The following is a 57,671-nucleotide window of genomic DNA, read 5'->3' as shown; positions in this document are numbered from 1 at the left end:
GTGAGTATTTTTACAAGAGGTGCTAGATCTAGTGAAACGCCTGAACTCCGTACTGCTAGAGTTCAAGCAGATATTAGAAGAGCTAATGAAGTATGGTCTACTGGTTTTGCACCAGGGGTAAGCTGTGGAATTAACTTTGTTTTACTGAGAGAGTTCTATCGCCCGGAAATCACAATTGATGCCGGGACAGTAACAGCAGGTGTAGGCGATCAGCGAATTATAGATCTTATTAATGAAACAAGAGCCCAGGTAAATAATGCAACAGCTATCTATCTTGTTTATTTAAGTGGTCAAACCTTTAGTGGTGGCGCTGTTGGGAATGCCGGTCCACGTTTTGAAAATTTTTTCAATATCAATAACTTTACAATCTTTGGCCGTGCAGCTTTAAGTGATGGTGCTTTTGAAACATATTTACTTGCCCATGAGGTAGGACACGTTTTATTTGGACGCTTCTTGAGTGAAGATATAAATAGCTTTACGGTAAATGATCCTTCAAATCCTGGCGATCCGCATAACAATAATCCGCAAAATATTATGTTCCCATTTGTCCCTGCCATGAATCCATTCTTAAATAGCCAACAGTGTGCAACTGCGAGCCAAAGTAGGGTTTTATTGGAAAACGCTGCAAGCACAGCTGGTTTAACAGCAATGGGGTTTGCAGGTGCCGCAGCTGGGGGAGGATTTGCAGCTAGTGGAAGCTCATTCGGTCCTATGGTTAATGATGAATCATTTGATCAAATGGAGAGTAGTGATCCGTGCGGCTGCTCTGGCGAACATCATCACAATCATCCTCACCATCACCATCACCATCATGACATGCATAACAATCCGAAGATCGTCAGAAAACTTAACAAACGTGTAGATTGTTTGGTTAAAAACATAGGTCCAGACAAACCAGAAATTTTCCCTAAACCGCCAAAGAAGCATAAAAAGGATTGTTATTAATTCCGAAACTGAAAATATAGAAGAAACAATTTAGATTTTTGCAAGGAAAAGAGGCTGCTCTGCAGCCTCTTTGGTATATTATAGAGAAAAAGGAATATGACCAAAAGGAAATGATTTCCCTAAGGAGTGGCAATTATGGCACGTGTTTTATTTATTAATGGTGGATCAGAAGGACATATCAATCCAACCATTGGTGTGGTACAAGAGCTTATTTCACACGGAGAAGAGGTCGTGTACTTTACGATAGAAGCATTTCGAGAACGTATGGAAAAAACAGGAGCAACGGTTCGAACCATTGACGGTGAAAAATTTATCAAAGCTTTTATATCAGGTGGAAGAAATTATTTACCCGAAAGAATCAACGGTCTATTGCGTACGGCAGATATTATGATCCCTAGTGTTCTGAAGCAAATTGAAGGAGAACATTTTGACTATATCATCCATGATTCCATGTTTGGCTGCGGACGGTTATTGGCACAAATACTTAAACTTCCGGCAATTAATTCCTGTACTTCTTTTGCCCAGACGAAAGCATCCTTCGATAAAATGTTGGAACATCTTTCACAAAATATCCCAACAGAAGTTGTAAAAACAATCATTGATGAATTTCAAAACCTGACAACAAATATTAAAGAAAAATATGATATTGAAATCCATTCCCCTTATGAGGTTTTTTGTAACCCGGCACCGCTTACGATCGTTTATACCACAAGGGAGTTTCAACCTTTAGGAGAAACATTTGACCAATCTTACAAATTTGTAGGTCCATCCATTTCTTTACGATCAACCCAAGAAAACTTTGACCTTTCTGCAATTCAGGGAAAAGACCTAATTTACATATCACTGGGTACTGTATTTAACCAAGCAATGGATTTCTATAAGCTTTGTTTGAAGGCCTTTGAAAACACTGACCATATTGTTGTCATGTCTATTGGGGAAAAAGCACAACTATCTGATTTGGGGGAGATTCCTAAAAACTTCTTTGTTAAAAATTATGTTCCGCAAACCGAGTTGTTGAAATACACCAAATTATTTATCACCCATGGTGGTATGAACAGCACGAATGAAGCTCTCTATAACGGAGTACCGTTAATTGTCATCCCTCAAAGCGCTGATCAGCCTATAATCGCCGGTCAAGTTGTTAAAATTGGAGCCGGTATTACCTTACAAATGCAAAACTTGACTTCCGCTCAACTACGTGAAGGCGCAGATCATGTATTAAATCACCCATCTTATCAAAATGCTGTTGGGAATATTAGGGAATCCTTTCGAAAATCGGGTGGCTACCAGCAAGCTGTTGATGAGATTTTCGAATTTACATGTGAATATTAATGTTTGAAGAATTTCTCTGAGCACATCATTTTTAGTATAGGAGGGCACAACATGTGTTTTTAAAAGGGTGGCGTTCGCTGCCTTTTTAATTTTCATTCGGGAAAGTCAAGTAGCAGTTGAAAGAAAAAAGTGGCATTCATCAATGGTAAATATGAACCCATATAAATTCTTAGAATACAAGACATATGCCCAAGAACATTTACCCAATAATGCATAAACTCTACTGTAAATTTAAATGAGGAGGATGAACATGATTCCTAATTATTATGCCCATAATACAACATATGATAGGGTTGGTTTAGGGGGACCAGGTTCAGGTTTTGGTTTTGCACCAGGTCTTGGATTTGGAGCTCCAGGATTTGGTTTTGGCTATCCACACCACCATCATTACTACCCATACCATCATCACCATTTCTACCCATACCATCACCACCACTATTTCTACCCTTATTAAGTTTTGAAATATTAAAAGAACCGCTTCAGGTAACAGAGTGCTTCCCTATAAGACATGGCTGTCATCAGGAATAATATGAAAGAGCCTAAAATATACAAGTTTTTATGCACTACTTGTATATTTCAGGCTTTTTTACATACATAAATCTTACACTTTATAAGCATTTTTTTTAATTGCCAACTACAATTGTTATAAAAAAAGGGGAATTTCTTAATAAAACAGGGAATTATAGTCAAGAAAAAGGGGAAGAAGCATGAGAACCGTCCCCATGCTTCTAAAAAGGTCGAAAAGTGCAATCGCTTCCATGGATTTTATTTGTTTACCCTTGTGCTGGGTTCAGGTTATAATAGGGTTTATTAATTTAGGATATCGAAATAAACACAGAAAAGGGAAAAAATTCTATTTATAGAAAGGCGATGGACTTTGAATACACCTAGTGGAAAAAAACGAATACAGCTGGCAATACTTTTAGGGTCACTTGGACTATTAGGTCCTTTTACAATCGATACGTATTTGCCGTCTTTTCCAACGATTGTAAAAGATTTTGATACGACCGTTTCACTTGTACAAATTAGTTTAACTTCCTGTTTATTAGGATTGGGATTAGGACAATTGGTGATTGGTCCTTTAAGTGATGTGAAAGGCCGCAAAAAACCTTTGCTATTTTTTATAGCCCTTTACTTACTCGCTTCGGTTACCTGCTCGTTAGCTCCAAATATCTATTTCCTTATCATCGCTCGTCTCCTCCAGGGCTTTGCTGCGGCAGGCGGACTGGTTATTTCTAGAGCCATTGTTAGAGATTTATTCAGTGGAAGAGAACTGACAAAGTTCTTTACGATGATGGTGCTTGTGGGGAACCTCGGGCCGATTGTGGCACCGATTGCCGGAGGAGGGATTCTTGCTTTTACTAATTGGCATGGAGTCTTTATTGCTTTGGCATGTGTTGGTGCGGTGTTGCTTTTCACCGTTTCATTTAAATTAGAAGAAACGCTTCCAGAAGAAAAGCGTGTTCCGAGTAATTTACCTCAAATCATGCAGAACTTTGGTTCTTTATTCAAAGATCGAACGTTCATGGGATACGCATTCACCCAAGGTTTTACGATTGCTGGGATCTTTGCCTATGTATCTGGCATTCCATTTGTCTATCAGAATATATACGGAGTTACCCCTCAACAATTTAGCTTATTATTTGGGGTCAATGGATTAGCATTGATTATTGGAAGTCAGATGGTCGGCCGCTTGGCTGACACCATTCCGGAACGGACATTCTTAAAGATTGGGTTAGCCATCGCTAACATCGCAGGTGCAAGTTTATTAATCGCTTTACTCTTAAAGGCACCTCTCATCGCTGTTGCGATCCCAGTATTCTTTTTTGTCTCGTCCATTAGTATTATCGGAACCACCTCTTTTGCCTTGGCGATTGAGACACAAGGACATATTGCGGGCAGTGCTTCTGCTTTATTAGGTTTATTGCCATTTGTCCTTGGATCCATAACAGCTCCACTTGTTGGAATTGCAGGGGCGTATACTGGTGTTCCTATGGGCGCGCTCATCTTTGGTGCTAGTTTTCTAGCATTCTTATCTTATTATATTTTAGTCCGTAAAGCGTCATTAAAGGTACAACTATCCACTGACCCGTGCGCAATGAAGAAAACCGGTGCTTAATTTAAAAGGAGAACACATTCCGCTTACCTGCGAATGTGTTCTCCTTTTTTACTAACCAAGATTATCCATGATCATCTTTCTAAAAGAACTTTTCTAGATATATGGTTTATGATAAACTAACTAAGTCAAATAGGACTTTTATTATATAGGTAATAATCTATTTCATCCCATACATAATAGTTGGTCCTCTATTTTTAAAATAAATAGGTTTTAACAATGATAGATATCATTTTACTAGAACAACTCTATAGGATTGATACATAGATATAAGAAATTTTTTCAATCTTCATTATTTTTCTTTGAATACTTTCATGTTTTTATATCACCATTTTTTGTATAAATTCTAATCGAAATTCATTTTTATAACCAGGGGAATGAGGTCCATATGAAATTTAGAACAAAGCTTTATGGTGGATTAATATTGATGTTACTTTTTAACATTATCTTTCTAGTTGTTTTAATTAAGATGATTAATCAACAGAATGTTACGATGAATTCACTTGTTTCAGATTTAGATGAGAGGAAGCTGTTGGCTTCTACGATTGAGTTTGAAATAGGTAACATGGGAAGAGAGCTGAGTGAGATTGCCTCCATACCACCTGATCAGGTACTTCCACAAGTAGTGAACGAATGGGAGCAATCCCGGTTAAATATTCGCTCTTCCATCGAAACCCTTGGAAAAATGGATTCCCGTAAAGAAACGCAGGACCTGATTTCTAAATTTAACACGATTTATAAAACCTATGAAGAAGTCGGTAATCAGATCATTATTTTACAAAAGACGGAGAGAAATGCGAATTTCGACAAGCTGATTTGGGGAGATGTCAAGCGCGATCGGGCTCGACTCGAACAAATGACCGATTTGTTATATACCTTGCAGGAACAGGAAATGAAAGATCAACTACTAAGATCGAGACAAACCTATAATCTTGAGTTAAATATGATTTATATCTTTGTTGCCATTGGTTTTCTCCTCAGTCTGGTTGTCGCGATTTGGATCATTAGGGGGTTAACAAAAAATCTGGACAGGGTCACTTCCGTAATGAGCAATGTAGCTCAGGAGCATGGGTCACAATTCCCTCGAATTGAGGTATCAACGAAGGACGAGATTGGTAAGATATCCACTGCTTATAATCGAATGGCTCAAAGTTTGGAAGAAAAAGCGGAGCACGAAAAAGCCCTAATCGAAAAAGCAGAGGAACATAGCTGGCGTAAATCAAAAGTGGCTCAGATTACTTCCATGTATACGTCCGTGGAAGATTTTACGACATTGTCCCGTTTATTTATCCAGCATATCACACCGATGGTTGAAGCCCATTATGGTGTCTTTTATATAAAAGAATGTGGAAATAGTGATCAGCGTCTAGTAAGCAGAGCTTCTTATGCCTTTCATTCTGATTCGGAAATCTCAAGGAGTTTTCATCTAGGTGAGGGACTTGTTGGTCAAGTGGCGGCAGAAAAGAAACCGATCGTGATATCTGACATTCCTGATAATTATGTGAAAATTACTTCTGGAGTTGGCGAGGCCTCTCCCAATTATCTCTATCTTCTACCGGCTGAATTTGAAGGAGAGGTGTTGGCTGTTCTGGAGGTAGCCTCTTTTAAACCATTTAATGAGGTCCAACAAGCCCTTCTTAATGAAGTTATGGCCCATATCGGTATTACCATCAACAGTATTGGAAATCGAATGCAGGTCAAAGATCTATTACAAGAATCACAGGCCTTAACAGAAGAACTCCAAAGCCAATCAGAAGAGCTGCAGCAGCAGCAAGAGGAATTAAGAATTATTAACGAAGAGCTAGAGGTACAGTATCAAAATACGCAGCAGAAAAAAGAGGAACTGGAGAAATTCAGTATTGCTCTTGAGGAAAAAGCACAGGAACTGGCACTTACCTCCCAATATAAATCCGAATTTCTTGCCAATATGTCCCATGAGCTGCGCACCCCTTTAAATAGTTTATTAATTCTAGCTCAAATGCTCATGGAAAAAAATACGGGGAATTTAACAGAAAAGCAATTGGAATATATCCAAACCATTCATTCTTCTGGTAATGATTTACTTCATTTAATTAATGAAATTTTAGATTTAGCCAAAGTTGAGGCTGGAAAAATTGATGTTATTCAGGAAGACGTTCCATTTGAAAAAATAACTACTTTTGTGGAAAGAAATTTTTCACCTTTAGCTCGACAAAAACGTTTGAAGTTTTCGATTACCTTAGATGAGGATTTACCAAATTTCCTTTACACCGATGAGCATCGTCTGAATCAAATTTTGAGAAACCTTTTATCGAACGCCTTTAAATTTACTGATCAAGGAAGTATTTCCCTCATTATTAAAAAAGTGATTCAAAATGAAACAGATCCATTCATCAGTTTTACCATTGCTGACACGGGAATTGGAATTTCAAAAGATAAGCAGCAATTAATTTTTAATGCTTTTATGCAAGCAGATGGGACGACCAGCCGGAAATATGGGGGGACAGGCTTAGGTTTATCCATAAGTCGTGAGTTCGCCCACTTGCTCGGGGGCTTTATTGATTTAACAAGTGAAGAAGGGGCCGGAAGTTCCTTTACGCTTTACTTGCCAATGATTTATTCGAAAGAAAGTGAAAATCAATTACCGTCCCATTTGGAAACGGCTGCTGCTCTTCAGGAAGAGGAAAGTCATTCCACACTTAGGCAGGAGTTTCAACAGGATTCAAACGTGATCGCAGAAGACTCTATACGCGAATACTCGTTAATGAATGGGAAGAAACTTTTGATCGTCGATGACGATATGCGAAATATTTATGCTTTATCCTCCGCACTTGAGGAATATGAAATCGAAGTGTTTTTCGCAGAAAACGGCAGAGAAGGAATTGAAGTGTTACAAGAAAATCCAGATATGGATCTCATTTTGATGGATATTATGATGCCGGAAATGGATGGATTTGAGGCTATGCGCATCATCCGAACGAAACCGGAATTTCAGGATTTACCTATTATTGCGTTAACTGCCAAGGCAATGAGACATAACCGAGAAGAATGTATTGAAGCTGGTGCATCAGATTACATTAGCAAACCCATTGATTTAGATCAACTCTACTCACTGATACAGGTTTGGCTATATAGATAGGCGGAGAAGACCATGAACGATTTCGATCAGAACCAGTTAGTTGAGCCGCTGCAGAAAATGGAGATTGAGTTACTGCTTGAAGCCATTAATCGCCATTATGGATATGATTTTCGAAACTATTCTGCTCCCTTCACTCAAAGAAGAATTTTGAATCGAATAGCTGCGGAAAAGTTAAAGACAGTTTCAGGATTACAGGAAAAAGTTTTACATGATCCTCTGGTGATGGATAAATTGTTTCATGATTTTTCAATTAATGTAACAGAAATGTTTAGGGATCCCACTTTTTTTAAGGCTCTACGAAAAAAGGTCATTCCGATGGTAAAAGACTATCCTGCGATCCGAATCTGGCATGTAGGCTGCGGCTCTGGGGAAGAAGTTTATTCGATGGCTATTTTGTTACATGAAGAAGGAATATTAGATAAAGCAAAGATTTATGCGACCGATATCAATCAGTTCAATTTAGAAAAAGCAAAACAAGGATCTTTTCCCTTAGAAAAAATGAAACTTTACACAACGAACTACATTCAATCTGGAGGGGAAAAGGCGTTTTCAGAGTATTATTCAGTAAAAAATGAATCAGCAGCTTTTCATTCGTTTTTAAAAAGAAATGTTGTCTTTTTCCAGCATAATTTGGTTACTGATCAATCGTTTAACGAGTTTCATATAATTATTTGCCGGAATGTGATGATTTATTTTAATAGAACCTTGCAAAATCATGTTCATCACTTATTGTACGAAAGTCTATTTTATTCAGGTTTTTTAGGGCTTGGAAAAAGAGAGGAGATACGTTTTACCGATTATGCAAAAAACTATGAAGTACTCCATTCAGCAGAAAAACTTTACCGAAAAAACAAATAAACCAGACACGGAAATGATAAATATTTTAATGGTGGACGATCTCAAGGAAAATTTAATCGCATTGGAAGCCGTTCTCTCTTCCCCCAATTATCATTTGGTTACTGCCAGGTCGGGGGAAGAAGCGTTAAAATGCATTCTTAAACAAGATTTTGCGGTCATTTTGCTGGATGTTCAAATGCCGGGACTGAATGGTTTTGAAACGGCAAAGCTGATTAAAGCCAGAAAAAAATCAAAGAATATTCCCATTATCTTTATCACCGCGATCAGTCAAGATATGGAACACGTTCTCCATGGGTATTCGGTAGGGGCCATTGATTACATATTTAAACCATTTAATCCTGAAGCCTTAAAACGAAAGGTAGAGGCATTTGTAAAAATTCATCAAAGTCATAGAGAAAGTTTAAAACAAACCGAATGGAAAAATTCGATGGAACTTGAGGAAGTCAATCTTAAGTTGAATCGAACAACCATTGATTTAAATAAAACGGAGACTCTTGCAAAGGTAATAGGAGATACCTTGCTGGACACGATCGTTACCTTTGATGCATCCGGGATGATTTTATCGATCAATCCGATGGTTCAAAAAATGTTTGGCTATTACGAAGAGGAATTAATAGGGAAGCATTTAACCGCCATTCTCCCTGTGATCAAGGAAGAGGTTGATCGAATGGCTCCCTTGTCCATTCATTCCCTAACAAAGTCCGCTACAGGAAAAATACTTGAGGGTGTAGCCATTCAGAAAAATAAGAACCGCTTTCCTGTCGATGTCCAAATTGGAAAAGTAATCATCGAAAACCACTCTCTTTTTGTTTGTACGATACGTGATGTAACGGAACGGAAAGAAATAGAGAAAATAAAAAATCAACAATTCAATCTTCTTAAAAGAGTAGTAGAAGAGCGGACATTGGACTTGTTGTCTACAAATGAGAAATTGAAAGAGGAAATTAAGGAGCGGAAAAAAGTAGCGGATGACCTATTTGTATCACTTGAACGGTCTAAAAAAATCTTTGATGCAAGCCCTTGTTTGATGGCCATACGTTCCATAAGGAATGGAAGATTTATCGATGTGAACAAAGCATGGCTCCATTTTACAGGCTATGAATATGTAAAAGTAAAGGATCAAGTTTTTGACTGGGCTCTTTTTACATGTATAGACGGAAATAAGGTCGATTTATGTGATCTTCAATTGAATGAGACGTTGTGCAATCTAAAGGTATTTTACCAATCCAAGAACGGAGAAAGGCGCTGCGGATTGTTATCTACCGAAATCATTGATATACAAGACGAAGCATGTGTTCTAATCTTGGTTAATGATATTACCGAACGGGATCATCTAGAAAAAGAAATGCTTCGTTTAGATAGACTAAATCTTATAGGTGAGATGGCTGCCGGAATTGCTCATGAAATCCGAAATCCCATGACAACCGTCCATGGTTTTTTACAAATGTGGAAATCTAACAACCAACCGCTTTCCCCTCAATTCATTGATGTCATGCTGGATGAACTTAACCGGGCCAATAGTATCATTAAAGAGTTTTTAACTCTTGCCAAAAATAAAGCTAGTAATAAAACCAAACAATCTCTGCCTAAAATCATAGATGCCATTCTTCCTTTAATCAATGCAGAAGCGATACTTGCTGGGAAAAGAGTACAGTATGATTTCGAACCATGCCCTAATCTCTTCTTAGATGAGAAAGAAATTCGGCAGCTTTTCTTGAATCTTGCCTTAAATGGACTGGAGGCGATGGAGATTGGAGGTACTCTAACTGTTCGAACCTACAGTGAAAAGGATATGGTTATTTTAGAGGTGAAGGATGATGGGTATGGAATTAAACCAGACATCCTTGAAAAAATAGGAACACCTTTTTTCACAACAAAGGAGCAGGGGACTGGATTGGGCTTGGCTGTTTGTTATAGTATCGCCGACCGGCACCAGGCAAAAATTAAGGTTCAATCAGGGAAGGACGGAACGTGTTTTTCCATTTGTTTTAATCGCTATTCACCTGAAACGCCGTACTTGAATGGTGTGAAACAGTGAAGAATAAAGGGTTGATCTTAGTTGTTTCCGCCGTCTTTTTCTGTGGTTTACTAGGGTTTTTTTACAAAGCCTTCGCGGCAAAAAAACCGACTGTTGCGGTCGTTTTGAAGGAGTCAAAGTCGGAGTATTGGGATATCATGGCCTCTGGAATGGAAAAGGGGTTTAAAAACTTTGGAGTAAAGGGGAAAATTTATGCTCCTGACCAAAAGAATGAGGATCAACTCTCTCTTTTGAAAAAGGTATTAAAGGAAAAACCGGATGCATTGATCTTTTCTCCGCAAAGGCCTAACGCATCTATACCCATTTTAAAGGAATTTAAAAAGGAACATATTCCGGTGTTGCTGGTTGATACGGAGGTTAATTGGCCGGATCAAACGTCGTTTGTTGGAACCGATAACTTATCATTAGGTAAAAAAGCCGGGGAGCTTTTATCCTCGAAGCTGCAGCCTGGTGACAAGGTAGCACTTGCTGGCTGGGTTTCAGAGGATACCGTAAGTGTCGATCGGATTCGAGGAGCGAAAGAAGCTTTACATCGAGTTGGTATTGATACGATTGGCGGGAATATACCTGATTATGGCAACGATTCAGAAGTTAAGGCACTTATCTCTAAGGCGCTTAAAGAAGATCCTGATATTAAAGGTGTTTTTGCATCCAATGACGGGATGGCTTTAGAAGTCATCAAATATTTAAATGAAAAAGGCTTAAATATACCGGTTGTCGGGGCAGACGGAATTATCGATATGTTGAAGTATGTCAAAAATGGAACGTCGAAAGGCTCAGTGGCCCAGAATCCATATGATATGGGCTATATAAGTGTGGAAAATGCCTTAAAGGCTGTTAAAGGGCAAAGTGTAGAAAAGAAAATTAACAGTGGCGTCGACATTATTACAAAGGATAATGCGCAAAGCAAAATCGAGTTTTTAGATGGAATATTAAAAAACTAGAGTTTCTAAAAAGATAAAATGAAAGGAGATCACATTTCGATAAGTAACGAATGTGGTCTCCTTTATTGATCTACTATTAATCTCAATAAAATCATAAAGGTTTGGATAGTTCCTTTCACCTAATTTTATCTTGCTTAATCCGTATATCTAACACCTTTTAAAATCATCTTGACTTTCATTTTCGTATCTTGGACAATGTTTTTTTGAAATTCCTTTGCTTTTTTGAAGGCATCCATCATTCCTGATGCTAGGATCTTAATTTCTCTAGTTCCTACTGGTTCTTCTAATACAAAAATATATTCTTTCATGCTGTTTCACCTTTCGAGTTGTAATTTTAATATAATTATATATGATTTTGTAAGCGATTACCAGTATTTTATGTGAACGTTTGCAAAAAAATATATTACTAAAATTGTTGTTTTCCAAAAAGAAAGCGGGGAACCCGCAGAAGAACCATCCCCATGCTTCTTTAGTGGTATATAATTAGATTAAATAGAAATCGGATTGATCCAATGCAAGGGGTAGGAAGCACGAGAACCGTCCCCATGCTTCCAAAGAAAAGAGGTAGAGTGTGATGCCGTTTGAGATTGTTCGAAATGATCTTACGAAGATGGATGTTGATGTGATTGTGAATGCTGCGAATTCAGGGCTGAAGATGGGCGGGGGTGTATGTGGAGCTATTTTTCGGGCGGCCGGGGCCAGTGAGTTGCAAGCAGCTTGTAAAAGAATAGGTGGCTGCAAGACAGGAGAAGCGGTGATTACGGATGGGTTTAACTTGAATGCCAAATATATCATTCATACGCCTGGACCTATTTGGCAGGGAGGCACCCATCATGAAGCTGCCCTATTAAATGACTGTTATCTTAACTCCTTGAAGCTGGCGAGAGCTCATCAATGTGAATCGATTGCCTTTCCTTTCATTTCGACTGGCATTTATGGTTATCCAAAAGAAGAAGCATTGCAGATAGCGGTATCCGCCATCAGTTCTTTTCTGATGAACCATGACATGCTCGTTTATCTAGTGGTTTTTGATAAGAGTTCCTTCGGGTTAAGTAAAAAATTATTTACCTCTATTAATGAATATATAAATGAACATTATGTAGAGGAATCCGAAATTACTTTTAGTAGAAAAAGAGAAGAGCCCTATTTATTAGATTCAGAGCAGGAAGAAGAAGTTATTGAGTATTTTGCAGAAGCACAATATGAATTAGAATTAGTAGATTTGCTAGACCAGCTAGATGAAACTTTTTCAGATCGGCTGCTTCGTTTGATTGATGAAAAAGGGATGACGGATGTGGATACGTATAAACGGGCTAATATCGACAGGAGGTTATTCTCCAAAATTCGCAAGGAAGACGATTATACTCCGAAAAAGAAAACCGCTGTTGCTTTTGCGATTGCGTTACAATTAAGTCTAGAGGAAACGAATCAACTGCTCGAAGCTGCCGGATATACGTTATCCCGCAGCAGTAAATTCGATGTGATTATTGAGTTCTTTATTCAACAAGCGAATTTCAATATTCATGAAATCAATGAAGCTTTATTTACTTTCGATCAGCCATTGCTCGGAGCTTAAAATGTCGCTTTCCAAGCGACCATTTCGTTTCTGATGAATGATATTCTTTCATTATCAAGTAACGGAGGATGATGATTCATGAAAAGGAATGTAACTGAATTAGTATTTATTTTAGATAAAAGCGGCTCAATGGCAGGGCTTGAAGCAGATACCATTGGCGGCTTTAATGCCATGCTTAAGAAACAGCAAAAAGCAGAAGGAAAAGCGATAGTCACAACGGTATTATTCGATCACCGATACGAAGTATTACATGATCGAATCAATGTAAAGGGCATTTCACCGCTTACTGAAAAGGATTACGAGGTAGGAGGCAGTACAGCGTTATTTGATGCCATTGGATTTACCATTCAAAAAATCGTCAATCTTCAAAAGAGAACAAGTGAAGAAGAAAGGGCAGACAAGGTACTGTTCGTTATCACTACGGATGGGATGGAAAATGCCAGCCGGGAATACACAGCGGAAAAAATAAAAAGAATGGTTCAGTTCCAAAAAGAGAAGTATGACTGGGAGTTCTTATTCCTTGGAGCTAACATTGATGCCATCTCAATGGCTGCACGTTTTGGAATTGATGAGGACTTCGCAGTGGATTACCATGCCGACGAACGTGGAACGCAATTAAATTATGAAGCTGTTAATGAAGCTGTTAGTGATCTTCGAAGCGGTAAAAGGATCAATCGAAACTGGAAAAAAGGGATTGAGAGGGATTTTAATCGGCGTTCGAGGAATCAATAAAGGACTCGATGATCTTATTTGGGCTATCCAATTTGGAAAGTGATAGACTTGAATAGGTTTATTAAAGGATATCATTTAAGTTGAGGTAACTTATATTAATAGTCTGTAAATTTAGAATAATAAATATTTCAAGTAATTTATGAAATGGTTTAATAATGTTAAGATATGGAAAATCGTCTTCTTTTTTCTTTGAAAGCTTGTATGATAGGACTGTACTACAAAATGCAAGCATTCAAGGAGGAATAAAAATGAAAACTTTCAAAAAGTGGTTATTTGCTTTGATGTCAGCATTGTTGTTACTTGGAGCCGCTACCGCATGCTCAAATGCTAGTTCAAAAACGGAGGATCCAAACACCCAGCAAACTGATGATGGCTCAAAAACAGATGATGGCTCAAAAACAGATGATGGTTCTCAAACAGACGATGGTTCTCAAAGTGATAATGGAGATTCGAGTCAATAAGGAAATTCATTTTATCAGTTGACTCGCATGTAGGAAATCTTACAGTTTTTTAAACAGACGACTGGAAAAAGCTGATTTCAAAACTTGACAATTTAGTCTCTTGAAATCAGCTTTTTTTAAAGTTTTTTAAAACTTCAGACGATCCAATCTATTTTCTTTAGTATGCTAGTTTTTCTTATTTTTCTTACTAATATTTTCCTCTTTCGAAGAATTTTTGTTGCTGTGGATTGCTTCTTCGTTCACATTAGCTACTGAAGTCGGTTCGTGACTTTCACTTTCATTTTCCTTCATAACAGGTGAATCTGTTAATGTCCCGTTCGCTTTATCCTTATTACTTCCAGATACTTCTTGTTTATTTATCTTTTCTTTAACAACAAGGGAGCCTGTGCGTTTTTCGCGGGTATCTTCTTTTTTATCCTCCTTCATTATACTCTCAATATCGGGATTTCCTTCCACTATCAAAATATCTGGGCTTTCCGTCATAACTTCTTCTTGCGCCTTAACGGCCTTGAGTAGCGTGACTGCTTCCGTTGCCGATGGGACAGAACGCTCCTCAATTCGTGCTTTTTCTTTTCTAATGATATCTTGTACCTGTTTTGTTTCTTGAATTTTTCGCTTGCCTACAATCACTTCTTCAACGACTACAGGTGTTTTCGTTACTTCTATTCGTTCTTCCGTAATGGGAATACGAATGATTTCATTCTCTGTAAATGATTTGCCATCGACCTTTCCATCAATGACAGGACGTCGCTCAATATATACTTCTTCTCGAGTTAGGGGAACATAAATAGTTTGCTGTTCCTCCACTACTTCTTTATGGAGCTGTAATTCTCCGACTTGGACTCGCTCTTTTGTAACATCAAGCTGTTCTTCACGAAGTCGGATAGCTGTTGTTTTTTCGGTCTCAAATTGTGCTTCAGTAATAGGGCCGTCGTTATTTATTTTCGTATCAGCCAGCAAGATGATTTTTCCATTAATATTTATTTCCTTTTCACACTGTTTTGCCGTATATAATGGTAGTCCCCTTTCCATAAGCCTGCTAGACACAGCGCTTGATGGGCTTCCACCCATTCCTACCATCATTAAGGAAAAAAAGTTTTGCATCATGACACCAGCTAAAGTATTCACTTGTATATCTGCTTCTACCATTACTCCAGTTTGGGAAGTAATCAACGGAATGTCACTTCGATACTTTGCCACAACCATCATATCTGTTTCACGATAACCCTTACGTTTCAATTCTTCGATCGCAAACATGACTTCTTGCTCAGAATTAAATGTTCCAATGATTCTTTTTTCCATCCTCACTCTACCATGCCTCCTATAATATACTAATACAGTAAATTAATTACATCTAAGGGGTATTTAATGTCTACCCAAGTACTCATAACTCGAAACATTTGATAGAACCTACATTGGGTAATCACAAAAACTCGTCAATTACATGGAGATATTGACGAGTTTTTCTTAATTTACACGTATTGTAAAGCCTTTAGGGAAACTATTTCAATGTTTTAAATGGAGACAGCTCGCGGTAATCGGTAGGTGTCATTCCTTCATGTTTTAGGAAACGTTTATTAAAATAACTGATACTTGGATAACCTGCTTTTAGAGCAATTTCTTTGATCGTCATTTCTTTATTGTCCAGAAGCCATTGCTTACTCATTTGAAGGCGGCATAAAGTAATAAAAGCCATGGGTGTCATTTGAGTAGCTCGTTTGAAAAGACGGCAAAAGTAATAGGTGCTCACACCTGCTTGGTTTGCCCAGTAATCCAGTTCAAAGGGTTCACATGCTTTACTTTGCATCCCGGGGAGTAAGCCTTGAATTCGATCATCTAATTCCTGCTTTCGATCAGAAGTTCGAGGCACCACATTTGTAATAAACTCCATTAAAAAAGTATAGGTAAGGGTGGACAGTCGGGACAAATGTAAAAAACTATTTTTCTCTGCTTCAAGCAATAACTGTTCATGTGCTTCTTCTAACGGTTGAATATGTTGTACATTCCAGAGTGAATGTCGATGAAAACCTTTATCCGATAAAAACGGATGGAGGACACTTCCATAAAAATGAACCCAGCGAATCGTCCAAGGGTCATGTCGGCTGCTGTAATATCGCTGCTCCTGCATAGGAAAATACAAAAAAGCATCCCCGCGCTTCAAAGAATACTGTTTTCCATCCATTTCTACAAATCCAGATCCCGAGAGAACAAAATGAATACTAAAATTATTAAGTGTTCCCACTTTTCGGTCTACCTGATGCTCGGGTTCATCCCAATATAATCCAATTGATTCGGGAAGTACCATATATTCATGATCATTGAGTGTAGGTAATAAATATTGTCTTTGCACTTGCCATCACTCTTTTCATAGCAATATTGTTTCATATGTAGGACAAAAAGATGTTATTTTTATTTTATTATGAGTTTAATATAATGACAATATAGTATTATATTTCCTTAAAGGAGTGAATCCGAATGAAAAAAATTCGTTGGGGGATTATCGGATGTGCTGGAATTGCGAAGCGCGCGGTTATACCTGGAATCCAGCAATCTGAAACCGGAGAAGTCGCTGCGATCGCCAGCCGTGGATTGGACAAGGCCAGGCAAACAGCGAAGGAATTGAATATACCGACAGCATATGGAAGTTATGAAGAATTACTTGCTGATCCAACTATTGAAGCCGTTTACATTCCTCTTCCTAACCATTTGCATAAAGAATGGGCTATACGTGCAATGGAGGCAGGCAAACATGTATTATGTGAAAAGCCATTAGCAATCAATGCAGATGAAGCACAAGAAATGGCAGAGGCTTCCGAAAAAGCAGGCGTTATTTTAGCTGAAGCCTTTATGTACCGGTATCATCCACGGTATCACACGATTCGTGACATTATTCAATCGGGTGAGATTGGCGAGCTACGTGGAATCCATGGCACCTTTACCTTCAACAATGCAAAGGACAGGAACAATATTCGTTATAAACAAGAGTGGGGCGGCGGCTCGTTATATGATGTTGGCGTTTATCCGATTAGTGCAGCACGCTTGTTGTTAAACGAAGAACCGCAAGCTGCAACGGTTCATGCTTTATTGTCTGAAGACCACGATTCTGTTGATATGATGGCCTCAGGCATTTTGGAGTTTAATAGAGGTGTAGCTTTAACCTTTGATTGCGGCATGTGGGCAGCATTTAGAAATACGCTCGAAATTTTGGGAACAGAAGGACGAATCGAAGTTCCAAGCGCATTTGTCGTTAATCAGGATGAAGGAGATCACTTTTTTGTCTATACAAAGGATGGGAAGAGAGAGGTGGAAGTTCCGCATTTGAATCAATATGCCTTACAAGCAGATGCAATCGGAAGAAGCATTCGAAAGGGAGAACCGCTTCCTTTTCCAGCCACCGATGCCGTGCTGAATATGAAAGTATTAGATGCTTGTTTAACATCAGCAAAAGAACGCCGCCGGGTTGAATTATGAGAAATGGGAGGTAGAAGGAATGAAAACGATTACTATTCCAGGGTTATCAAAACCAATAACAACTCTAATACAAGGCTCTGATTATTTTAGGCCAAGTGTTTATGAAAAAGTTTGCCAGGTGCTGGACCGGTATTTTGCCATAGGCGGGAATACGATTGACACGGCTCATATTTACTGTGGCGGGGAGAGTGAACTGGCGATAGGTCAGTGGATGAAAGAACGGAACAATCGTAAAGATGTCGTTATTTTAACAAAAGGGGCTCATCACGACCAGAATGGCCCTCGTGTCAATCCTGATGCCATTTCAAGGGATCTTTTTGAGAGCTTAGAAAGGCTTGGTACAGATTATATCGATTTATATGCGTTGCATCGTGATGACCCAAATGTCCCAGTCAGTGTTATTATGGATGCTTTAAATGAACATATTGCCGCAGGAAGAATTAAGGCAATTGGCGGGTCAAATTGGACGGTCGAACGGCTGCAGGAAGCGAATGAATATGCAGCAGCTAATGGGTTAGTCGGATTTACTTTTAGTAGTCCAAATTTAAGTTTAGCGAAAGCGAAAGAACCTTTTTGGGCAGGCTGCGTATCAGCTGATGCCGCGGATTGTGAATGGCATGAAAAATATCAGCTCCCTATTCTTTCGTGGTCTTCCCAAGCGAGGGGTTTCTTTACTGGCCGCTTCACGCCGGAAGATCGAAGCAATGAAGATCTTGTTCGCGTTTTTTACAGTGAGGAGAATTGGGAACGTCTTCGCCGTGCGGAACAATTGGCGAAAGAAAAAGGTGTCAGTACCATTCAAATTGCTCTTGCTTATGTGCTTAATCAGCCATTTCCAACCTGTGCCCTTATCGGTGCTCAAAATGAAGAGGAGTTGAACTCGTGTTACGAAGGCTCCCAAATTGTTTTAACGAAAGATGAGTTAAAATGGTTAGAACACGTGGATATAAGTGTGAGATGAGCACGTAAAGAAAGCTTTTAGAACTGCAGGAATTTGGCAATACCCTGGTCTACAGAAATATTTGAAGACTGGAATTTATTCTTACTTCAAACTTAGAAATATTAAGAATTTAATTAATATACAAACTAAAACAGTTCAATATATCGAACTGTTTTTTTGTTTTTTCTATATAAACTTCTGATTGCTACAATCAAGGGCTCGAAATAATGTTAGATGAGAATTTTAAATACAGTAACAATTTAAAACAAGCTATTGAAGTATTTAAAAATTATGAGGATTACGAGTGTATTAAAAATAAACGGTAAAATTCCGGTTAAATTGGGAAATACCCATATTTCCTAAAAAATAAGGGGAGTTTTTCCGGTATATTTTCCAAATCTATGAATTTTGTGTAATTTAAAGCAGTTAATCGGAATATCTCCGCTTAGATCCGCTTCTAAAGCTACCCCTAAATACATTAGCCGGAAATTCTCCGCCTATGAATTCTCATACCTACACAAAATCGATACGGCGAAGGCGGAAATGGTTTGCTAACTTCGTCATTCGCAATCCAAGAATTAGCCATTAAAAGCAAAAATAGCAAGGGGATAAACCCTTGCTATTTCTAATGTTTTTTACTCTCTCTAGCCTTACAAATTGTCCTACATTTTGGTTTGCATTTTCCTGTGCAAATTGACGTTTTGCGATAGGAAACGGAACCCGTTTGGAATCCCCGCTCCTCTTTCATTTTCTTATAAACGTTAAACAACATGTTTTTATAGCTAATTAAGCCTTGAACTTCATTTCTCTTATCTTTCAGTAAAAAAAACAGATCCTAGCTTTTATTCATTTTGAGCCACACTTTTTTCTCCTAAAAAATCATTAAGAGCCTCGATGTTTCTCGCAAAGTCCACTTCTAAAACTGCACCAAGCTCGTCATCACGTTTATTTTCAAAACTGCCATCTTCAGGAATCCTTAATGTCTCTATATTGCTGCTTTTCTTTGTTAATATATCTTTTCCCATCTCCAATAGGGTGGAACTATCTATATTGGTATCTATGTATGTATTCATAAGACTTAATATTTTAGGAAGTTTGACAACACTTTGGAAACTTACCGCTTGCTCTTTTAATTTTGAAATGACTTCCTGCTGTCTTTGGATCCGTCCAAAGTCACTTAAACGATCATGACGAAATCGGACATATCCTAACAATTCTTTCCCATGCAGGGTTTGTTTGCCTTTTTCTAACTTTACATTGATGCCAGAAGACATCTCATAGGGTATGTCTACTTTTATTCCATTTGGTGCCAAAAGATCGACAGCTTTTTCAAATCCTTTAAAGTCTATAATGGTATAATAATGGATATCCAATCCGAAATTTTCTTTAATGGTTTCCCTTAATAATTCAGGACCTCCAAATGAATACGCTGCATTTAATTTCTGTTGGCCATGCTCTGGGACAGAAACCAGCATATCCCGCATGAGAGAAATCAGTTTGATTTTATGAGTTTCCGGATCATAATGGGCGACCATGATGGTGTCCGTTCGAGATTGTTTTTCTCCCCGCGAGTCACTTCCTAGTAAAAGAACATTGATTGCACCTAGTGTATTGGTGTCTCCTTTAAATGTATGTGCATCTTTTACTTTTTTTAGTGGTTGCTTGAGTGGTTGATTGAAGGCTATTACTTTTTCTTCTATGTATTGATATATATTAATAAGACCAACTAGAAAAACACTTAATAGAATAAGGGCGCAGAATAGTCTTCTCCATCTTATTCTTCTTTTATTCTTTTTTACGCGTGTCAAATCCTACGTCACCTCAGAGACTAATCATTTACAGTAAATCTAGTTAATTATCCCATAATTAGTTTTCATTTCTTTTAATATCAGGTTACATTTTTTTGTATTTCTGATTACAAGGTTATTATCGCAAAGTCTTTTATTGTTCAATAGTAGAACATTCCTTTTCCGATAATCAATTATAGGTTACATTTAATTTATGAAACTCATCTTAAGGGTTTGAATTGGATGGTGAATGGATATGAAGGAAGGAAAAAAGCTGCAGGAAATGGATTTATATAAACCAATTCAAACATTTTTCGTAAATGAAGGTTATGAGGTTTACGGTGAAGTGAAAGATTGTGATATAGTGGCTGTTAAAGATGAAGAGGTAGTTGTCATTGAATTGAAGCTTACATTAAGTGTTGATTTGCTTATACAGGCAGCCAAACGGCAGCGGATAACGGATCAAGTTTATATTGCCATCCCCAAACCAAAGCATCGTTTACATTCTAGAAAGTGGATTGATAAATGCCATTTAATTAGAAGACTGGAAATGGGCTTAATTTTAGTTTCGAGTCCATCGAAACGGCCAAAGGCTGAGGTCGCCTTCCATCCATCTCTATTTAATCGTCGTAAAAGTATGGGGCAAAGCAAGAGAAAGAGAGAATCTGTTCTAAGGGAAATCAATGGGCGAAGTGCAGATTTTAATGTGGGTGGAAGCAATCGGACCAAAATCATGACAGCTTATAAAGAGAATTGTATTCAAATTGCTTGTTTTCTAAGCAGTTATGGACCGTTATCCCCGAAAAACTTAATCCAGCTGGGAACAGGAGACAAAACTTCCTCTATACTAGTAAAAAACTATTATGGTTGGTTTGATAGAATCAAGAGAGGCACCTATGTACTATCTGAGAAGGGGAGAGAAGAAATAAAGGAATATCCCGATCTTTTGAATTTTTACTTATGTAAATTAAAAAACTAAACAATGTATTTTTTTCTGGAGGTATCGATTATGCCAGTCATCCGAGCGCAGCAGCGTGACAAAGTTAGTTCGTATCAAAGTCTTCGTTCCATATATGAACAAAATATCACAGTAAACAGCATTGCAGAAACGATGGATACTTGTCATCTTAAGGATGATGCTTACGTTATTAAAGAAATGATGTTGAATAAAGACTATGATGTACTCGGTGTGGAAGATAGCGGTGTGGTTATAGGTTATGTAGTAAGGGACGAATTGAAGGAAGGAACCTGTCAAGACTATTATCGCAGCTTTAGCCCGACTGAACTCGTTTCCGAATCAACGCCACTTTTGCAAACACTGTTTATCTTTAAAGAGATCGATCGAATCTTTATTCTAGAAGGAAACCGGATTACAAAAGTAGTAACTCTGGCTGACCTTCAGAAGCCGCCGATTCGGATGTTGTTATTTGGTTTAATCTCCATTCTAGAAATGCACCTTTACCGCATTATCAATGACTATTTTCCTGAGGAAACTTGGAAAAAACATTTAAATCCTAAGCGGATTCAATTTGCAGAAGATCTATACTCTCTTCGAAAGGCAAAGAATGAAGCGATTCAATTAAGTGATTGCTTGCAAATTTGTGATAAAAGAGACATCGTCCTTCATGAAGAGCCATTGAGGGACCTGTTAGGGATTGACACAAAGACGAAAGGGAAACAATTCTTTAAAAAATTAGAAGAACTTCGGAACAACTTGGCTCATTCTCAGAATATCAATACAGAAGACTCATGGAATGAATTGTTCTCTTTAATCGAACAGACCGAGCAATTATTAGAGCAATGTGAAAAGATTAAATAAAACTAAGCAGAAAAAGTTGGTACTAATCATTGGTGCCAACTTTTTTATATAACCAAAGATGAAATGAAAGACCTGATTCTAACTTTTTAAGTAAACATTACCACTTATACATCTTAATTTTCAGACAGAGAATACATTTGTAGTTCAATTATTTGTAAGGGTGGGAATGCAAAATGACAGTAGCTACTCAAGTGAATCAAACGTTAGCAGGCTTAAAAAGTGCACAAGCAAGTTTTGAAACTTTTGCATTGCAAACTGAAAATAAGAGTGCAAAGCAATTGTATCAAAATGCTGCTCAACAAACGCAAACGATTATTGACAGCCTAGAACCGCGTCTTCAGGAAATTCAAAAAGAAGAACCACAATATAATCAATAAAAAAAGATGGGGTAGCGTTATGCTGCCCTGTTTAATCATAACTTGCACAATAAATACGCTTTTTAACAATAGGGAGCTAAAAATGACAGTATATTCCAATGTAAAACAATGCTTAGTATCAATTCAAGGAATGGAAGCACAACTTTCCACTTTTGCTTTAAATTCGCAGGATGAACAGGCTCAACAAGCGTTTCACAAAGCCATGTTAATTATGGAAGAAGTGAAAAATGATTTACAAAACCGAACAACGGAAATGGAAGTTCAAGAACCTCAATATAAACCATCTTAAGATCGAGGTGAACGATATTGCCTGATTGGATTGAAGTGGCCTTACGTGCGTTATTGTATATTGCAGTATTATTTTTGATGACCAAATTTTTGGGGTCAAAACAAATTTCCCAGCTTTCGTTTTTTGAATATATCTCAGGAATCACTATTGGTAGTGTTGCCGCTGAAGTAATTACCGGTGTTGATGCGAAAATAATGCATGGAATTATTGTGTTGATTATTTTTGGAGTCGTAACCTTTGGTGTGGACGTCCTTTCTTTGAAGAGCAAAAAATTTAGAGATATTGCCGAAGGAAAATCCACTGTTTTTATTAAAGATGGAAAAGTGATGGAAGATAGTTTAAAAAAGAAATTTTACTCGATTGATGATTTAAATACATTATTGAGGAAGAAAAATGTATTTAAAATGGCCGATGTAGAGTTTGCCGTTTTGGAACCGAACGGAGAATTAAATGTTCTCTTGAAAAAAGAAAATCAACCGATCACTTTAAAGGATTTAGACATAAAGGCTGGGAATGAGAAAGCTCCTCAGACAGTTATTATGGACGGGAAAATAATAAATAATGCCCTTACTGAGGCAAATAAGAACCAACAATGGCTCGATACCGAATTAGGGAAACTTGGCGTTATGCTAGATAATGTATTTATGGCACAAGTGGATTCCTATGGACAATTAACCATAGATGTTTATGATGACAAACTCAAGATCCCATCACCGCAACAAAAACCACTATTAATGTCATCACTAAAAAAATGCCAAGCCGACCTAGAATCTTTTTCTTTACAAACGGATTCTGAAGAGGCAAAAAAATTATATACAGAGAATGCGGAAAAATTACAAAATGCCATTGAGTTACTTACCCCTTATTTAAAAGGGTAAATTTCAGGATGTATATTTTCAGATTATCGCATCCCATTTTTCTTATATATACGTGAAAATGATCCTTAGCATCTTGGGAGGGACTAAGGATCATAAAAATTTGCTATTTGATTCATTTCTTGTATAAAAAAAGAAGGTAGTTATACCTTCTAAATTTTTTGCGATCACGTTCTTTTACGTACGCTGAATCGTAGAGAGTGAGAAGTTTTTCACCATTTTTTGCAGGTTTCTATGACCTTCTCTTAATTTTATGGTTTCTTCGATGATTTTTTGGAATCCCTCTATATCCCTATCAGATGCATTTAATAAAGACTTCGGCAGACCTTCGACGAGTTGTTGTAGGGTTAGCTCATTCAACAATAAATACCACCTTTCAACTTATTCGTAAGACTTCGATTTCGTCTTGTCTTTAATATTTTGTATATAAGGGATTTTTTCCTGCCATTACGTTATAAAACTTCTCTACATTTATCTCCATATTTTATAAGAAATAGTAAAATTCCTTCTTTTTCTTACAATTTCAGACCTTATATGATGAAGTACTTTTCTTATTTGTAGAAAAATATCTTTTGTGACACCAACCTTCTCAAGGTACGAGGTACTGTACCACACAATAGGGAACACCATCCAAAGAAGGAATCCTATTTTTATGAGCATACAAATTCTTACTAAAAGGAACGATTATGTAGGTTTCTCCGTTCTCTTTGTTCCTTTCCTTTCTAAATTTCTTGAATACAAGATCACTCGCCACTTCCAAGGAAGAAGCTTCGATTGTCTCCACTATTTTGTATCTATATTTTTGATTTCTTTTCTTGCTTTTTAAAATCATATATTTCATGTGGATTCGTCCCTTCTTTTTCCATGCTTTACCACTATTTCACCAACTACAAACAATCTTTTCATTGAATTGAAGCAGAAAGGGTTTTTATTTTTTAAAAAATGGGGTACTGAAAAAGGAGAGAGTCATTATTAAAAAGAAAGGATGGAGCCATTTTGTTAAAAAACATACACATTACGATTAACGGAGCAGAGGTAGAGGCAGCAGAAGGACAAACGGTTTTGCAATACCTCAACGATAGCTCCATTGAAGTTCCGCAGGTGTGCTATCATCCTAGCCTCGGACCGATTGAAACTTGCGACACCTGTATCGTAGAGATAAATGGAGAACTTGTCAGGTCCTGTTCGACCCCTTTAAAGGAGGGGGATGTCATCGATACAATGGGCCCGCTTGTAAAAAAATCGCAAACAGCGGCAATGGACAATATTCTCCGCAATCATGAATTATATTGTACGGTTTGTGATTACAACAATGGCGGCTGCGAAATACATAACACCGTTAAGGAGATGCGAATCAACCATCAAAGTATTCCTTGGAAGGATAAACCGTATCAAAAGGACATGTCGAATCCTTTCTACCGCTATGATCCTGACCAGTGTATTTTGTGTGGACGCTGTGTCGAGGCCTGCCAGAATGTACAGGTCACTGAAACCCTTAGAATTGATTGGGATAGGGAGCATCCTCGGGTCATCTGGGATAACGATGTTCCGATTAACGAATCTTCCTGTGTTTCATGTGGACACTGTTCGACCGTTTGTCCTTGTAATGCGATGATGGAAAAAGGAATGCTTGGGGAAGCCGGCTATCTGACAGGCATTGAAGGAGGAACCCTCCGTTCGATGATTGAATTGACCAAAGGGGTGGAGACCGGTTATGGTTCCATCCTGACCATTTCCGATATGGAATCCGCGATGCGTGAGGCGAAAGTGAAACGTACCAAAACGGTTTGTACCTTCTGTGGTGTCGGCTGCAGCTTTGATGTCTGGACAAAAGGACGCGAGATTTTAAAGGTGGAACCAAATGCTGAGGCACCGGCGAATGGCATTTCCACTTGTGTAAAAGGGAAATTCGGCTGGGATTTTGTCAATAGTGAAGAACGGTTAACGAAGCCGCTGATCCGTGAAGGCGACAGCTTCCGTGAAGCGGAATGGGAGGAAGCTCTTGATTTAATCGCCAAACGTTTCCGTGAGATTCGCAGCCAGTATGGACCCCAATCGATGGGCTTTATTACTTCCTCAAAATGTACAAATGAAGAATCCTATTTAATGCAAAAATTGGCTCGTCAGGTCATCGGCACAAACAATGTCGACAACTGTTCTCGTTATTGTCAGACACCAGCAACGGTTGGGCTGCACCGAACCGTTGGGTACGGCGGTGACGCTGGGTCTATTAAGGACATAGCCAAAGCCGGTCTGGTGATTATTGTCGGTTCCAATACAGCAGAAGCACATCCTGTCTTAGCCACAAGGGTCAAGCGTGCCCATAAACTTCATGGGCAAAAATTGATTGTGGCAGATCTTCGTGAGCACGAGATGGCCGCCCGGGCAGACCTGTTCATTCACCCAAACGCAGGGTCCGATTTGGTTTGGCTCTCTGCTGTAACTAAATACATCATTGATATGGGCTGGGCCGATGAAGAGTTTATTCAAATGAATGTAAATGGTTTCGAAGAATACAGAGAAAGCCTTGCTCCTTATACGTTAGGTTATGCCGAGGAGGTCACTGGTCTTTCTAAAGAGACACTGATTCAAATTGCGGAAATGATTTATGAGGCCGACGGAACCGCCATTCTTTGGGCAATGGGTGTGACTCAGCATCTGGGCGGCAGTGACACAAGTACAGCCATTTCTAACCTCTTGCTGGTAACCGGAAACTATGCACGGCCGGGTGCCGGTTCGTACCCACTCCGGGGCCATAATAATGTTCAAGGAGCAGGGGACATGGGCAGCGCGCCGGAGAATTTTCCTGGATACCAGCGTGTGGACAACCCTGAAGTGCTGGCGAAATTTGAACAGGCCTGGGGCGTCAAGCTGTCCTCGGAAGTAGGTATTAATAATCACGATATGATTGAGGGAATACACCAAGGTACGTTGAAGGCCATGTATGTAAAGGGAGAAGAAATGGGGTTAGTCGACTCAAACATTAACCATGTCCATGCGGCTTACGAAAAACTCGAATTTTTCGTTGTTCAGGATATCTTTTTCTCCCGGACTGCCCAGTATGCGGATGTCGTTCTGCCGGCAAGCCCAAGTCTTGAAAAAGAAGGAACCTTTACCAATACGGAACGCCGTATTCAAAGATTGTATCAAGTCTTTGAACCACATGGTGATTCCAAGCCAGATTGGGAAATCATTCAGTTAGTAGCCAACCGGCTTGGTGCCAACTGGAATTACCAGCATCCAAGTGACATTATGGAGGAAGCGGCAATGCTAATGCCGATTTATGCGGGGGTCACTTATGAAAGATTAGAAGGTTACAAGAGTTTGCAATGGCCAGTAAAACCGGATGGGACCGATACGCCGCTCCTATACACAGATGGATTTCCTTTTTCAGATCGAAAGGCCCGATTCTATCCAGTGCAATGGACAAAGCCGCTTGATTTTGAAGAACAATATGACCTTCACCTTAATAACGGCCGATTATTGGAGCACTTTCATGAAGGAAATCTCACTTACAAATCAAAAGGAATTTCAGAAAAAACACCGGCAGTATTCCTTGAAGTTTCACCTGAGCTTGCAGCAGAACGAGGCCTAAAGGACGGAACGCTTGTCCGCCTGACGTCACCATTTGGTAATGTAAAAGTGAAATGTATCATTACTGCTCGGGTAAAGGGCAAGGAAGTATATCTGCCCATGAATGATACCGGGGACGGAGCCGTCAATTACCTGACAAGCAGTGCAGCGGATAAGGATACCGATACACCTGCTTATAAGGACACTCGTGTTAGAATGGAAATTTTACAGGAGGAGGGGATTAATCCTCTGCCAAGAATTAATTTCCGTTATGGGAATCCACAGCCTCAAATGGGTGTTCAAGTGCAAAAGAAATGGGCCCGAAAGGATTATGTGTTCCCGGGTGAACTTGTAAAGGAAAGGGAGCGGTCAAAGAATGGCTAAAGCAATCAAGCAAATTAACCGTTACGAGATTTCCGAAGAGGAGAAGCGCAAAAAGGATTTACGTGAAATTGAGGATTCCCTATTAAAAAATAAGGATGCTTTACTAGATACACTGGACATGGTGAAACATATGCATGACCGGGGGGTTATTCCTTTATTGAGCGGATTATTTGCTGAAGGCGACAAGGTATTGCAAATCCTTGTTAAAAAGGCTGACACGAAGGAAACGGCCAATACTTTAAAAAATCTTTTATTGATGGTTGGGGTTTTAGGTACCTTAAATGTAAAGCAGCTGGAACCAATTCTCCTTAAGCTGAATGCCGGAATCGCTAGAGTTTCAGAAAGCAAGGATGATGATGAGAAAATTGGTTATTTCGATATCGTCCGGTCCTTGAAGGATCCTGAAATTAACCGGTCGATTGCCTTTTTCTTTGAATTTTTAAAAGGAATGGGAAGCGAAACGGGCCATTTGGAACGGACAACCCAGCTGCCGGAACATCAGGCACACCATGCCAATCCCGATCACCATCTATAATCTATTTATTCGGAGACTTGAGTTGAAAAACGATGGGAGGGGTGTATCATGTTAAGTGAAATTACGACTTCTCAAAGCGTTGTTAAATATAACGGACGTACCTTTACCAAAGAAAAGGATGACATTGCTGTGGAATCGGCACTGACTATTATTCTTGATGGGGAAGAGTTTGCTACGGTGGTATGTACACCCTCGGAGTTAACTGAATTGGTGGTGGGCTTTCTTGCTTCTGAGGGTGTGATTCGCGTTTTTCAAGATATCCAATCGATTCAAATCGATGAGGATCAGGGATTCGCATATGTGGACTTGGTTAATAAGCAATCGATCCGTAAAGATTTCCATTCCAAGAGATTCATTGGTTCCTGTTGTGGAAAAGGACGTCAATTTTATTTTCATAATGATGTTAGGACAGCTAAGACTATTATGACCAAGCTAACCATCACTCCAGAGCAATGCCAGCATTTAATGAAGCAGCTCCAGGAAAGCTCGGCTTATTTTCAGCAAACGGGTGGTGTCCATAATGCCGCCCTATGTACAAAAAGTGGAATGATGATAATAAGGACTGATATCGGACGGCATAATGCCTTAGATAAACTTTTTGGCTACTGCTTGATTCATCGAATTTCATTAAAGGATAAAATCATTGCTTTTAGCGGAAGAATTTCCTCAGAAATCCTGCTCAAGGCAGCCAAAATTGGCGTAGGTATCATCCTATCCAAATCTGCTCCGACAAATCTTGCTCTGAATCTAGCTGAAGAGCTTGGAATTACGGCAGTGGGTTTTATCAGGGGAAGAGGCTTTAATATTTATACACATCAGGATCGAATAACAATTTAACTTTAAGTTTAATAACGAAATGGAAACAATGCCAGGGAATTTCTTTGGCATTGTTTTATCTAGTTTCTACTAAAATTAGTTAATAGAAAATAGAAACGATAATGAATAGATTTTTTAGAGAATTGTCCTTAACGGGCTTGTCTTTTTTTACATACAATATAAGGAATTCATGAGAAAGAGATGAAAAAATTTAATCCTATTTTAATGTACTACTATATTCATTTTACTTTCTATGAAAAAGTTAAAAAGAAGGTGATTTTATTTGGAAGAGAATTATTCACTCCCCGGGGAAGAAGAGAGTAGTGGCTATGAAGAAAGCAGCGATACTAAAAACACTGATTTTATCATAGATGCATCCAATCCTGGGGCTATTCCAAAATTTGTGGATGAGCTTCCCATTCCAAAAGTACTAAATCCTGTCTCACGAGAAAATGGCTGTCCTTATTATGAGGTTGAAATGAAGAGTGCTAAGCATAGATTTCATAGGAACTTTAAAGAAGCTGCTACAATCTTTGGTTATAACGGTATGTATCCTGGTCCCACTATTGAAGCAATGAAAGGGCAAGCCGTTAGGGTAAAATGGATCAATAATTTGCCGTTAAAGCATTTTTTGCCAGTGGATAAAACTTTAGAGGATGCTATGGATAGTCCAGAGGTCCGTACGGTTGTGCATCTCCATGGTCACAATGTGGCTCCCGATAGTGATGGTCATCCAGAAGCATGGTTCACACGCAATTACGAATATGTAGGTAAAAAATATTGCAGACAAGTATATGAATATCCAAATCAACAGCAGGCAACAACCCTTTGGTATCATGACCATGCAATGGGAGTCACAAGACTTAATCTTTATGCCGGCCTGGCAGGTTTCTATTTACTTCATGATTTTAATGAACAGAGCCTTGACCTTCCTAGAGGGAAATATGATATTCCGCTTATGATACAAGATAAAAGCTTTAGATCTGATGGCTCACTATTTTATCCGGATAATTTAACGCCTAGAAATCAATTTGTCCATCCTTCTGTTGTCCGAGCTTTTATTGGGAATACCATGGTGGTTAACGGAAAGGTATGGCCTTATCTTCATGTCGAGCCAAGAAAGTACCGCTTTAGAATGTTAAATGCATCTAATACGAACGGGTTTACTTTTAAATTATCCAATGGGCAACCCTTCTGGCAGTTAGGCACTGATGGCGGACTGATCAGTGTAACTAAGGCAATACAAAAATTTCCGCTCGATCCTGCGGAACGTGTAGATGTCATTATCGATTTTTCAGGTTTAGAAGGTGAGACGATAATCCTCCAAACAGAAGAATTAGATCTTCAGGGAAATCCTGATATTCATAAGAGAGAAGTTATGCAGTTTAGAGTAGGCAATAAAGGAGGAGATTCCATTCCATTGCCCCAAAACCTTCGCCCATTTGACAAATTAGAAGAAGCAAAGGCCGTAAAAACAAGAAGATTTGTTATGTCTCAAGAAGTAGATGGTTTTGGAAGGATTAAGTTAACCCTAAATAACCTTGAGTTTAGTGACCCTGTGACTGAATTTCCTGAGTACGATACAATCGAAATTTGGGAACTTGCGAACCCTGTTTTTGATCCGACTAGGCCTCTTGGCATTCCACCAAACATTTCTCACCCCATTCATCTTCATCTGGTTCAATTCCAGATACTCGGCCGGCAGCAATTTAATGTAAACCCAAACAAGTTTAATGCAAATCAATGGATTACCAACGGTGGAGGTATAGAATTTGTATCGAATCCAGTTGATCCAGACCCAAGTGAAATGGGCTGGAAAGATACAGTAAGAGTCGAACCTGGACAAGTAACGAGAATCATTGTTCACTTTAAAAATTATACAGGAGAATATGTATGGCACTGCCACATTCTTGAACACGAGGATTACGAGATGATGAGACCTTTGATTGTTATTAAAAAATATAATGATTAGGATAAATAGTGCCAGATTTGTGTAAATCTTAACATGATTATAAGTATAGGAGATATTCTCCTATACTTAATTTTTATTTTTTTAGTATTTAAAACTAGAATCCATTGACTGATTAATGGGACGTCAAATAAGGAGTCGGATGAATGCTCTAAACACTAAATATATTTTTCTGTTATAATGAAACACGGAAAAATGTGTACACATATTTATCAAATCATCATTTAAAAGTATATGTTTCCTAATCCATTATAATTTTTTCAGAGGTGAACAACATCATGAATAACATCCAGGAGAAAGAAATCAATGAACAATTACTCGGCGCTCTAGAAAGAAGCAAAGAAATGACTCGAAAAATGAAGGAAAAACAGGAGTTAAAAATCTGGAGTGAAATTTCGGTCCCTTTTAGCCTGAAAGACGCGCTCACAAGGCTTTCAAAAGATGAATTAAGTGATATCAGAAGACGTTTTGAGATAAAAGGCGCCAGCCAATTAAAAAAAGGGGAATTAATTGATTTATTAAGCAAACAGATTCCGCTTTTACTTGAAATGATGTTCACGAACATCGATCAAGAGCGCTATGATTTAATGAAACAAATCATCCGTAATGGTGGATATATCGTTGACCCAGATTTAGCACAACAACAAGCCGCCTATTTGCGTGAGAGCGGAATCGCCTTTACTGGAACGTATGAAGGTGGTAGGATTTTAGCCATGCCTGTGGAAATCGTTCATCATCCAATTTTCCAAGAAAATGATCAGCAATTATCGGCCATCTGCCGTAGAAATTCGGAGTGGATCAGGCTTACACAAGGTTTGCTTTATTATTACGGAACTTTAACTATCAATGAATTACATGATTTGCTAGAAAAATATACGAATGAACCTGTTAGGCTTTCAAATTATCTTTCTGTCATAGACCATGCCATTTCATATTATAAGCAAATACATAGGGATGAAATCGGTTTTTCTGATTTCAGAGTGTTTGATTCAAAAAAAGCGAAAATGGAACATCAAATGAGAAAAGACCTGGCATTTTTCCCGTTTACTAAGGAACAACTTCTTAAAGCCGGTGAACCGGATTATATTGAACGGAATGCTAGCTATATACAATTTGTTCAATTTTTAACTCAAAACTATGAAATCGATAGGGAAGAAGCCGATGGGATTGTTGAAGAATGTGTTTATGCCACAAATATTGGAGAGAGTCCAAATGATATTCTTCAGTATTTGCAAAGCAGACTAGAGATCACAACGATCGATATGTTTAAAGCTTTTATGGACCACGTCGTAAACATGATGAATAACTCAAGGCAATGGGGTCTCAAAGGATATACCCCAAGAGAGTTAGGGGCAAAAGAACGTAATTCGCTGCTAACTTTACCAGACGAAAATAAGATTATTGATTTTGCATCCAAGAAGAAAATTGGCCGAAATGATCCTTGTCCGTGTGGCAGTGGCAAGAAATATAAAAAGTGTTGCGGGAGATAATGGTAAGAATTGTTCCATATGATCTCTAAAGGGACTGCTCAATAGTATAATAAATGGTAAGACAAATCTGCACATCAGATACAAAATGGTGTGCGGGTTTTTTTATAACCTCATGTAAATCTTTTTCTAAAAGCTGGTTATTCATGAATAATTCCTCCGTCTAGAACATAAATATTTCGACATGTTTCTTCCTATTCAAAAATATAACAACATACATTATTAGAAAATTTATTGATTTTATTATTTTCTCCAATCATTTACTTTGTTAATACTCCTATTCATCTTTGTTAAGAAGAGAATTTGTCAAATCTTGACCTATTTTATAGCTTTTCTCCATTTCAGTTTATTTGTAAAATAAAAAAAAGTTAAAAAAGGAGATAGAACAAAATGTACAAGTATACCATCTATGTAACTCTTAATGGGAAAATATATCAAACCAACGTCATTGCTTCCAAAGATCAAACAGAAGAAGAGGTTTATCGCATAGCGAAAGAACAAGTTCAGAAACAATGGGCAAGTTAAATACATAATCCTGATTTGAATTGAACAATCACCCTTAGAAAAGATTTTAGATAGCTTCTTTTACATACCTATCCAGCTGCCAATGGCGGCCTTTTTTTGTTTAAATAAAGGGCAGTAAAGTGAGTTTACTATATTTTGTCAATTTCTATATTGGATTAAATCAAAAAGGAATTATTTTGTTCTATTTTTATCATTTTAAGCATATATTAGAATGATTTTTGAACTTTTTTAAATGGTACATAGCGCGGCCAAGAACTTTTATATAAAAAGAAATAATGAAATGAAAGAATGACTTGTACAAGATTGTAAAAATGCTGGGCAGAGGATAGAAATAAATCACATAAAAAGAATGAGCAAATTCGTCTGATAAAGAATTTTTCTATGGAGGAGAATTGGATGGCACAGTTTATGTTTGAGACGGTTGACAATTCACGCCCCGTCGAAGGAATGCCTTGTTTGGCTCTCGATAAGAACAGCAATCCTCATATTGCTTATGCCGATGGGGGGCGCAAACTTATACTCGCAAATAGAGTTGACGGTTCATGGGTTCAGGAGGAAGTGTCGAGCGCTGGTCTCGTCGGGGGCTCAGACCCTACGATTTGCCTCAGGATTGATTCTGAAGGGAATCCACACATTGCTTATTTATCCTATGATGGACTTCTCACCTATGGAGTAAAACGAAACAACCATTGGGAGTTAAATGCTATCCCAACGAGCCGTTTTGGTGACCCACGTGGTGTTTCAGGTTTTGATTTTCGACTTCATTCGGGACGATTAACCCCCGAGCTTCGCGACACTCCGTACTTTGCTTATCATGATTTAACCTCAAACTCTCTGGGGTTTACTAGAAAAGTGGAGGGACAATTTAAGCGAATGTTGGTAATACCAGAAGACTATCCGTGGGACAAAGGTCTTTACCCTTCAATGGTATTCGATGGTGATTCAGAAACATTCCTCATATCGTATATCGAGGAACTCGAGCAAGGTGAACCGGATCCGGCACTTCCGCCCCTCACAAAGGTTCGGGTGACGAGAATACTTGACCCTATCGAAGGCACGGTCGGCTATACAGCCCTCCTCGATAACGACCATTTTCAAGTGGCGAGACCTACTTCCATAGCGGGAGCTACTCAATGGTGTGTAGCTTACGCTGACCTGACTAACCGCAAGCTAAAGGCATCTGTTTTCGAACTTGGTCTAGAAGAGCCACATAAAGAAATGGTAACGGATACCGTTTATCCAGTTGCACCATCGGTAGCATTAGAACTTGGAATTAGACATGGTTACCGAATCGCCTTTGGTGATGAAAACAAGTTAAAATTAGCCTCTCGCGATCAATCGGGTGTATGGGTTGTAGAGATCGTAGATCCTGACGGCGGCAACATGGCATCCTTGGCTTATGATAATCTAGGTAATGCCCACATTGCCTATACAGCTGGGAAAACGTTGAAATATGCCAAAGGGACGGGTGTTCGATTCCACTGATTCTCCTATTTAAGTAAAAGTACACTTAAAGAAATAAACATTTAATAACAAGTTTAAGCAGTGGATTCGTAAAGTAATCACACTGCTTATTGCATTTAACCCAGACTCTTCTTAATCAAAACTTAGTTTGCATAGAAACCTTAGCTCTCTCATTAAATAAAATCATGTCATTCATTTATGTTATTGAATACAAATAAATTAACAGCATTACATCGTACCGAGAGGTGGTGATGACATCATGTTTTCTGTTACAGGAATGCATGGATTCCAGTTGTTTTCTGTAACTCATCTTGCTACGTTAGTGGTTTTCTTTATGGCATGCGGTGTTTTAGTGTATTTAAGAAATAAACCAAAGAGATACCCGCAGATGATTAAATGGACGTTGTTAATATTGTTGCCAGCATGTGAGATTTCCCAGCAATTATGGTTAATTCTAACTCATCAATGGGTTGTAAGTGATCTTCCTTTACAACTCTGTTCACTTAGTACCTTTTTAGCCATATACTTATTCCTGAAAAGAAATGAAAAAGTGTTTTATCTGTTTTACTTCATTGGTACTCTTCCTCCATTTTTAGCGATGGTTACACCAGAAATGGTCTACACATTTCCTCATTTTCGATTTATCGAATATTTCCTGCATCATTCACTCCTTCCATTAGCTGCACTGTACTTTATCCTTTATGAAGGTTACAGGGTTCCTAGAAAAGCAATACTATCCAGTTATGTAATCGCTAACATCATTGCTGTGCCTATTTTTATCCTGAATCAGCTGCTGGGCACAAACTTTTTCTACCTAGCCAGTCCAACAGAAGCCAAAACCATCCTAACATTTTTCGGGACTGGAATTATGTATTATATAAATCTAGAAATTGCAGCATTGATTGTTTTTTGCATCACGTATATCCCTATGGGTGTATTACAAAGGGTGCAAAGGGACGGTTCTCGTGATTCGGAATCATGAGAACCGTCCCTTTGCTTCTTTGCTTTAACTATTTTTCATAATAATCGTATCAAACATATTAGCTGCTGACTTGCAGGCGTCGGCAATTTCTTCAAGGTTTTCATAGATTTCTTTGTATTGAATAATTTTGATTAGATTTTTTTCAAAGGCAAACAATTGTTTAATGGATTCTCGTAAGATATTGTCACAATTAGACTCTAATTCTTTAATTTTTAAAATGTGTTCACGAATATTGAGCAATTTCTTGTTGGAGAGTAACTCAACGCCCAAATGAATCTCATCAATACATTTTTTGATTGCGTCCACAAATCGGAGCATATAGTCGTTTTTTTCGATCTCATGATACATTTCGAATAACGCAGATGTATGGTTTAAACCGTCCAAAATAGTATCCATACTTAAAGAAAGGGATAAAAGATCCTCACGCTCAATCGGAGTAACAAACACACTATTTAAATCAATAATAAGGTCATGAACCAATTGGTCTCCAATGGATTCATATTCTTTCATTTTTTCAGCAAAGGTTTCAGGGTCACTTATTTCGTTAAACACAAACTCAGAGAAATGGTTCGCACTTTCCTTTAAATTTAATGAAATGCAGACTAACTGAACAAATAACTTATCTTTCTTTTTTAATGCCAATATAGTTCCTCCACACTATCAAATTTGTAAAACCTCAAAATACATGAACCATTAGATGTGAGAAATAAGAAAACTGTATATGGTTCAGAAGTATACAGACGAGTAGTACTCATATGGACGATACAGTAGTTCAAATGCATTACTATAGTAAATGCTTTTCATGGACAGGCAGTAACGGCATACAACCTAACTACACACCAAAAATCTAAATTATTATGAAAATGGACAATTTTATAACAAAGGCTATTTTCGCAAAAATGGTTGTTTTTCGTAAAAGTTCATCGACCCGTATAACTATTTGCATCGTGGCATCTTTTCGTAAGAATATTTGCGAAAATTGCCCTGAAACTTAGTAATTGGTCCTTTACAAGATCCAAAAGCAACAAAGTTTACGAAAAGAGCCTTAACAAAAAAAGAAACGAATGTAACAGCATATCCTGATACATTCGTTTCTGCATATATTAATATTTCATCTCGGTTTTGACTGTAGATCTTTTATCTAATTTACAAATCCATTTAAAGTAACCAACCAGTATCATCAACAGAATAGGGTTGACGAATAGGGAATGCCATAACGTCCACCAGCCGTAATGAAAATACCCCCATGGTTCTGGAAATAACGTTATTGCCTCGTAAAGTAATAACCCCATTTCCCATCCAATGATATACAGTATTTTCTTCCAAAGTTCCTGATTATAAGGAAAGTAATTTAAAAAAATGACATTAACTGGCGGGACTAAAAAAATGAGTGCAAAAAATGAATTCCAATCCACGCCTTTTGAGAAATACCAATAACCATGGAGTTTAAAATCAACATAAACGTCAAAGACCGTTTGGAAAGCAATTGTAAATGCCCAAATATGGGCCATCTGACTTAGCGAAAGCCGCTTTCTAATTTTAAGAGCTATAAAATTAAATATAACTATTGCGACAGTAAGACCAATCATTAAAACACCCTTTAAAAAATTACTCTGTAGGAGTCATTATTATCCAAATATTAACATTCGATACCTTTGTTGGTGATTGCAACACAATGAGGTGGAACAGGGAGCCATATGGTTTATCAGTGCCTAAGGGTAAAACTAAACAAATAATCCGGATACCTATTGAAATAATCTTTATTCATAAATATTTCGACAAAGCTTCTTTTTATTCATCAAAACTTATCATCTTTCATCAAAGGGAAATTTAGCTTTCCTAAGGAATTATTAGTAGGTATATTCATTTTTTTAGCGGGGAGTTGGTAGGGTGAAAAAAGGTTGGAAAATAAGCTTATTTGGTGGAGTAACTTCGGCTTTAATTTTATCGAGTGCAGCTGCGAATTCGGTACCAAACGTACAAGCCAAAAAAGCGGACGCATCTATTCACAATCGTACTGCGGCTTATGAAGGCGTCAAACTGCCAGAAGAAGTGATCGCAGCAGCTAAAAAGAAGGGGATTGATGTTGCCACACATCAGCCCGCACATTTAATAAAAGGCCCTCATGAACTAAATCCAAAAGGAACCGTCGGGATTCAGCCGATAACTTCCGAACAAAAAGTAATTGCCCTTTATTTGAAGTTCCCTGATGAAGTACCGACAAAAGTTTCATATGATCACATGCCATTAGGTCAGTTAAATGATTTGTTGTTTGGTGAGGAGTACAACCCTTATACAATGAATCAGTTTGACAAATACACCACATACAATGGCACACCGGCACCTACGAACCGAACTTTAAAAAATTATTATAAGGAAGCCTCTTATGGAAAAGTAAATGTAACCGGAGAAGTGGTAGAAGTTCAAATGCCACATCCGTACAGCTATTATGAAATCGGCAAGCCAGTTGGGGTTGTTTCAAATGATTATGGAGACTACACAATGGCCTTATTGGTAAATGATGCAGTAAAAGCTGCGGATGCCCAAGTGGATTTCTCCCAATTTGCCGTTAACGGGGAAGTGCCAAATATTTTCCTTATTCACCCTGGAACAGGGGCGGAATGGAATCTAGATCCTAGCATCATTTGGTCTCATAAATGGGAAGTAAGTGAGGCTGCCTATTATAATGAATATGCGCAAAATGGTGTAGAACCGGCTAATTGGGATTATGAAGCCCATAAGATTACCGTTGATGGGGTGAAAGTCAACAGCTATGCGATCGAGCCGGAGGTAGGTGGAGACTTAACTGGTTATTTAGGAGCTGTCAGCGGCCCATATCCACCGCAGGTTGGTGTGTATGCCCATGAATTTGGACATGTGCTTGGTCTGCCCGATTTGTATGATTACGGTTATGACTCCGAAGCCGTTGGTGCCTACACCATTATGGCATCAGGCAGCTGGACTCGTTATCCAAACGCCGCTCCATATTCCGGAAATTCGCCGGTTCATTTTGATGCCTGGTCGAAAATATTCTTAGGAATTGAGACCCCGGTGACAGTTGATGCCGGTCAAAAGACTTTCACCTTAAAACCTGCATCGGGTGAAAAAGGGGCAGTGAAACTTGTTGTTCCAGGTTCGCATGGCAGTGAATATTTCTTAATTGAGAACCGCCAGCAACAGCAAGGTACGTTTGATTTAGGACTCTCCCGTTATGGAAGTCACGGCTTAGCCATTTATCATGTCGATGAGAACGTATTGAAACGAAACTTCTGGCGGCCAAATGAAGCTCAAAACTGGTTCCAATCTCGCAAACAGCAAGTAAATGTTGACCCTTCCACAGGTGAAACTCATTATGGCATATCAGTTATGCAAGCAGATAACCAATGGAATTTGGAAAGAAATAGCAATAGTGGAGATGCGGGTGATTTATACACGACGGGAAAAGTATTTAGCCCAACCTCCACACCAAACTCTGGTTCCTATTATTTCTCCAACGGTTCAGGAACATCTGCCAATTACACGGGCATTTTTGTGAAAAATATTAAAGAAAATAGCGATGGATCCATCAGCTTTACAGCTGGTTTTGAAAAATAGGTCGCATGAATAAGCCGGCAGCCGAATGAGGCTTCCGGTTTATTTTATGGAAAGAAAACAAAAAAATTTATATTCCCAAAGGAAATTATGAAGTGGTAGTTGAATTCTAAAGTGGACCTATTTTTTGATTTAAAAGGAGTGGTAATGGGATGAAAATTGGTTTTATCGGTTTAGGCACCATGGGACTTCCTATGGCAAAGCATTTGCTTAGAGATGGTTTTGAACTTACTGTTTTTAATCGTACAAGAGAGAAAATGAATCTTTTAAAGGAGGAAGGAGCATTCATCGCAGGTTCCCCTAAGGAAGTGGCATTACAAAGTGACATTGTATTCACTATGCTTACAGCAGATGCCGCTGTAGAGGAAGTAGTACTTGGTGAGAACGGTATTATTTACGGTGCTCATCCTGGATTAATCGTTATTGATTCCAGTACGATCTCTCCATCGACGAGTAAAAAGCTGGCGTTAGAACTTTCTCACCATGATGTTAAAATGCTGGATGCTCCAGTCACAGGTAGTGAGCCACAAGCCATTGAAGGGATTTTAACGTTTATGGTTGGCGGTAAGAAAGACATTTATGATAGATGTATGCCTTTGTTTTTATCCATGGGACAAGGCGCTTATTATATGGGTGAAAATGGGAAGGGTTCCTACACCAAGTTAGCGAATAATACGATGTCTGCCATCAATTTATTATCGTTCACGGAAGCTGTCACAATGGCAGCCAAAGCTGGCATTGACCCAGAAGTCTTTGTGAAGGTTGTCAATGGTGGAGGAGCAAGAAGCGGCCAGGTTGATAATAAAGCACCTAAAATTATAAATCGTGATTTTACTCCTCACTTTATGACAAATTTAATACATAAGGATCTGGGCTTAGCATCAGATGTAGCAAAAGAATTAGAAGTGTCCACTCCAGTTCTAGCCATCGTGAAAGAAATCTTTCAAATGGCCAAAGCGAAAGGCTATGGGGCAGAAGATATGAGTGCGGTCATTAAGTGCTATGAAGAATGGGCAGGAATTACAGTCGAAAAAGTAAAATAGGTCAGATCCCAGGTGATTTAGTATCACTTGGGATTTTTAGTATTTACTATCAATATTCATAGGAGCACATCAATTTTCGCTGGAATAATCACGGCGGGAATTAGGTCTTTGGTACTACCAAAATTTACAGCTAGCTTCCAATTTTGATGGATGATATATTTGTTTTGTAAGTTCTAAACGGAGCTTACGCGAATGTTTTTTCTCCAGAGAAGTACTCAAGAGGCTGAAGAGGCGCCCCTGCTAAGGGTGTAGGTCGGGTAACCGGCGCGAGGGTTCAAATCCCTTCTTCTCTGCCATATGACAATGGGAATGTCTTGGTATCGACAGGGATAGTTTGAGCTTATATTGCGAGTCGAGGGATTCGGCCTCGTTAAAACGATAAAGCCTAATAACTGGCAAACAAAACAACAACTTCGCTTTCGCTGCCTAAAAACAGTCGTTAGCGGTTCCTCCCTCCATCGTCCATGTGGCAGGGCCGGGGACTCAACTTAAGTGGACTACGCCGAAATCCACCGTCTGAGGGTGACGGAAGAGACTAACCAGACTAGCTGCTCCCAAGCTTGTCAGTTAGCTAAAGGAGTAAGCGAAGCAAAATGTACTGACTACACTCGTAGATATATAAGTGTCAATATCTTTGCACATGGGTTCAACTCCCATCATTTCCACTTAACTTTTTAAAAAATATCTTGAAAACCGTTCAGAGATTATGTAAAATTAAAACATGACTTCAATCAAAACATAAGCCGGTTTAGCTCAATTGGTAGAGCAACTGACTTGTAATCAGTAGGTTGGGGGTTCAAGTCCTCTAGCCGGCACCAGAGTTTTTTGCGATAGCAAAATAATCATTTTTCCGCAGTAGCTCAGTGGTAGAGCTATCGGCTGTTAACCGATCGGTCGTAGGTTCGAGTCCTACCTGCGGAGTCATAACCCAACAAGGACACTAGGAACAGGTCAGGGCGGGAACGCAGCAGCCATAACTGGTGAAATTGTGTGGGTTATTACATAGGACGAAAGCGAAAAAGCGCTAAACTCTTTGTGAGTTTTGCGCTTTTTTTTGTTCATGGCTATCTATTAAATGTGTTGGAAAAAGCTCTAGATGTTGTTAAAATGTATACACCCAATAAAACTTCTGGAGGAAAAAAATGCCCCAACTAATTTTTAAAGGACTATCAGTAGATCAGGTAAAAAAGATCAGTATTCCGTTAGTAGAGGAGCTAGCAGGCCTTTGCCATTGTGATACGGACAATTTTTCGTTAGAAATTCCAAACTCAACTTTCGTTTTTAATCAAGCGGAAATTTCAGCATTTCCTTTTATCGAGGTAAAATGGTTTGAAAGAGGTCAGGAAGTTCAAGATCAATTCGCTAATATTATCACCAAACACGTGCAATCATTAGATATCCCTGAAGTCGAAGTGGCCTTTACTGTATTTTTGGAGGCTGCTTATTACTATAACGGAAAACATTTTGCATAAAGTTGGGAGGGCTACATGGAGAGAAACAGTCTGTATGAGAGTGGGTTATTGAGAGGAGAGTTTCTTCCCGAGGTTGTTGCCTATTACTTTAAACAGTGGGATAACTATTCCATGCCTTTTCATGCCCATAATCAGGTTGAAATTATGTACGTTATTGAGGGGCATTGCAATGTAGAAACTGAGGGAGCGTCACTTCAATTGAAAAAAGGGGATTTCATTATCCTGGATGCCGAAGTCCCCCATCGCCTGTTAGTGGAGAAGGGCAGTCCTTGCAGAATGCTAAACATTGAATTTCGATTTCATGAAAGAAAAGGTGTGTTTCCATCCATTAAGAACATTGCTGAAGAAGATCCGGCCTTTGCCCGTTTTTTGAAAATGAATTCACCTTATCTTCTCTTAAAGGATGCCAATGAGGTATATCCAATTTTAAAAAGTCTTGTTTTGGAAATGGATGAAAGAGGCAAAGAAAATCTATTAATGGTCCATCTTTTGCTCTCTCAACTATTCATTCGAATGGCGAGATTGGCCGTTGAAACCATAGCAAATGAACCAGAGCACCAAGCAAATATGTATGTCAAACAGGCGCTAATGTATCTTCATGAAAATTATGATTGTGATATCCAGATGAAGGATATTGCGGCAGATGTCAATCTTCATCCAGGGTACCTACATAGAATTTTTAAAAAACACACCGGGTTAACGGTTATGGAATATCTTACCTCTGTTAGAATGGAAAAGGCCAAAATGTTATTATCCGAAACGGATATCCCGCTCATTGAAATCTCGGATTACATCGGAATAAATAGCAGGCAATATTTTAGTTCTCTTTTTAAAAAACATACGCATCAGACCCCTGTTGAATATCGGAAAACGGCGATGCATAAAAAGGAATTTGCCTCTTGGGAGAAAGTTTGAGAAAAGTGAGGATTTTATAAATCCGATCAAAAAGGAAGTTACTATTTTGATAACGTTAACAATAAATAGTTGATAAAATCTCTTTAGAAACTATTATTGAAGGAGCGTTGTCCATGTCATTTAAAGTAGCCTTTATCGGAGCAGGAAGTATTGGCTTTACAAGAGGACTGTTACGGGATCTATTATCTGTCCCAGAATTTAAGCAGATTGAAGTAGCTTTTACGGATATCAATCCTCTTAATTTGGCGATGGTAACTGAGCTTTGCCAGCGTGATATTCATGAAAACGGACTGGATATTCAAATTCAATCCACCCCCAATCGACGCGAGGCTCTTAGAGATGCAAGGTATATTTTTTCAGTCGTGAGAATCGGCGGGCTTGAGGCTTTTCAATCGGATGTGGATATTCCGTTGAAGTATGGAATTGACCAATGTGTGGGCGATACCCTTTGTGCGGGCGGTATCATGTATGGCCAGCGGGGAATTGCCGAGATTTTGAATTTCTGTAAAGATATTCGTGAAGTGGCAGAGCCAGACTGTTTGCTGTTGAACTATGCCAATCCGATGGCGATGATGACTTGGGCTTGCAATAAATATGGCGGGGTGAGGACTATAGGTTTATGCCATGGTGTCCAGCATGGGCATAAACAAATTGCTGATGTCCTTGGATTAACAAAAGAAGAAGTCGATATTGTTTGTGCCGGAATCAACCACCAAACATGGTATGTTCAAGTTAGACACAAAGGGTCAGACATGACAGGAAAGTTGCTGGAAGGGTTTGAAAAACATCCGGAATACAGTCAAACCGAAAAAGTGCGCATCGATATGCTCAGACGTTTTGGCTATTACAGTACAGAATCTAATGGGCATTTAAGCGAATATTTACCTTGGTACCGGAAACGTCCGGAAGAAATTACTGATTGGATTGACCTCGGAAGCTGGATTAATGGTGAAACCGGAGGCTATTTGAGAATTTGTACTGAAAGTAGAAACTGGTTTGAAACGGATTTTCCCAATTGGATGAAAGATCCTGCTCTTGATTATAAACCAGAAAATCGAAGTGAGGAACATGGTTCTTATATTGTTGAAGGGTTAGAAACTGGCAGAGTCTATCGTGGCCATTTCAATGTCGTCAATAATGGGGTCATATCGAATCTTCCTGATGATGCCATCATCGAGGCTCCAGGATATGTGGATGGGAATGGGATCAGCATGCCAAGGGTGGGAGACTTGCCACTGGGGTGTGCAGCAGTTTGTAATGTCAGTATTTCTGTTCAACGACTTGCAGTAGAGGCAGCAGTGCAAGGGGATGACCTATTATTGCGTCAAGCAATGATGATGGATCCGCTTGTAGGTGCTGTTTGTAATCCAAAGGAAATTTGGCAGCTTACAGATGAAATGCTGGTGGCACAAGAGAAATGGCTACCACAATATAAAGTAGCCATTGAAAAAGCTAAAGAAAGGCTTGCTTCTGGTAATCTCATACCGACTAAACAAAATCAAGGAGCAGCAAGGCTTCGTGTGAAAACAGTAGAGGAAATGGCACAAGACAGAGAAGCTGCCAATCGAGTTGCTGGTGAATCTAACAAAGCCAAAGAACGCCCAACAGCGGTTAATTAGAAAGGCAAGAGGATGGTACAGGGAATCCTGGTCATCCTCTTGCTTTTTTTATGAGGGAATAAATTTAATTGTTAAAATAAGCTGAAATTTGTTAATATTGTTTTATGTTTTGTTGAAATCCACTCCGATTTTGTTAATATATTTAAATTTTTGTTAATATAACTCCAAATTTTGTTAATATATTATAATTCCTCACTTAAGTTAATGGATCGGATTGATTTAATCACCAAAATACGCAATTCCCGAATGTTCGTATTTTACTGATGCGTGATTTCAAGGATAAAATTGTTATTCAAAAGAAAGTAACGTTAGTATTGTAATATATCTAAAACTTCCTTATAATAATATTCGTTAAGGAGTACTAGATTCGCAAAATCCGAACGTTTTTACTGTTTTCGTATGCTATTGTTCAGCTCCCTGTTTCATTTAGTTAAGGATTGCTAGTGAAATAGGCCGATATATTTTTTAAAAAAATTGGTTTTGGACTGATGAAATTTTATCTAATACTTCTTAGGGGGATTATCTGTGAAAAATCTAATTAAAAAATGGAATCAAATCAGTCTGGTCAAGCAAATCATTGTAGGTTTGATTATCGGCATCATTTTAGCGGTAACGATTCCGGAAACTGCCAAACCTGTGGTCATCTTAGGTTCATTATTTGTCGGTGCGTTAAAAGCCATTGCACCCGTATTGGTGCTCTTCTTGGTTATGTCAGCCATTGCACAGCACAAAAAAGGACATCAAACGAATATGAAATCTATTATCATCCTATACCTTTTAGGAACCTTTTTAGCAGGATTATTTGCTGTTATTGTAAGCTTTATCTTTCCAGTCAGCATCTCCCTTGCCAAAAGTGCGGAGGACGTGACAGCTCCAGGCGGCGTGGTAGAAGTTCTCAAGTCCTTATTGTTGAATGTAGTTGATAACCCAGTTAAAGCCATCTACAATGCCAACTATATCGGTATTTTAGCATGGGCGATTATTCTTGGTATGGCATTAAAAAATGCTTCTGATACAACAAAAACATTGATATCTAACTTTTCAGATGCTGTATCCAAAATGGTAACTTGGGTGATCAAGTTCGCCCCATTTGGTATTATGGGGCTAGTCATCGATTCGATTACTACGAATGGAATCGACTCTCTACTAAGCTATGGGAAATTACTAGCGGTATTAATTGGATGCATGCTCTTTGTGGCTTTTGTGATCAATCCAATCATTGTGTTTGTAAATATCAGACAAAACCCATATCCACTTGTGTTTAAGTGTTTAAAAGAAAGTGCCATTACCGCATTCTTTACTCGCAGTTCAGCTGCAAACATACCTGTAAATATGAGATTATGTGAAGATTTACGATTAGATAAAGATTCCTATTCTGTATCCATCCCGTTGGGTGCTACCATTAATATGGCTGGAGCAGCAGTAACCATCTCTGTTTTAACACTTGCAGCTGTGCATACATTAGACATTCACGTGGACATCCCTACTGCCATTATCTTGAGCCTATTATCTGCTGTTTGTGCTTGTGGTGCTTCTGGGGTTGCTGGTGGATCACTTTTATTAATTCCTCTAGCATGCAGCCTATTTGGAATTCCATCTGATGTTGCCATGCAAGTGGTTGGAGTTGGCTTTATCATCGGTGTGTTACAAGATTCGTTTGAAACGGCTCTTAACTCTTCAACATATGTTCTTTTTACAGCAACCGCTGAATTTAAGAAGTGGCGTAAAGAAGGAAGAAAGATTACCATTCAAAAAGCTTCTTAATAAATAAAATAAGAAAAGCAGTGTGATTCAATGAGACACACTGCTTTTCTTATTTTTAAATCTAGAATGAGAGATAACCATTTGGAATCCGTAGATGACAAGTGCATAAATAATGGCAGTAAAAAATATGTGTTTTGGTTTAAACTTAACCAATTTAAAAACGTTTAGCTTTTGCATCACCCAACTGACTGGGTAGGCAAGAAAAGCATCCATTAATACATTAGTAATCATATAAATCAAAGGTTTTCCGTAAGTAAAACGAAAAATCCAAATGGTTCCTACAAAGAATGGCCCAAAAATAAAACTAAAGTCATTTACTGCTTTTTTTAAAGGACCGCCTTTTACTGTCCACCATTTAAAAGGAACGGATAAAATGGTTTCTATTAGTAGCAATACAGTCGCGAACAAAGCAACAGGCGTGAATTTTTTAAAATCATTTTTGGGAATTAAGAAAACTGAGAACCACGATATCAAAAAGAGTCCAATTCTAATGATTGCTGCTACCATTTGTAGAACTCCTTATCTTTTTATTATATGGTGTGTAAAAGAGGAGATAGTATACATTTTTTTACATTCAAATAAAAATTAATCTTATCTACCTATATTCCTCTTTCAACTAGTTCCTAAGTTTCATTTTACTTTTTTCTAGTAGCGTTTTCATTTCACTCCGTAATCGCTGCCAAATCCCATCCTAATAGGAAAACAGGACATTCTCTGTCTTCTTTTTTACTAAATTGTCTCATGTTGACGACATTATTAAATAGAATTAGATTTATAAAAGAGTAATAGGATCTTTTTTCTACTATTAAGTAAGGGCATTTCATCAACAAAAGGAGCATCACACATGAAAAGCATCCAAAGCCGCTTATTTCTCATGCTTCTTATTTTTATCATCCTCCCGTATTTTTTGACGGTTTTCTTTATTTATGGTTACACCAAAAAGCTCGTGGAACAGCATGAGCTAGAAGTCAGCCGCAATCAAATGGAGAAAGCATCCAATGAACTAGAGCAATACTTTGAAGATTTAGTCGGCCTCCCATATGTTACCTACCGTAATCCTGATTTGTTCCGAATCTTTGAAGATGGGTTTCAAGATTCCATTTATTTCAACCCTATTACAGTGAAAAATAGTATCGAAACATTTTATCTTATGCGTAACGAAATTCGGCAGATTCGTTTTTATATTGATAAAAGTAAAGAATCATTTACTGTTTATAATGCTATGGTCAGTACCCGTAAATATCAGCCGGATTTAGTAAAGGAGAGTTCGATTAAAAAGCTTTATCACTCTCATTCAAAGTATTTAATTGAGCCGCCTCATCCGATTGAGAATTATAATGATGCAGCTATTGTTCCTCAATCAGATAACACAGTAGTGTTAACGATTCACCATAAAGTAATGGACGTACTTTCGAACAAATTTCTGGGTATCATTACGCTTGATATTGATTTAAAAACCTATGCCCGCTTATGTAACAGCCTTGTACAGAATGATAAGGAATCCGTATTACTTGTAAATTCGGAGAACCAAGTGATGTACGCTAGTGACCGACACCTGATAGGAAAACCGGTTCCAACCAATTTGTTAACATCTATTCAGCAGTCAGGCGTCAAAACGGGCAAGGAGATTATCTTGTCCAGAACGTTGTCAGGGCCTTTACGTCAATGGAAGTTAGTAAAGATCACACCCGAACAAGTAATATTTCACGATGTTAGACAGACCGCCTATACCAACATCCTTGTAGGGATAGGGGTCGGATTTTTGGGACTTTTAATGATCGGTATTATTTCTTACATGATTACTAGACCCATAAAGCTGCTCAGTAGAAAAGTGCAGAGCATTGAAGCAGGGAATATGGATGTTCCCTTCAATGACAACGGGCAAGATGAAATTGGGCACCTGGAAAAACACATAAAGGAAATGATGAATCGGATCAATCTTCATATTGCCCGCGAGTACAAACTGGAAATTGAAAATAGAAACAATCAATTAAGGGCATTAAAGTCTCAAGTGAATCCGCATTTTTTATTCAACGCCCTGCAAACCATAGGTGCGGTTGCGCTTAGATTCAATTCGCCAAACGTCTACGGATTAGTCACCTCTTTATCCAAAATGATGCGATATTCCATACGGGCCAATCAATGGGTCTTAGTCCGAGAGGAAGTGGATTACATAAAAACCTACCTTTCTCTACAAGTGGAGCGTTTTGGGAATGAATGGACCTATACAATTCATCTGGACGAAACGATTCTTGATTTAACGATTCCAAGTATGACACTCCAGCCGCTCGTGGAAAACTTCTTTAAACACTGCTATGAAGAAGGTTTCTACGATGCACAGTTGAACATCTATGGAGAAATACAAGGAGAACTACTCTGCCTTGTAGTAGAAAATAATGGATCCAGTATCACGTTTGAAGAATTGCAAATCCTTCGAAAAAATATTTATACCAAACCAAATGAAGGATCTTATTCAGCCGAGCATATTGGTCTGAAAAATATTCATGACCGTTTGGTCTTAAATTATGGGATAAAGGCTGGTTTAGAAATAGATACCAATCAAGGACAAGGGTTTATTGTTAGATTAATGATTCCAGTAGAATCAAAGTTTGCCAGTCAAAAACTCGAAATAATGTAATCTAAAAGTTAACAGCAGGGGAGATGAATATGGGAATGAAAGCTCTCATTGTAGATGATGAATTCAACGTCCGTTATGTCATACGCCAGTTGGGCCAGTGGGAGAAAAATGGTATTAAAGAGCTATTGGAAGCCAGAAACGGGGAAGAAGCAAAAAGAATCATACAGAAGGAAAAACCAGAGATCATTTTTACCGATGTAAAAATGCCTGGCGTGAGCGGGATCGAAATGATTGAGTGGCTCGACAGCATTTCTTATCCCGGCAAGGTCATTTTCATTACAGGGTTTGACGATTATTCCTTTATGAGAAAAGCCATTAAGCACAACAGCTTCGATTATTTACTAAAACCGATTGAGGCGGAACCTTTTAATCACACCTTGGCAGAGGCGGTAAAATCATGGGCAAATGAAGAAGCAGACCGTAAATACAAAGAAGCGGGTGTATATGACGATGTGAAAAGACTCCGTATCAATCAAATGGTCACAGAGGCTTGCCTAGGGGAGTTTTTCGACCCTGCCGAAATTGCTTCCTCTCTGCCAACGGCTGACGAATATGACCTTACCCTTATTTCTTTTTACCAAATGCATCATTCGGCTCCGTATATCCAGCTGTTAGCTGAAGAGCTCGAACATCAGGAATGGGGAAACGCCTTTGAACTACAGAATGGTCATAGTCTTTGTTTGGTGATTACTGTAAAAGGAATCTGGTTATCTGTTGAAGAATGGATCAGCCAACAGTTTGATATTCCTGTTCGTCTTGTAGACGGTGAATCTTTAAAGTCATTGGAGGGTCTTCCTATTTCCTATAGAGCTTTACAAATGGAGTGGGAAGATCAACATTTCAGAGCGATTCACCGTTTGAACGATTTAGATCATGCCTGCCGCATGCGGAACATTGTTCATTATGTAGACACGTATTACATGGAAGAGCTAACGCTGGAAAAACTCTCAAGCCGATTTTTCTTAAGTCGTGAACATATTTCCAGAAAGTTCAAACAAGAAACGGGCATGACCCTGTCCAAATACATGACGAAACTAAGGATTGATCAAGCAAAATCTAGGTTAAGAGAATCAGATGAAAGTATACTTTCTATTTCTCTCATGCTCGGATACCAGGATGAGAAATACTTCTCAAAACTATTCAAAAAAGTCATGGGATTAACCCCTTTTGAATATCGAAACCATATAAAAAAGCAACAAACGGGGGGCTTTTGATATGTGGCCATATCCTTCTAATGACATCACATAAATGGGGGATAGGAATGAAAAGGACTTTACGATTACCTATGGTTTGTCTAGCCATCTTGTGTCTTTCTCTCTCAGCCTGTGAAACGACTAGTTTGAAAGAGCCGAAGCCAAAAGAAGCAGAAGCCCCAACACATAAGCTTACGCTGGATATTCGGAATCCAAAAGTGGAAATTTCCAAGCAGTTTGAACAAATGGCAGCCGTTTATGAAAAGAAAAATCCAAATGTAAAAATCAAGATTCACACAGTTGGCGGTGCTGCAGACGACTTAAGCGATCTGAAGGCACAGATTTCTGCTGGCAATGGTCCTGATATTTTCACGAATACCGGGTATCAAAATGCCATCCTGTGGAAGAACTACTTGGAGGATCTCTCAGATCAGCCATGGATTGAAAATACCTATCCAGCAGCTTTACGACCAATGAAATTTGATGATAAAATTTACGGAATGCCGCTAAACCTGGAGGGGTATGGTTTCATTTATAATAAGGATTTATTTAAAAAGGCAGGTATTGAATCCGTTCCTAGAACGATGACTGAATTAACTTTAGCAGCCAAACAATTGCAAAAAGCAGGCATAATGCCTTTCGCAATCGGCTATTACGAGGAGTGGAAACTGGGTGTCCATTTGTTGAACATCGCCTTTGCCCAGCAGGAAGACCCAGCCTCTTTTATAAAAGCCCTAAATAACGGAACAGAAAAGATCACTAACAATCAAAAATTTAAAGATACCATCCATCTCCTGGACGTTACATTAAAATATGGAAATGCAAATCCGCTCTCTACGGATTACAATATGGAAGTCAATTTATTTGCCACAGGAAAAGCAGCAATGATCCAGCAGGGCAACTGGGTGCAGCCCATGCTTGACCAGATCTCGCCAAATATGAATATCGGATTTCTGCCCCTGTCCATTAATGATGAGAGGAAGAATGACGCCTTAGTCGTCAGTGGACCGAACTATTGGGTTGTCAACAAACAAACCACACCAGAGAAGAAGAAGGAAGCAAAGAAATTCTTAAACTGGATGGTTTCCTCCGAGCAGGGGAAAAGGTTTATGACCAATGAATTCAAATATATTCCTGCGTTTAAAAACATAAAAGTGGACGATGTAGGGCCGCTGGCTAAAGATACGCTTGCCTACTACGAAGCAGGGAAAATACTAGATTCCAATTGGCCGGACTTCCCAGTTGGTGTAAGAGAAGAGTTTGGACTGGCGATGCAGATGTACGTAAGAAAACAGCTTACTCGCGAGCAATTACTTGAAGAATTTCAAAGATCCTGGGATAAGGCTAAGTCCACTTTGAAATAACACTTCTGCCTCCGTTTGGGGGCCTTTTTATTATTAGGTAGCAAATCTATATCAATTTAAGACGAAATTCTAATCAATCCATGCCATCCCCAATCCATTCGTCTTCCTCTATAATTTTCATTAATAAGAAACGATTACTAGCTTTCTTATCAAAATCATACATATCCAAGGAGGAAGACGATGAACTTCAAAAGATTGACTAAAAAAGCAGCTGCCGTAACCTTCAGTACTGCTATATTAGTAGGAGCAGGCGGACCGAAGATTTTTGCACAGCAAATGAACAGCGGGGATTACAAGGAAGACTATGGTTTTGCCCATATTACACGTGCAGACATGCTAAAAATTCCAGGACAACAAAACAGTTCTCAATTTAAAGTGCCTCAATTCAATGCATCAGCAATCAAAAACATTGATTCGGCAAAAGGGTATGATAAGTCAGGGAACTTAATAGATTTAGATGTATGGGATAGCTGGCCACTGCAAAACGCTGATGGTACTGCGGCAAATTATCATGGATATCATATCGCTTTCGCTTTAGCAGGTGACCCAAAAAACAGTGATGATACTTCAATTTATTTATTCTATCAAAAAGTCGGTGATACATCGATTGACAGCTGGAAAAATGCTGGAAGAGTATTTAAAGATATGGATAAATTTATTCCAAATGACCCGTATCTTAAATATCAAACACAGGAGTGGTCAGGTTCTGCTACTTTAACCAAAGATGGCCAAGTCCGTTTATTCTATACAGATTACTCAGGTAATCCTGAAGATGGTGGAACCGGTGCTGGTAACCAAATTATTTCAACTGCTCAAGTCAACTTATCCCAGCCGGATGCAGCTACACTTAAAGTCGATGGAGTATCTGATCATAAATCTGTCTTTGATGGCGGAGACGGTACAGTTTATCAAAATATTCAGCAATTTATCGATGAAGGCAAGTGGATTTCAGGTGATAACCATACTTTAAGAGACCCTCACTATGTTGAAGATAAGGGCCATAAATATCTTGTCTTTGAAGCCAACACTGGAACAACAGATGGTTATCAAGGCGATCAGTCTTTCAATAATAAAGCTTACTATGGCGGAAGTGACGTCTTCTTCCAGAATGAAAAAAATAAACTGCTACAAAGTCCTAAAAAACAAATTGCTTCTTTAGCGAATGGTGCATTAGGCATTGTTGAATTGAACGATGACTACACAGTGAAAAGTGTTATGAAACCATTAATTGCATCAAACACAGTAACAGATGAAATCGAACGCGCCAATATATTTAAAATGAATAATAAATGGTATCTATTCACGGATTCAAGAGGATCCAAAATGACGATTGATGGAATTAACGACAAAGATGTTTATATGCTAGGATTCGTAGCCGATTCCTTAAATGGTCCATTCAAACCGTTAAATGAAACAGGACTTGTTTTGAACATGAATCTTGATCCTGCTGATCTCACATTTACTTACTCTCATTTTGCTATACCGCAACCTGACGGTAATAATGTGGTAATCACAAGTTATATGACGAATAGAGGCTTCTATCCAGACCATCATTCTACCTTTGCGCCAAGCTTTTTGCTTAATATTAAAGGTTCTAAAACATCTGTAGTAGAAAATAGTATCCTTGAACAAGGACAATTAACGATTAACGAATAACTAACCAATAAAAAAGAAAATGTCACTGTTTCAGTAGGCATTTTCTTTTTTTCCTATCATGTGGTGATTATTGATGAACAAAATAAAGCTAGCTTTATTAATTAATAGCTTGATATTAGCGATTTTAACAGGACTACTTTTTTATCAAGACAACAAGACAATAAATATAAATCAAGAAAATCCAAAAAGTAAACGGTTCAGTTTACCAACACATGGATACCGGCCTCAGTACCACTTTTCTGTTCCTGACAAATGGAAAAATGATCCGCAGAAGCCCATCTTTTTTGGGGGGAAGTATCATTACTATTACCTTTACAACAAAGACTATCCAGATGGAAATGGTACGGAATGGCGTCACGCAACGTCCAAAGATTTATTGCACTGGACCGATGAAGGGATTGCCATCCCGAAGTATACCACCAAAAATGGAGATCCTTGGTCAGGGTCCGCCGTTGTCGACCGGGAAAATACAGCGGGATTTGGTCGTGGCGCTATTGTTGCGGTTGTCACACAGCCTTCTGCCAATGGCGGAAAACAGGAACAATTTCTTTGGTACAGCAAAGACAACGGAATGACGTTTACCTCTTATAGCGATATCCCGATTATGGCCAATCCGGGTACAAAGGATTTTAGAGATCCGAAAATTATCTGGGACAGCAGCCATCATAAATGGGTCATGGTCCTAGCAGAAGGCGGAAAAATAGGATTTTATGAGTCACACAACTTAAAAACCTGGCACTATTTCAGCAGTTTCTTTACGGAAAATATCGGAACCCTGGAATGCCCTGATTTTTACATGATGCGGGCAAATGACGGAACATTAAAATGGGTGCTTGGCGTTAGCGCAAACGGAAAAGCAATTGGAAAACCAAATACATATGCCTATTGGACGGGAAGTTTTAATGGATTGGAATTTTCTGCTGATCAATTTGAACCCAAATGGTTAGATTACGGTTTTGACTGGTACGGAGGTGTCACATTTGAAGATGGAAAAGCAAGCGACCCATTGAAAAGGCGCTATGCTCTCGCCTGGATGAATAAATGGGATTACGCCAACAACACCCCCACCATGAAAGAAGGTTTTAACGGGATGGATTCTATTGTACGAGAAATTGCACTAAAGCATTTAGGGAGCAACGAATATGTTTTAGTCTCTAAACCCATAGAAGCGATGAATAATCTTGTAATTTCAAAAGATTATATCAAACAAACGAAAGTAAACGGCTCTAAAACTCTCAACATCACAGGTGATGTCTATCAGCTAGACACAGAGATTTCTTGGTCTAAACTCAAAAATGTGGGCATCAGGCTTAGAGAATCAGCCGACAAATATAAGCACGTCGACGTCGGTATTTTTGTAGAGCAACACTATTCCTATGTCAATCGGGCGTTTACAGGACACCCTGATAAAAGCAACCAGTACTTAGAAAGCCAGGCACCCTTCGCGGTCAGCAAAAAAAACGTTCATTTAAAGATTCTTGTGGACCAATCAAGTATTGAAGTTTTTGTCGATGACGGAAAGGTTGTTCATTCCAATTTAATTTTCCCTAGGACAACTGATGGGGGTATCACCCTCTTCTCAGAAGGAGGGACAGCGGTATTCAAAAATTTTACAGTTAAACATTTGAAGCTGCAATAGCTTAAAACTTGGAGCCTATCATTACATGGGCTCTTTTTATAGTGGAGAACGAAAGTCTAAAATTGTTGAATAATGAAATTAAAAATTAATCCTTTATTTTTATAATAACCATTGACTTTATGTATACAAACGTATACATTATGAATATAAATGTCGTATACGTTTGTATACGTCGAAAGGAGACTTATAAAATGAAAAACGAAGAATTTAAGGGCCATCATAGAGGGGATCGCCATAAACGAAAAGATCATGATCATCACCATCGTGGAGCTAAAACGTTTCGAAGAGGTAGAGCCCTTGCTTTTTTAGAAATGATGAATCTTAAACGCTCCACAATAAAGCAGCAATTAGAGGCACCAGAGTTTCAATCCATTCAACCCATTTTACTAGGTGAGCTAAAAGCCATGGAAATGGTCATCAACGAATTTGTTCAATTATTTGAACTTCACGAATTTGAAGCAGCGGATGCTGATAGTAAGAAAACAGAAGAAGAAATGGCTCCGGAAGCTAGTAAAGAGCCTCCAGTTAGCAATCATGAAGAATGACTTTTAAAAAAAATAAACCATTCCCTTTACTGAGTAACGGATTTACTTTAGAGGTGCAAACATTGAGTAACCAGTGATATTTAAAATAAACGGAGACTTTTCGGTTAGACTGCAGAGTAGAGCTCGATTCGGGTATATAAGCGGAGGTTTTCCGATTAAGCAAAGCAAAATTAACCATTTTCACATTTTTCGAGTCAATAGTCGGAATCTTTCCATCTATTTAACCTATTTTCAGTGCTATTTCCTAATTAAGAGAAAATTCTCTGCTAATTTACCAAACTCGCTTTAGGATCTAATGAACTTATACAACTTACGGGTGCTTTCGTGAAAAAAGGCTTAGTGATATTTGCATTTCTAAGCCTTTATTGATTGTGAAAGATACTGTGAATTTTATGTGATTTCCTCTGCGATTTACCGTGTTGTACCTCACAAGTAAACCCGTTATTTACTGAGGGGATGGTTTATTTAAGAGTGCAATGAACATTATTTTTCAAATTTGGATGGATCCCCATTAAAAGGTTCATTTGCTATTTTAATTGATCCTGATGGGCACCCATCATAAGCATCTAGAACATCGTCCTGCAATCCTTCAGGTATTTCCCCATTCCCTTGATTTTTATCTAAAAAAACAAATGAAATCCCATCGTCATCATAATCAAAAACCTCTGGAGCCGCCGCAAAACAAGCCCCGCAAGCAATGCACGTTTCTCTATCAACCATTGTATATTTTAACATCATTAAACCCTCCAAATTTTTTAATGGAACGGTTTTTATCTTAAAAATCATTTCTTAATTTTTTCTTAAAAAAATATTGGGAGGACTAGTTAGGGATAGAAACGATAACCATAAATGAAACGATGATCAACTCTTAAGGTAATCTTAAGGTTTTCCTTCTAAAAAAAGTTCAGTTAAGGTTAATATTTGGACTTGGAGGAATTGAATTGAAAAAGAATTACACAAAAATTGTACTCGATTTAATGATGGGCATTACTTTTGTGCTGCTAACTCCCGAATCGTATTACCAAGTCTTGCGGTTCAGGGAGGGCACTCCATTCGCGGCATCCACGATTTATCTGCTAAAGCCACCCTTGCGTTAGTTGGTCTTCATATTGGCGTGCATTGGCAATGGATCATGAGTATTTGCAAAAAAGCGTTCAAAACGAAAGAAGGCAAACTAAGAAAAGGCGTTCTCGCATCCGTCGTCCTATCACTGGCTATATTGGGAGGTGGAATTCAATGGTTTGCCACCACTTCCACACCTACCGAGGGTAATATCAAAAAGGAACAAATACAACCATCTTTCAATAATGGGGCAACGGCTCAACCGACTAACCATGATTTTAATGAAAGAAAATTTGATCATGATGGAAGAGAGGGAAAAGGAGGACATGGCGGTAGCAGCAACGCATTCCTCGTGGCTCTTAACTATTTTGCGATTTGGGCAGCCATCATTATTCCTGCCTATTATATAGAAAAGCGAATCTTAAGGAATAAACGAAAATCATCAGGTGATCAGCCAAAAACATCGTAATATTTAAAAAAACATACAAGTACTAGTGTAGAAAAAGGCGGGGCTGCGGCTACTCTTTTTTTATAATCTGAGACTTTTGGTGTATTTAAATCTTTAATTAAAAAAGTTATGATAATTCGATGTAATGGTTTGAAAACTTGATTTTTACAAAAAGTATCGTGAAAGAGGGAAGGGTTTTAAAAAATGTCTTTAGATTCATTTGTATTAGGATTTTCAATGGCAGACATTGATTATGACATGCTAAAAAATTTAGGGATTTCTATTGGGATTTTGCTATTGTTTATTGTTTTTAGAAACCTATTTACCAAGTATGTGTTTCAGTTGATTTTAAAATTATCCAGAAAAACACCAACTGATTTTTTTGAACAAATATGTTTAAGTTTTGAACGACCTTTAGGATGGTTCTTTATCATTTTTGGCTTATACATTGCCATGGATTATTTTCCTTTTATGGAACAGCAAAATGCGTTATTTTTAAAATTTTTGCGTTCCATGGTCATTGTATTAATTACATGGGGTTTGTTTAATTTGACCTCTCCAACCTCGGGGCTATTAATCAGTTTTAATCAAAAATTCAATAATAAAATAGATTTAATCCTTATTCCGTTTATTTCTAGAATCATCCGTGTTATCATGATCGCCATCAGTATTAGTATCATCGGACAGGAATTTAATTATGATGTAAATGGATTGGTGGCAGGTCTTGGGATAGGTGGACTTGCCATTGCTTTAGCTGCAAAAGAAGCCGTAGGAAATTTAATTGGCGGGGTTGTCATTGTAACCGAAAAACCCTTTTCCATTGGAGATTGGATCTTGACTCCGAGTGTGGAGGGTGTCGTAGAAGATATAAACTTTAGAAGTACGAAAGTCCGCACGTTTAGTCAAGCTCTAGTTACTGTTCCGAATGCTACACTTGCAAATGAAGCGATTACGAACTGGAGTCGGATGGGGAAAAGAAAGATTGATTTTCACTTAGGACTTAACTATAAAACGAACAAAGAAGAAATAACCAGAGTCGTTCACCGGATTGAACAGTTATTGAGGACACATGAAGAAATCCATCCGGATACGATTATGGTAGCTTTTGATCATTATAATGAGAGTAGTCTCGATATCCTAGTCTACTTTTTCACAAATTCAACGGTTTGGGCAGAACATGTGAAAATTAAACATGAAATCAATTTAGAAATTATGGGGATTTTAGAGGAAGAGGGAGTAGAAGTGGCTTTCCCTAGCCGAACCATTTATGTTTCTCCACAAACAAATGAATTATTTGAAACCATAGGTT

The 57,671-nt window shown here is 38.4% G+C and carries 49 protein-coding genes, 3 tRNA genes and 2 other RNA genes (2 of these 54 running past the window's edge); 45 read left to right on the top strand and 9 right to left on the bottom strand.

What is annotated here, in order from left to right; translation table 11 throughout:
- From CVD27_RS01965 to CVD27_RS01930, 8 genes are all read left to right on the top strand, one after another.
- Positions 1–945, top strand: partial view of a hypothetical protein gene (locus tag CVD27_RS01965; RefSeq protein WP_101646209.1) — the 3' portion only. Its footprint begins 18 nt before the window's first position; only the last 945 of its 963 coding nucleotides appear in the window; the start codon falls outside the window, past its left edge; the stop codon is at positions 943–945.
- 135 nt (positions 946–1,080) lie between these two features.
- Positions 1,081–2,277, top strand: a complete 1,197-nt coding sequence (locus CVD27_RS01960; RefSeq protein WP_101646208.1) for a macrolide family glycosyltransferase — start codon at positions 1,081–1,083, stop codon at positions 2,275–2,277.
- Positions 2,278–2,527: 250 nt separating this feature from the next.
- Positions 2,528–2,731 (top strand): hypothetical protein, encoded by a 204-nt coding sequence (locus tag CVD27_RS01955; protein ID WP_257984225.1) that lies wholly within the window; start codon positions 2,528–2,530, stop codon positions 2,729–2,731.
- Positions 2,732–3,154: 423 nt separating this feature from the next.
- On the top strand, positions 3,155–4,396 hold the full coding sequence (locus tag CVD27_RS01950) for a Bcr/CflA family multidrug efflux MFS transporter (RefSeq protein WP_101646206.1): 1,242 nt from the start codon (positions 3,155–3,157) through the stop codon (positions 4,394–4,396).
- Positions 4,397–4,781: 385 nt separating this feature from the next.
- The gene (locus CVD27_RS01945; RefSeq protein ID WP_101646205.1) at positions 4,782–7,511 is read left to right on the top strand and encodes a response regulator; all 2,730 of its coding nucleotides are present in this window, start codon (positions 4,782–4,784) and stop codon (positions 7,509–7,511) included.
- Between the two features lie 12 nt (positions 7,512–7,523).
- Positions 7,524–8,369, top strand: coding sequence for a CheR family methyltransferase (locus CVD27_RS01940; protein ID WP_101646204.1), 846 nt, complete (start codon positions 7,524–7,526; stop codon positions 8,367–8,369).
- On the top strand, positions 8,311–10,407 hold the full coding sequence (locus tag CVD27_RS01935) for a PAS domain S-box protein (protein WP_257984224.1): 2,097 nt from the start codon (positions 8,311–8,313) through the stop codon (positions 10,405–10,407). Before CVD27_RS01940 ends, CVD27_RS01935 begins: the two co-directional genes overlap by 59 nt.
- Positions 10,404–11,351, top strand: a complete 948-nt coding sequence (locus CVD27_RS01930; protein ID WP_101646203.1) for a sugar ABC transporter substrate-binding protein — start codon at positions 10,404–10,406, stop codon at positions 11,349–11,351. Before CVD27_RS01935 ends, CVD27_RS01930 begins: the two co-directional genes overlap by 4 nt.
- 134 nt (positions 11,352–11,485) lie before the next feature.
- Here the strand turns inward: CVD27_RS01930 and CVD27_RS27855 are convergent, their stop codons facing one another.
- A complete protein-coding gene (locus CVD27_RS27855; RefSeq protein ID WP_180960117.1) occupies positions 11,486–11,659 on the bottom strand; it encodes a hypothetical protein in 174 nt (57 codons plus the stop codon).
- A 266-nt stretch (positions 11,660–11,925) separates the two neighbouring features.
- Here CVD27_RS27855 and CVD27_RS01925 point away from each other — a divergent pair, with 266 nt between their 5' ends.
- The 3 genes from CVD27_RS01925 (at position 11,926) to CVD27_RS01915 (ending at position 14,120) form a co-directional block, all read left to right on the top strand.
- Positions 11,926–12,927: a macro domain-containing protein gene (locus tag CVD27_RS01925; protein WP_101646202.1), complete on the top strand. Its 1,002-nt coding sequence runs from the start codon at positions 11,926–11,928 to the stop codon at positions 12,925–12,927.
- A gap of 78 nt (positions 12,928–13,005) precedes the next feature.
- A complete protein-coding gene (locus CVD27_RS01920) occupies positions 13,006–13,659 on the top strand; it encodes a vWA domain-containing protein (RefSeq protein WP_101646201.1) in 654 nt (217 codons plus the stop codon).
- 248 nt (positions 13,660–13,907) lie between these two features.
- Entirely contained in the window at positions 13,908–14,120 is a 213-nt protein-coding gene (locus tag CVD27_RS01915; protein ID WP_101646200.1) for a hypothetical protein, read from the top strand.
- A 165-nt stretch (positions 14,121–14,285) separates the two neighbouring features.
- On the opposite strand, the gene CVD27_RS01910 is transcribed toward CVD27_RS01915, so the two are convergent.
- Together CVD27_RS01910 and CVD27_RS01905 are read right to left on the bottom strand one after the other, a co-directional pair.
- Complete coding sequence (locus CVD27_RS01910; RefSeq protein ID WP_257984231.1) at positions 14,286–15,422, bottom strand: YsnF/AvaK domain-containing protein; 1,137 nt, start codon at positions 15,420–15,422, stop codon at positions 14,286–14,288.
- 199 nt (positions 15,423–15,621) lie between these two features.
- Entirely contained in the window at positions 15,622–16,470 is an 849-nt protein-coding gene (locus CVD27_RS01905; protein ID WP_101646198.1) for a helix-turn-helix domain-containing protein, read from the bottom strand.
- A gap of 125 nt (positions 16,471–16,595) precedes the next feature.
- On the opposite strand from CVD27_RS01905, the gene CVD27_RS01900 reads away from it, so the two are divergent.
- Positions 16,596–17,591 (top strand): Gfo/Idh/MocA family protein, encoded by a 996-nt coding sequence (locus CVD27_RS01900; RefSeq protein WP_180960116.1) that lies wholly within the window; start codon positions 16,596–16,598, stop codon positions 17,589–17,591.
- Between the two features lie 19 nt (positions 17,592–17,610).
- Complete coding sequence (locus CVD27_RS01895) at positions 17,611–18,552, top strand: aldo/keto reductase (protein ID WP_101646196.1); 942 nt, start codon at positions 17,611–17,613, stop codon at positions 18,550–18,552.
- Between the two features lie 821 nt (positions 18,553–19,373).
- Here the strand turns inward: CVD27_RS01895 and CVD27_RS01890 are convergent.
- The gene (locus CVD27_RS01890) at positions 19,374–20,339 is read right to left on the bottom strand and encodes an LCP family protein (protein ID WP_101646195.1); all 966 of its coding nucleotides are present in this window, start codon (positions 20,337–20,339) and stop codon (positions 19,374–19,376) included.
- 235 nt (positions 20,340–20,574) lie between these two features.
- On the opposite strand from CVD27_RS01890, the gene CVD27_RS01885 reads away from it, so the two are divergent.
- The 5 genes from CVD27_RS01885 to CVD27_RS01865 all read left to right on the top strand — a co-directional run bounded on the left by CVD27_RS01885 (position 20,575) and on the right by CVD27_RS01865 (position 23,681).
- A complete protein-coding gene (locus CVD27_RS01885) occupies positions 20,575–21,297 on the top strand; it encodes a DUF2161 domain-containing phosphodiesterase (protein WP_101646194.1) in 723 nt (240 codons plus the stop codon).
- A 30-nt stretch (positions 21,298–21,327) separates the two neighbouring features.
- Complete coding sequence (locus CVD27_RS01880) at positions 21,328–22,137, top strand: hypothetical protein (protein ID WP_101646193.1); 810 nt, start codon at positions 21,328–21,330, stop codon at positions 22,135–22,137.
- Positions 22,138–22,310: 173 nt separating this feature from the next.
- A complete protein-coding gene (locus CVD27_RS01875; protein ID WP_101646192.1) occupies positions 22,311–22,514 on the top strand; it encodes a DUF1657 domain-containing protein in 204 nt (67 codons plus the stop codon).
- A gap of 82 nt (positions 22,515–22,596) precedes the next feature.
- A complete protein-coding gene (locus CVD27_RS01870; RefSeq protein WP_101646191.1) occupies positions 22,597–22,803 on the top strand; it encodes a DUF1657 domain-containing protein in 207 nt (68 codons plus the stop codon).
- Between the two features lie 17 nt (positions 22,804–22,820).
- Positions 22,821–23,681 carry a DUF421 domain-containing protein gene (locus CVD27_RS01865; RefSeq protein ID WP_101646190.1) on the top strand — a complete coding sequence of 287 codons (861 nt, stop codon included), beginning with the start codon at positions 22,821–22,823 and terminating at the stop codon, positions 23,679–23,681.
- A gap of 174 nt (positions 23,682–23,855) precedes the next feature.
- Here CVD27_RS01865 and CVD27_RS01860 read toward each other — a convergent pair whose 3' ends face one another.
- Entirely contained in the window at positions 23,856–24,038 is a 183-nt protein-coding gene (locus CVD27_RS01860; protein ID WP_101646189.1) for a hypothetical protein, read from the bottom strand.
- 636 nt (positions 24,039–24,674) lie between these two features.
- Between CVD27_RS01860 and fdhF the strand changes: the two genes are divergently transcribed.
- The 8 genes from fdhF to CVD27_RS01820 all read left to right on the top strand — a co-directional run bounded on the left by fdhF (position 24,675) and on the right by CVD27_RS01820 (position 35,413).
- On the top strand, positions 24,675–27,635 hold the full coding sequence (gene fdhF / locus CVD27_RS01850) for a formate dehydrogenase subunit alpha (RefSeq protein ID WP_101646187.1): 2,961 nt from the start codon (positions 24,675–24,677) through the stop codon (positions 27,633–27,635).
- Positions 27,628–28,170 (top strand): DUF1641 domain-containing protein, encoded by a 543-nt coding sequence (locus CVD27_RS01845; protein ID WP_101646186.1) that lies wholly within the window; start codon positions 27,628–27,630, stop codon positions 28,168–28,170. The genes fdhF and CVD27_RS01845 overlap by 8 nt, the downstream gene beginning before the upstream one ends.
- Before the next feature lie 48 nt (positions 28,171–28,218).
- A complete protein-coding gene (gene fdhD / locus CVD27_RS01840; RefSeq protein WP_101646185.1) occupies positions 28,219–29,007 on the top strand; it encodes a formate dehydrogenase accessory sulfurtransferase FdhD in 789 nt (262 codons plus the stop codon).
- A gap of 262 nt (positions 29,008–29,269) precedes the next feature.
- Positions 29,270–30,958, top strand: coding sequence for a multicopper oxidase family protein (locus CVD27_RS01835; protein WP_257984223.1), 1,689 nt, complete (start codon positions 29,270–29,272; stop codon positions 30,956–30,958).
- A gap of 275 nt (positions 30,959–31,233) precedes the next feature.
- On the top strand, positions 31,234–32,445 hold the full coding sequence (locus tag CVD27_RS01830; protein ID WP_101646184.1) for a YecA family protein: 1,212 nt from the start codon (positions 31,234–31,236) through the stop codon (positions 32,443–32,445).
- Positions 32,446–32,832: 387 nt separating this feature from the next.
- Positions 32,833–32,967, top strand: coding sequence for a BA3454 family stress response protein (locus CVD27_RS27710; RefSeq protein WP_142384061.1), 135 nt, complete (start codon positions 32,833–32,835; stop codon positions 32,965–32,967).
- A 396-nt stretch (positions 32,968–33,363) separates the two neighbouring features.
- Positions 33,364–34,452, top strand: a complete 1,089-nt coding sequence (locus CVD27_RS01825) for a hypothetical protein (RefSeq protein ID WP_101646183.1) — start codon at positions 33,364–33,366, stop codon at positions 34,450–34,452.
- Between the two features lie 238 nt (positions 34,453–34,690).
- Positions 34,691–35,413, top strand: coding sequence for a YwaF family protein (locus tag CVD27_RS01820; RefSeq protein WP_101646182.1), 723 nt, complete (start codon positions 34,691–34,693; stop codon positions 35,411–35,413).
- 24 nt (positions 35,414–35,437) lie between these two features.
- Here the strand turns inward: CVD27_RS01820 and CVD27_RS01815 are convergent, their stop codons facing one another.
- Complete coding sequence (locus tag CVD27_RS01815) at positions 35,438–36,055, bottom strand: DUF47 domain-containing protein (RefSeq protein ID WP_101646181.1); 618 nt, start codon at positions 36,053–36,055, stop codon at positions 35,438–35,440.
- A 461-nt stretch (positions 36,056–36,516) separates the two neighbouring features.
- Positions 36,517–36,924 carry a hypothetical protein gene (locus tag CVD27_RS01810; RefSeq protein WP_308301710.1) on the bottom strand — a complete coding sequence of 136 codons (408 nt, stop codon included), beginning with the start codon at positions 36,922–36,924 and terminating at the stop codon, positions 36,517–36,519.
- Positions 36,925–37,303: 379 nt separating this feature from the next.
- On the opposite strand from CVD27_RS01810, the gene CVD27_RS01805 reads away from it, so the two are divergent.
- The 11 genes from CVD27_RS01805 to sstT all read left to right on the top strand — a co-directional run bounded on the left by CVD27_RS01805 (position 37,304) and on the right by sstT (position 45,817).
- Positions 37,304–39,007 carry a M6 family metalloprotease domain-containing protein gene (locus CVD27_RS01805; RefSeq protein ID WP_101646179.1) on the top strand — a complete coding sequence of 568 codons (1,704 nt, stop codon included), beginning with the start codon at positions 37,304–37,306 and terminating at the stop codon, positions 39,005–39,007.
- Positions 39,008–39,156: 149 nt separating this feature from the next.
- The gene (locus CVD27_RS01800; protein WP_101646178.1) at positions 39,157–40,047 is read left to right on the top strand and encodes an NAD(P)-dependent oxidoreductase; all 891 of its coding nucleotides are present in this window, start codon (positions 39,157–39,159) and stop codon (positions 40,045–40,047) included.
- Between the two features lie 205 nt (positions 40,048–40,252).
- A tRNA-Ser gene (locus CVD27_RS01795) sits at positions 40,253–40,343 on the top strand.
- Between the two features lie 9 nt (positions 40,344–40,352).
- Positions 40,353–40,715: a transfer-messenger RNA gene (ssrA, locus tag CVD27_RS01790) on the top strand.
- A 74-nt stretch (positions 40,716–40,789) separates the two neighbouring features.
- Positions 40,790–40,865, top strand: a tRNA-Thr gene (locus CVD27_RS01785).
- Positions 40,866–40,896: 31 nt separating this feature from the next.
- A tRNA-Asn gene (locus CVD27_RS01780) sits at positions 40,897–40,968 on the top strand.
- An RNA gene (gene ffs, locus CVD27_RS01775) (signal recognition particle sRNA small type) lies at positions 40,968–41,052 on the top strand. The genes CVD27_RS01780 and ffs overlap by 1 nt, the downstream gene beginning before the upstream one ends.
- A gap of 137 nt (positions 41,053–41,189) precedes the next feature.
- On the top strand, positions 41,190–41,519 hold the full coding sequence (locus CVD27_RS01770; protein WP_101646177.1) for a DUF1904 family protein: 330 nt from the start codon (positions 41,190–41,192) through the stop codon (positions 41,517–41,519).
- Positions 41,520–41,534: 15 nt separating this feature from the next.
- Positions 41,535–42,434, top strand: a complete 900-nt coding sequence (locus CVD27_RS01765) for an AraC family transcriptional regulator (RefSeq protein WP_101646176.1) — start codon at positions 41,535–41,537, stop codon at positions 42,432–42,434.
- Between the two features lie 113 nt (positions 42,435–42,547).
- Positions 42,548–44,053: an alpha-glucosidase/alpha-galactosidase gene (locus CVD27_RS01760; protein WP_101646175.1), complete on the top strand. Its 1,506-nt coding sequence runs from the start codon at positions 42,548–42,550 to the stop codon at positions 44,051–44,053.
- Between the two features lie 525 nt (positions 44,054–44,578).
- Positions 44,579–45,817 (top strand): serine/threonine transporter SstT, encoded by a 1,239-nt coding sequence (gene sstT, locus CVD27_RS01755; protein ID WP_101646174.1) that lies wholly within the window; start codon positions 44,579–44,581, stop codon positions 45,815–45,817.
- A 27-nt stretch (positions 45,818–45,844) separates the two neighbouring features.
- Here sstT and CVD27_RS01750 read toward each other — a convergent pair whose 3' ends face one another.
- Entirely contained in the window at positions 45,845–46,324 is a 480-nt protein-coding gene (locus tag CVD27_RS01750) for a hypothetical protein (protein ID WP_101646173.1), read from the bottom strand.
- 337 nt (positions 46,325–46,661) lie between these two features.
- Between CVD27_RS01750 and CVD27_RS01745 the strand changes: the two genes are divergently transcribed.
- The 6 genes from CVD27_RS01745 (at position 46,662) to CVD27_RS01720 (ending at position 54,852) form a co-directional block, all read left to right on the top strand.
- Positions 46,662–48,455 (top strand): cache domain-containing sensor histidine kinase, encoded by a 1,794-nt coding sequence (locus tag CVD27_RS01745; protein ID WP_101646172.1) that lies wholly within the window; start codon positions 46,662–46,664, stop codon positions 48,453–48,455.
- A gap of 29 nt (positions 48,456–48,484) precedes the next feature.
- Positions 48,485–49,669: a response regulator transcription factor gene (locus tag CVD27_RS01740; protein ID WP_257984222.1), complete on the top strand. Its 1,185-nt coding sequence runs from the start codon at positions 48,485–48,487 to the stop codon at positions 49,667–49,669.
- A gap of 47 nt (positions 49,670–49,716) precedes the next feature.
- Entirely contained in the window at positions 49,717–51,012 is a 1,296-nt protein-coding gene (locus tag CVD27_RS01735; RefSeq protein WP_101646171.1) for an ABC transporter substrate-binding protein, read from the top strand.
- A 180-nt stretch (positions 51,013–51,192) separates the two neighbouring features.
- Complete coding sequence (locus tag CVD27_RS01730; protein ID WP_101646170.1) at positions 51,193–52,668, top strand: glycoside hydrolase family 68 protein; 1,476 nt, start codon at positions 51,193–51,195, stop codon at positions 52,666–52,668.
- 73 nt (positions 52,669–52,741) lie between these two features.
- The gene (locus CVD27_RS01725) at positions 52,742–54,307 is read left to right on the top strand and encodes a glycoside hydrolase family 32 protein (protein WP_101646169.1); all 1,566 of its coding nucleotides are present in this window, start codon (positions 52,742–52,744) and stop codon (positions 54,305–54,307) included.
- A 191-nt stretch (positions 54,308–54,498) separates the two neighbouring features.
- Positions 54,499–54,852 carry a hypothetical protein gene (locus tag CVD27_RS01720; RefSeq protein WP_101646168.1) on the top strand — a complete coding sequence of 118 codons (354 nt, stop codon included), beginning with the start codon at positions 54,499–54,501 and terminating at the stop codon, positions 54,850–54,852.
- 483 nt (positions 54,853–55,335) lie between these two features.
- Here the strand turns inward: CVD27_RS01720 and CVD27_RS01715 are convergent, their stop codons facing one another.
- The gene (locus tag CVD27_RS01715; RefSeq protein ID WP_101646167.1) at positions 55,336–55,587 is read right to left on the bottom strand and encodes a ferredoxin; all 252 of its coding nucleotides are present in this window, start codon (positions 55,585–55,587) and stop codon (positions 55,336–55,338) included.
- Positions 55,588–55,984: 397 nt separating this feature from the next.
- Between CVD27_RS01715 and CVD27_RS01710 the strand changes: the two genes are divergently transcribed.
- Positions 55,985–56,383: a hypothetical protein gene (locus CVD27_RS01710; RefSeq protein ID WP_257984221.1), complete on the top strand. Its 399-nt coding sequence runs from the start codon at positions 55,985–55,987 to the stop codon at positions 56,381–56,383.
- Positions 56,384–56,566: 183 nt separating this feature from the next.
- Positions 56,567–57,671 carry the 5' portion of a mechanosensitive ion channel family protein gene (locus CVD27_RS01705; protein WP_257984220.1) on the top strand. The gene runs 11 nt beyond the window's last position, so 1,105 of the gene's 1,116 nt are visible here — the first part of the coding sequence; the start codon lies at positions 56,567–56,569; its stop codon lies off the right edge, out of view.

The organism is Neobacillus cucumis, assembly GCF_002860255.1.
GTDB lineage: Bacteria > Bacillota > Bacilli > Bacillales > Cytobacillaceae > Neobacillus > Neobacillus cucumis_A.
The sequence above is the reverse complement of the archived record's forward strand: the minus strand, read 5'-3'. Positions and strand labels throughout refer to the sequence as shown.

Excerpts from the sequence above, each read along its gene's own strand:
- CVD27_RS01820 (WP_101646182.1), top strand. The coding sequence starts at position 34,691 with ATGTTTTCTGTTACAGGAATGCATGGATTCCAGTTGTTTTCTGTAACT.
- CVD27_RS01750 (WP_101646173.1), bottom strand. The coding sequence starts at position 46,324 with ATGGTAGCAGCAATCATTAGAATTGGACTCTTTTTGATATCGTGGTTC.
- CVD27_RS27710 (WP_142384061.1), top strand. The coding sequence starts at position 32,833 with ATGTACAAGTATACCATCTATGTAACTCTTAATGGGAAAATATATCAA.
- fdhD (WP_101646185.1), top strand. The coding sequence starts at position 28,219 with ATGTTAAGTGAAATTACGACTTCTCAAAGCGTTGTTAAATATAACGGA.
- CVD27_RS01710 (WP_257984221.1), top strand. The coding sequence starts at position 55,985 with ATGAGTATTTGCAAAAAAGCGTTCAAAACGAAAGAAGGCAAACTAAGA.
- CVD27_RS01765 (WP_101646176.1), top strand. The coding sequence starts at position 41,535 with ATGGAGAGAAACAGTCTGTATGAGAGTGGGTTATTGAGAGGAGAGTTT.
- CVD27_RS01825 (WP_101646183.1), top strand. The coding sequence starts at position 33,364 with ATGGCACAGTTTATGTTTGAGACGGTTGACAATTCACGCCCCGTCGAA.
- CVD27_RS01745 (WP_101646172.1), top strand. The coding sequence starts at position 46,662 with ATGAAAAGCATCCAAAGCCGCTTATTTCTCATGCTTCTTATTTTTATC.
- CVD27_RS01740 (WP_257984222.1), top strand. The coding sequence starts at position 48,485 with ATGGGAATGAAAGCTCTCATTGTAGATGATGAATTCAACGTCCGTTAT.
- CVD27_RS01875 (WP_101646192.1), top strand. The coding sequence starts at position 22,311 with ATGACAGTAGCTACTCAAGTGAATCAAACGTTAGCAGGCTTAAAAAGT.
- CVD27_RS01915 (WP_101646200.1), top strand. The coding sequence starts at position 13,908 with ATGAAAACTTTCAAAAAGTGGTTATTTGCTTTGATGTCAGCATTGTTG.
- CVD27_RS01760 (WP_101646175.1), top strand. The coding sequence starts at position 42,548 with ATGTCATTTAAAGTAGCCTTTATCGGAGCAGGAAGTATTGGCTTTACA.
- CVD27_RS27855 (WP_180960117.1), bottom strand. The coding sequence starts at position 11,659 with ATGAAAGAATATATTTTTGTATTAGAAGAACCAGTAGGAACTAGAGAA.
- CVD27_RS01715 (WP_101646167.1), bottom strand. The coding sequence starts at position 55,587 with ATGTTAAAATATACAATGGTTGATAGAGAAACGTGCATTGCTTGCGGG.
- CVD27_RS01885 (WP_101646194.1), top strand. The coding sequence starts at position 20,575 with ATGAAGGAAGGAAAAAAGCTGCAGGAAATGGATTTATATAAACCAATT.
- CVD27_RS01900 (WP_180960116.1), top strand. The coding sequence starts at position 16,596 with ATGAAAAAAATTCGTTGGGGGATTATCGGATGTGCTGGAATTGCGAAG.
- CVD27_RS01725 (WP_101646169.1), top strand. The coding sequence starts at position 52,742 with ATGAACAAAATAAAGCTAGCTTTATTAATTAATAGCTTGATATTAGCG.
- CVD27_RS01870 (WP_101646191.1), top strand. The coding sequence starts at position 22,597 with ATGACAGTATATTCCAATGTAAAACAATGCTTAGTATCAATTCAAGGA.
- CVD27_RS01910 (WP_257984231.1), bottom strand. The coding sequence starts at position 15,422 with ATGGAAAAAAGAATCATTGGAACATTTAATTCTGAGCAAGAAGTCATG.
- CVD27_RS01960 (WP_101646208.1), top strand. The coding sequence starts at position 1,081 with ATGGCACGTGTTTTATTTATTAATGGTGGATCAGAAGGACATATCAAT.
- CVD27_RS01895 (WP_101646196.1), top strand. The coding sequence starts at position 17,611 with ATGAAAACGATTACTATTCCAGGGTTATCAAAACCAATAACAACTCTA.
- CVD27_RS01955 (WP_257984225.1), top strand. The coding sequence starts at position 2,528 with ATGATTCCTAATTATTATGCCCATAATACAACATATGATAGGGTTGGT.
- CVD27_RS01735 (WP_101646171.1), top strand. The coding sequence starts at position 49,717 with ATGAAAAGGACTTTACGATTACCTATGGTTTGTCTAGCCATCTTGTGT.
- CVD27_RS01935 (WP_257984224.1), top strand. The coding sequence starts at position 8,311 with ATGCAAAAAACTATGAAGTACTCCATTCAGCAGAAAAACTTTACCGAA.
- CVD27_RS01770 (WP_101646177.1), top strand. The coding sequence starts at position 41,190 with ATGCCCCAACTAATTTTTAAAGGACTATCAGTAGATCAGGTAAAAAAG.
- CVD27_RS01830 (WP_101646184.1), top strand. The coding sequence starts at position 31,234 with ATGAATAACATCCAGGAGAAAGAAATCAATGAACAATTACTCGGCGCT.
- CVD27_RS01810 (WP_308301710.1), bottom strand. The coding sequence starts at position 36,924 with ATGGCCCATATTTGGGCATTTACAATTGCTTTCCAAACGGTCTTTGAC.
- CVD27_RS01730 (WP_101646170.1), top strand. The coding sequence starts at position 51,193 with ATGAACTTCAAAAGATTGACTAAAAAAGCAGCTGCCGTAACCTTCAGT.
- CVD27_RS01945 (WP_101646205.1), top strand. The coding sequence starts at position 4,782 with ATGAAATTTAGAACAAAGCTTTATGGTGGATTAATATTGATGTTACTT.
- CVD27_RS01925 (WP_101646202.1), top strand. The coding sequence starts at position 11,926 with ATGCCGTTTGAGATTGTTCGAAATGATCTTACGAAGATGGATGTTGAT.
- CVD27_RS01880 (WP_101646193.1), top strand. The coding sequence starts at position 21,328 with ATGCCAGTCATCCGAGCGCAGCAGCGTGACAAAGTTAGTTCGTATCAA.
- CVD27_RS01720 (WP_101646168.1), top strand. The coding sequence starts at position 54,499 with ATGAAAAACGAAGAATTTAAGGGCCATCATAGAGGGGATCGCCATAAA.
- CVD27_RS01800 (WP_101646178.1), top strand. The coding sequence starts at position 39,157 with ATGAAAATTGGTTTTATCGGTTTAGGCACCATGGGACTTCCTATGGCA.
- CVD27_RS01920 (WP_101646201.1), top strand. The coding sequence starts at position 13,006 with ATGAAAAGGAATGTAACTGAATTAGTATTTATTTTAGATAAAAGCGGC.
- CVD27_RS01940 (WP_101646204.1), top strand. The coding sequence starts at position 7,524 with ATGAACGATTTCGATCAGAACCAGTTAGTTGAGCCGCTGCAGAAAATG.
- CVD27_RS01845 (WP_101646186.1), top strand. The coding sequence starts at position 27,628 with ATGGCTAAAGCAATCAAGCAAATTAACCGTTACGAGATTTCCGAAGAG.